General features: G+C 63.8%; 39 protein-coding genes and 1 tRNA gene (2 of these 40 cut by a window edge). 20 read left to right on the forward strand and 20 right to left on the reverse strand.

Translation table 11 applies throughout. The annotated features are described in order from the left end of the window. The 4 genes from LAN61_10770 to LAN61_10785 all read right to left on the reverse strand — a co-directional run. Positions 1-832, reverse strand: partial view of an efflux RND transporter permease subunit gene (locus LAN61_10770; GenBank protein ID MBZ5540987.1) — the 5' portion only. 2,261 nt of this gene lie to the left of the window's left edge; only the first 832 of its 3,093 coding nucleotides appear in the window; its start codon is at positions 830-832; its stop codon lies beyond the left edge, outside the window. A 9-nt stretch (positions 833-841) separates the two neighbouring features. Next, complete coding sequence (locus LAN61_10775; protein MBZ5540988.1) at positions 842-1,897, reverse strand: hypothetical protein; 1,056 nt, start codon at positions 1,895-1,897, stop codon at positions 842-844. Continuing rightward, on the reverse strand, positions 1,894-3,309 hold the full coding sequence (locus tag LAN61_10780) for a TolC family protein (GenBank protein MBZ5540989.1): 1,416 nt from the start codon (positions 3,307-3,309) through the stop codon (positions 1,894-1,896). Before LAN61_10780 ends, LAN61_10775 begins: the two co-directional genes overlap by 4 nt. Positions 3,310-3,959: 650 nt before the next feature. Then, positions 3,960-4,036, reverse strand: a tRNA-Pro gene (locus tag LAN61_10785). Positions 4,037-4,162: 126 nt separating this feature from the next. Between LAN61_10785 and LAN61_10790 the strand changes: the two genes are divergently transcribed. Beyond that, positions 4,163-5,635, forward strand: a complete 1,473-nt coding sequence (locus tag LAN61_10790; GenBank protein ID MBZ5540990.1) for an RtcB family protein — start codon at positions 4,163-4,165, stop codon at positions 5,633-5,635. 153 nt (positions 5,636-5,788) lie between these two features. Here LAN61_10790 and LAN61_10795 read toward each other — a convergent pair whose 3' ends face one another. Both LAN61_10795 and serA read right to left on the reverse strand, forming a co-directional pair. Then, positions 5,789-9,928, reverse strand: a complete 4,140-nt coding sequence (locus LAN61_10795) for a carboxypeptidase-like regulatory domain-containing protein (GenBank protein MBZ5540991.1) — start codon at positions 9,926-9,928, stop codon at positions 5,789-5,791. A gap of 581 nt (positions 9,929-10,509) precedes the next feature. Beyond that, the gene (serA, locus tag LAN61_10800; GenBank protein ID MBZ5540992.1) at positions 10,510-12,108 is read right to left on the reverse strand and encodes a phosphoglycerate dehydrogenase; all 1,599 of its coding nucleotides are present in this window, start codon (positions 12,106-12,108) and stop codon (positions 10,510-10,512) included. Positions 12,109-12,350: 242 nt separating this feature from the next. Here serA and LAN61_10805 point away from each other — a divergent pair, with 242 nt between their 5' ends. After that, positions 12,351-12,812, forward strand: coding sequence for a GatB/YqeY domain-containing protein (locus LAN61_10805; GenBank protein ID MBZ5540993.1), 462 nt, complete (start codon positions 12,351-12,353; stop codon positions 12,810-12,812). Positions 12,813-12,942: 130 nt separating this feature from the next. Beyond that, on the forward strand, positions 12,943-13,566 hold the full coding sequence (locus LAN61_10810) for a hypothetical protein (GenBank protein MBZ5540994.1): 624 nt from the start codon (positions 12,943-12,945) through the stop codon (positions 13,564-13,566). Positions 13,567-13,576: 10 nt separating this feature from the next. Here the strand turns inward: LAN61_10810 and LAN61_10815 are convergent, their stop codons facing one another. Next, positions 13,577-15,469, reverse strand: a complete 1,893-nt coding sequence (locus LAN61_10815; protein MBZ5540995.1) for a DUF3857 and transglutaminase domain-containing protein — start codon at positions 15,467-15,469, stop codon at positions 13,577-13,579. A 115-nt stretch (positions 15,470-15,584) separates the two neighbouring features. After that, on the reverse strand, positions 15,585-17,528 hold the full coding sequence (locus LAN61_10820) for a DUF3857 domain-containing protein (GenBank protein ID MBZ5540996.1): 1,944 nt from the start codon (positions 17,526-17,528) through the stop codon (positions 15,585-15,587). 193 nt (positions 17,529-17,721) lie between these two features. On the opposite strand from LAN61_10820, the gene LAN61_10825 reads away from it, so the two are divergent. From LAN61_10825 to LAN61_10835, 3 genes are all read left to right on the forward strand, one after another. After that, entirely contained in the window at positions 17,722-20,055 is a 2,334-nt protein-coding gene (locus LAN61_10825; GenBank protein ID MBZ5540997.1) for an oligopeptide transporter, OPT family, read from the forward strand. Positions 20,056-20,192: 137 nt separating this feature from the next. Beyond that, entirely contained in the window at positions 20,193-20,978 is a 786-nt protein-coding gene (locus LAN61_10830) for a rhomboid family intramembrane serine protease (GenBank protein MBZ5540998.1), read from the forward strand. Between the two features lie 190 nt (positions 20,979-21,168). Then, positions 21,169-23,271, forward strand: coding sequence for an SIR2 family protein (locus LAN61_10835; protein ID MBZ5540999.1), 2,103 nt, complete (start codon positions 21,169-21,171; stop codon positions 23,269-23,271). Between the two features lie 540 nt (positions 23,272-23,811). Here LAN61_10835 and pyk read toward each other — a convergent pair. Further along, entirely contained in the window at positions 23,812-25,236 is a 1,425-nt protein-coding gene (gene pyk, locus LAN61_10840; GenBank protein ID MBZ5541000.1) for a pyruvate kinase, read from the reverse strand. Between the two features lie 51 nt (positions 25,237-25,287). Continuing rightward, the gene (locus LAN61_10845; protein ID MBZ5541001.1) at positions 25,288-26,760 is read right to left on the reverse strand and encodes a M20/M25/M40 family metallo-hydrolase; all 1,473 of its coding nucleotides are present in this window, start codon (positions 26,758-26,760) and stop codon (positions 25,288-25,290) included. A gap of 195 nt (positions 26,761-26,955) precedes the next feature. On the opposite strand from LAN61_10845, the gene LAN61_10850 reads away from it, so the two are divergent. Continuing rightward, the gene (locus tag LAN61_10850; protein MBZ5541002.1) at positions 26,956-28,017 is read left to right on the forward strand and encodes a VWA domain-containing protein; all 1,062 of its coding nucleotides are present in this window, start codon (positions 26,956-26,958) and stop codon (positions 28,015-28,017) included. Between the two features lie 33 nt (positions 28,018-28,050). On the opposite strand, the gene LAN61_10855 is transcribed toward LAN61_10850, so the two are convergent. The 3 genes from LAN61_10855 to LAN61_10865 form a co-directional block, all read right to left on the reverse strand. Then, on the reverse strand, positions 28,051-29,058 hold the full coding sequence (locus LAN61_10855; protein ID MBZ5541003.1) for a D-2-hydroxyacid dehydrogenase: 1,008 nt from the start codon (positions 29,056-29,058) through the stop codon (positions 28,051-28,053). A gap of 43 nt (positions 29,059-29,101) precedes the next feature. Next, complete coding sequence (gene gpmI / locus LAN61_10860; protein MBZ5541004.1) at positions 29,102-30,670, reverse strand: 2,3-bisphosphoglycerate-independent phosphoglycerate mutase; 1,569 nt, start codon at positions 30,668-30,670, stop codon at positions 29,102-29,104. 112 nt (positions 30,671-30,782) lie between these two features. Then, positions 30,783-32,069, reverse strand: a complete 1,287-nt coding sequence (locus LAN61_10865; protein ID MBZ5541005.1) for a cysteine desulfurase-like protein — start codon at positions 32,067-32,069, stop codon at positions 30,783-30,785. Between the two features lie 89 nt (positions 32,070-32,158). Between LAN61_10865 and LAN61_10870 the strand changes: the two genes are divergently transcribed. Continuing rightward, positions 32,159-32,896 (forward strand): pyridoxamine 5'-phosphate oxidase family protein, encoded by a 738-nt coding sequence (locus LAN61_10870; GenBank protein MBZ5541006.1) that lies wholly within the window; start codon positions 32,159-32,161, stop codon positions 32,894-32,896. Positions 32,897-32,915: 19 nt separating this feature from the next. On the opposite strand, the gene LAN61_10875 is transcribed toward LAN61_10870, so the two are convergent. Both LAN61_10875 and LAN61_10880 read right to left on the reverse strand, forming a co-directional pair. After that, positions 32,916-33,887 (reverse strand): homoserine dehydrogenase, encoded by a 972-nt coding sequence (locus LAN61_10875; GenBank protein MBZ5541007.1) that lies wholly within the window; start codon positions 33,885-33,887, stop codon positions 32,916-32,918. A 165-nt stretch (positions 33,888-34,052) separates the two neighbouring features. Next, the gene (locus LAN61_10880; GenBank protein MBZ5541008.1) at positions 34,053-36,359 is read right to left on the reverse strand and encodes a M28 family metallopeptidase; all 2,307 of its coding nucleotides are present in this window, start codon (positions 36,357-36,359) and stop codon (positions 34,053-34,055) included. 219 nt (positions 36,360-36,578) lie between these two features. On the opposite strand from LAN61_10880, the gene LAN61_10885 reads away from it, so the two are divergent. Next, on the forward strand, positions 36,579-36,998 hold the full coding sequence (locus tag LAN61_10885) for an EamA family transporter (protein ID MBZ5541009.1): 420 nt from the start codon (positions 36,579-36,581) through the stop codon (positions 36,996-36,998). A gap of 49 nt (positions 36,999-37,047) precedes the next feature. Here the strand turns inward: LAN61_10885 and LAN61_10890 are convergent, their stop codons facing one another. From LAN61_10890 to glgC, 4 genes are all read right to left on the reverse strand, one after another. Next, complete coding sequence (locus tag LAN61_10890) at positions 37,048-37,833, reverse strand: methyltransferase domain-containing protein (protein ID MBZ5541010.1); 786 nt, start codon at positions 37,831-37,833, stop codon at positions 37,048-37,050. Positions 37,834-37,948: 115 nt separating this feature from the next. After that, entirely contained in the window at positions 37,949-38,641 is a 693-nt protein-coding gene (locus LAN61_10895) for a lysoplasmalogenase (protein ID MBZ5541011.1), read from the reverse strand. A gap of 107 nt (positions 38,642-38,748) precedes the next feature. Then, positions 38,749-40,065 (reverse strand): phosphopyruvate hydratase, encoded by a 1,317-nt coding sequence (gene eno, locus LAN61_10900; protein MBZ5541012.1) that lies wholly within the window; start codon positions 40,063-40,065, stop codon positions 38,749-38,751. Positions 40,066-40,207: 142 nt separating this feature from the next. After that, positions 40,208-41,437: a glucose-1-phosphate adenylyltransferase gene (gene glgC, locus LAN61_10905; GenBank protein MBZ5541013.1), complete on the reverse strand. Its 1,230-nt coding sequence runs from the start codon at positions 41,435-41,437 to the stop codon at positions 40,208-40,210. Positions 41,438-41,837: 400 nt separating this feature from the next. On the opposite strand from glgC, the gene rpsU reads away from it, so the two are divergent. The 3 genes from rpsU (at position 41,838) to LAN61_10920 (ending at position 43,822) form a co-directional block, all read left to right on the forward strand. Beyond that, positions 41,838-42,035 carry a 30S ribosomal protein S21 gene (gene rpsU / locus LAN61_10910; GenBank protein ID MBZ5541014.1) on the forward strand — a complete coding sequence of 66 codons (198 nt, stop codon included), beginning with the start codon at positions 41,838-41,840 and terminating at the stop codon, positions 42,033-42,035. A 207-nt stretch (positions 42,036-42,242) separates the two neighbouring features. Further along, entirely contained in the window at positions 42,243-42,545 is a 303-nt protein-coding gene (locus LAN61_10915; protein ID MBZ5541015.1) for a zinc-ribbon domain containing protein, read from the forward strand. A gap of 152 nt (positions 42,546-42,697) precedes the next feature. Continuing rightward, complete coding sequence (locus LAN61_10920) at positions 42,698-43,822, forward strand: methyltransferase domain-containing protein (GenBank protein ID MBZ5541016.1); 1,125 nt, start codon at positions 42,698-42,700, stop codon at positions 43,820-43,822. A 54-nt stretch (positions 43,823-43,876) separates the two neighbouring features. Here LAN61_10920 and LAN61_10925 read toward each other — a convergent pair whose 3' ends face one another. Further along, positions 43,877-44,344, reverse strand: coding sequence for a nucleoside deaminase (locus LAN61_10925; protein MBZ5541017.1), 468 nt, complete (start codon positions 44,342-44,344; stop codon positions 43,877-43,879). 439 nt (positions 44,345-44,783) lie between these two features. On the opposite strand from LAN61_10925, the gene groL reads away from it, so the two are divergent. The 8 genes from groL to LAN61_10965 all read left to right on the forward strand — a co-directional run. Next, the gene (gene groL / locus LAN61_10930) at positions 44,784-46,409 is read left to right on the forward strand and encodes a chaperonin GroEL (GenBank protein MBZ5541018.1); all 1,626 of its coding nucleotides are present in this window, start codon (positions 44,784-44,786) and stop codon (positions 46,407-46,409) included. Between the two features lie 114 nt (positions 46,410-46,523). Next, positions 46,524-50,132 (forward strand): pyruvate:ferredoxin (flavodoxin) oxidoreductase, encoded by a 3,609-nt coding sequence (gene nifJ, locus LAN61_10935; GenBank protein ID MBZ5541019.1) that lies wholly within the window; start codon positions 46,524-46,526, stop codon positions 50,130-50,132. Then, positions 50,132-51,136, forward strand: a complete 1,005-nt coding sequence (locus LAN61_10940; GenBank protein MBZ5541020.1) for a dihydroorotate dehydrogenase-like protein — start codon at positions 50,132-50,134, stop codon at positions 51,134-51,136. Before nifJ ends, LAN61_10940 begins: the two co-directional genes overlap by 1 nt. A 3-nt stretch (positions 51,137-51,139) precedes the next feature. Then, positions 51,140-52,021: a sigma-70 family RNA polymerase sigma factor gene (locus LAN61_10945; protein MBZ5541021.1), complete on the forward strand. Its 882-nt coding sequence runs from the start codon at positions 51,140-51,142 to the stop codon at positions 52,019-52,021. 253 nt (positions 52,022-52,274) lie between these two features. Continuing rightward, positions 52,275-52,745, forward strand: coding sequence for an OsmC family protein (locus tag LAN61_10950; GenBank protein MBZ5541022.1), 471 nt, complete (start codon positions 52,275-52,277; stop codon positions 52,743-52,745). 94 nt (positions 52,746-52,839) lie between these two features. Further along, positions 52,840-54,246: a TolC family protein gene (locus tag LAN61_10955; GenBank protein MBZ5541023.1), complete on the forward strand. Its 1,407-nt coding sequence runs from the start codon at positions 52,840-52,842 to the stop codon at positions 54,244-54,246. Further along, positions 54,243-55,364, forward strand: a complete 1,122-nt coding sequence (locus tag LAN61_10960) for an efflux RND transporter periplasmic adaptor subunit (protein ID MBZ5541024.1) — start codon at positions 54,243-54,245, stop codon at positions 55,362-55,364. Before LAN61_10955 ends, LAN61_10960 begins: the two co-directional genes overlap by 4 nt. Then, positions 55,361-57,671, forward strand: partial view of an efflux RND transporter permease subunit gene (locus tag LAN61_10965; protein ID MBZ5541025.1) — the 5' portion only. Its footprint extends 908 nt past the window's final position; the window shows 2,311 of its 3,219 coding nt (coding positions 1-2,311); it begins with the start codon at positions 55,361-55,363; its stop codon lies beyond the right edge, outside the window. The genes LAN61_10960 and LAN61_10965 overlap by 4 nt, the downstream gene beginning before the upstream one ends.

Below are 57,671 nucleotides of genomic sequence, written 5' to 3' on the forward strand. Positions count from 1 at the left end.
CTCGGATCGAGGCTGCGCCAATAGGCGGCGCAGGAGCGTCAACCACGTGACAGACATCCCCCAAGGTGACGTTCGCTCCGTTGCGGTGGAGAAGAACGACGCGGGAGATTTGCTCCGCTGTGCTCGACTGACCCTCGGTCTGTAGCACAATCCGCTGATTGGGCGTGTCTACGAAACCGGACCCGCGAATGCCGGTTGCCTGACGCGCGGCAGCGATGACGTCATCGACCGTCAATCCGTACCGAATAAGCTGCTGGGGGATAAATTGAAGTTGGATTTGGCGGGCCTCTTCTCCGAAGATCGCGATTTTGGCCACTCCCGGCACGGCCAAGAGCCGTTGCTTGAGTGTCCAGTCTGCAACCGTAGTCAGGTCCATCAGGGGATGGTTAGGCCACGTGAGTCCCACGGCCATCACAATACTCGTCGAAGAAGTGAGCGGGGTCATCACTGGCGGACTGACTCCAGTTGGTAGCCGCCCGGTGAGCGTGGACAGTCGTTCGCCAACGACCTGTCGGTCAAGGTAAATGCTGCTGCTCGGACGAAAGACCACAGTGATCAAGGAGAGTCCCTGGACGGAGCCGGATCGGAGGGAATCGATTCCCGAAACCCCGATGACCGCGTTTTCAATCGGCTGCGTGACCAGGACTTCGACCTGTTCAGGAGCCAGTCCCGGCGCCTCGGTCTGAATTACGACCTGCGGCGGTGCGAACTCCGGGAAGACGTCGTACCGCGCCTGCGTCAGCGAGTAAACACCATAGCCGAACAGCGCACAGGCGAGCGCGATAACAATGCCGCGAAAGCGAAGCGAGAACCGAACGATGGATGAGAGCATGGGGGGCAGTTAGTCCTCCGCTTGGATTTGCGAACGGAACTCCGCGGACAGGAGCGCCTGCGCTCCCCGGACGACGATCTCGTCTCCGGGTGAAAAGCCCCTTGCAACGAAGAGTCCGTTCGCGAGCGGCGTCTCAGCGGGAACCAGGCGACGGACAAAGCGACCGGGTGCGTTCTGCTGATACACCCAGGCGCTCCCCCGCCACCATACGATCGCCGATTGTGGAATCAGCACTCCGCGCATCGGCCGGCCGACCGTCAAGCGAGCGATTAGGTTTAGCCCCGGCGCGAGACCAGGATGATCACGAGTAATACAAAGGAGGCTGAGGCCCTGAATTCGCGGATCGACTCTGGGAAAAGGTGAAATCAGCTTCGCCTCGATTTGGGTCGATTCCGCGATTTCGAGTGAGATCGTTCTGGGAGCCGTCCAGCCTACGCCTGTAGGCAACGTCACCTGCACCAGAAACGCATGTTGGGCGAGAATGCCACCCAGCGCAGGCGCGTCGTCGACGACCCACTTTGCGACCACGTCGCCCCAACTCTGGCGCACCGCTGCCGCTTGCAACGACAAATCCTGCATAGCAGCCTCAGCGTCCGCTTGGTCCGAGCGCAAGACGCCCTGCACAGCCTGTAAATCCTTCTGTGAGGCGTTCTGCTGGTCTTGGTACAAAGTCTTCAGGCGGTCATACTCCAGTTGTGTCACCTCCATGTTCGCCCGCACCTTCTCTAGATTGGCTGTAGCGGCCACGTATTTAGCGCGTGCAGTGACCAGTTCCTGGCCTGATAAGACGATTGCGGGGGCAGTCACCTGCTCGCGTGAAGTGAGCGCTTGGAGAGGAGTCACGGTGATTCCCGTTTGGGATTGCGTATCGGCATCGAGGGTGAGGATCGTTTGTCCGTTCTGGATGGAAATCTTTGACGGCGTCTTGTTCGCCTCTTCTGTGTCGCCTTCATCCCCTTGATCGGCTGCCACTTTCCGGCCCGGAACGAGAGTGAGAGTCAAAATGAGCGCCAGAATCAGCGCAAGGCCTGCTCCGAATAGCCACTTCCCGTTTGTCTTCATCACTTTTTCTCCTTCGCGTGATTCTTCACAACAGGGGATTGTGGGCCGAGTGGCGGAATGTCGCCGGGTTCCAGTGGACGCTGGATAGCGTCCTCCAGGCTTCCCAGAGCAATTTGGGTGCGATAGAGTGCAGCCACTTCCGCACCCGCCGCTAGAGCGCCCTGGAGAAGCTCGCCGCTGAGCGGAAGCGGCCCTGACTCACCAGCCTTAAACGCCTTCTCCGTTAACTGAATTCGCGCCCTATGAAGCTTCTGCAATGCTTTCGTTTCCGCAAGCTCTTTCCACGCTCCGCTGTAACTTGCCGCTGCCGCTTCGGTCTCCGCTATCACACGGGCTTGCGTCGCGAGGAAATTGGCTGCGGCTCCTCTGCGCCGAGCCTCCGCCTCGGCAATCGGTCCCGCGTTGCGGTTGAAGATCGGAAGGGTGACCGAGAGTCCGACCGTGAAGAAGTTGTGGCTTTCTTCATAATGGTAGCCCGGCCCGATTTGAACATCGGGATATTGCCGGGCGATTTCGAGTTGAAGGCTGGCTTCCGCAGCGCCATATTGAGCAAGAGCCTGTCGAACGTCCAAGCGGTTTAGCACTGCTTCCCGCGGGATTCCCCCGGAAGCGAGAGAGTCGAGGCTGGGCGGGTTCTCAAAGGTTGGCCACGTAAACTCCAGACCATTCAGAGCCGCAACGGGGATGCCAATCGCAGCGGCTAGCGCCGCCCGAGTCTGCGTTATTTGGCTTTCGGCGCGAAGAACCGCCAAATGTGTGTTTGCTAGATCGATCCGCGCCAAATCCACTCCTGGACGAGAGATTTCGCCAACAGCAAGCCTTTTTTCCAACAGTTGCACGCGGTCAGACAGAATGCTCTCTTGCGAACGCAACTGGTCCGCACTTCGAACAGCGACAAGGTAATTAAGCAGGGCCGTGCGAACTTTGCTTCGAACCGTCCACGCAGTATTGGCCAGCTTAAACCGGGCCGCTTCACTCCAGTTTTTCGCTTGAAGTATTTGATAGCCGCGCTTCCCTGCTGTTTGGATCGGGATCGCGAAATCTAGTCCGAACAAATACGGACTAGGCACTCCAGGAGTTACACTCAAGGTGGGATTGGGACGCGCTCCTGCTGTGATAACAGCGGCCGCCGCCACGTTGGTTTGCGCCCGAGCCATTTCCATTTCGGGGCTGAAATAGAAGGCCGCAAACGTCAGCGAACCGAGGTCCCAGCTCTTCGGTGGCCACGAGCTTAGCTGATGGCCAAGATTCCTTTCCAAAAACTCCCGCAGACCGGCATCCTGAAGGTTTCTGGATTCCAGACTTGCGGCGCTTTCAGCGGGCGATATGGGTGCTTTGCGATACTTCTGCATCGCACACCCCGCCATCAAGAGAGAGACGACCAGCGACAAACTCAATGCTCTGACAGAATTCATAAGGACTCCCGCGCAACAGTAATGGGGAACGACTGCTCAGGCCATCGGGGACAGCCAGTACAGCCAGCGCGAGGATTGTTCTAGATGCGGAGAGGGGGCGGAGATAACCCAAGGAACGGACGTGAGCAGGCTGAATATGAAAATTCTTCCAACAAGGGAGCAGGCGGCAGAGCGGATTCTTTGCGTGGCCTGCGAATTATGCCGCGCAGAAGATGCGACAGCGCGGCCACAGCACCGAGAGAGACGGCAACAACAACTAAGTTGAGGACGATATCCTTTCCACTCTGGGGAAAATGATCCCAGTGGTCTACCCTCTCGAACGCAGGGCCACACAAATACGTGACCAGCAGAAGCACGACCGCGACTTGGCAAAGCCTTTTCTGCATCCTTTAGTCAGTATAGGCACTTCCAGCATCACGTTGCAACAATGACCGGGTAGGTTGGTCCCTTTCGTTGCAAAACACGAATCCTGCTCCCAAAACCTTGACAAAAAACTCGCGGCCAAGCTGAATTGGGAGAGTACGGCCCTGATTTTATGGGACAATTGGGAGGCGAATCGGACCGATACCAATCAATGAGTGCCTTGTAGGGAAAAAGACTTGCGTGCACGCAAAATTTGCGCGGTAACACAATGATTTGATAGAAGGGAATGGTCGGGGCGAAAGGATTCGAACCTTCGGCCTCCTGGTCCCGAACCAGGCGCGCTACCAGGCTGCGCTACGCCCCGACAGTCCTGCCCAGACCCTTTCCACTGGCCTGTGCAGATATTAAAGACTAACATAGCTGGAGGGCGGCGGCTAGACGCGCCCGGCAATATCCCGCGAGGCGCCCTGCGCCCGTTCCCCGCACGGCCATGCCCATTCCACGCAGCGCGCTGCAGAAGCTCGACGACTTGCGCTGGCTCGTTCCACGCAACACCCGCGAAGGCATGCGCACCGACGCGCTCATCTACGCCGACGAAAAGCTCCTCGCGCAGATCCTCGGCGATCTCTCCATCGACCAGGCCATCAACGTCGCTTTTCTCCCCGGCATCGTCGGCCGCTCCCTGGCCATGCCCGATATGCACCAAGGCTACGGCTTCCCCATCGGCGGGGTGGCCGCCACGCGCCTCAGCGATGGCGTGGTCTCCCCCGGCGGCGTGGGCTTCGACATCAACTGCGGCGTGCGCCTGCTCGCCAGCAATCTCGAGCGTGACGCCCTCCTGGCCCGCGACGACTACGAAAAGAACGTCCCCAAACTGCGCACCCTCGTCAATCAACTCTTCCGCGACATCCCCTCCGGCACCGGCGCCGAGGGCCCCATCCCCGTCACTTTCCCCGAACTCGACGACGTCCTCGCGCGCGGCGCCGCCTGGGCTGTCGACCACGGCTACGGCGAAGAATCTGACACCGAATACTGCGAGGAGCACGGCGCCCTGTCCAGCGCCGACCCCTCCATGGTCTCCCACCTCGCCAAGAAGCGCGGCCGCACCCAACTCGGCACACTCGGCAGCGGCAACCATTTCCTCGAAGTGCAGTACGTCGAAAAAATCTACGAACCGGCCACCGCCGATGTCTTCGGCCTGCACGAAGGCCAGGTCGTCGTGCTCATCCACTGCGGTTCGCGCGGCCTCGGCCACCAGGTCTGCACCGACTTCCTCAAAACCATGAACGAGGCCATGCGCAAGTACAACATCACCCTGCCCGACCGCCAGCTCGCCTGCGTCCCCTCGCAATCCCCCGAGGGGCAGGCCTACCTCGGCGCCATGGCCGCCGCCGCAAATTTCGCCTGGGCCAACCGCCAGGTCATCACCCACTTCACCCGCCGCGCCTTCCAGCGCATCCTCGGCGACGCCGTGCGCCTGCGCCTCGTCTACGACGTGGCCCACAACATGGCCAAGACCGAACACCACCGCTTCGACCACAGCGAGGCCGACATCTTAGTGCACCGCAAAGGTGCCACCCGCTGTTTCCCCCCCGGCTCACTATTCATCCCCGCCGCGTACCGCAGCGTGGGCCAGCCCGTGATCATTCCCGGCTCGATGGGCACCGCCAGCTACGTCCTCGTCGGTACCCAGCGCGCCATGGATGAAACCTTCGGCACCGTCTGCCACGGCGCCGGCCGCGCCATGTCCCGCACCGCCGCCAAGCGCGGCCGCAACGTCCGCGACGAAACCCAGAAACTCGAAGCCCAGGGCGTCCTCCTGCGCTCGGAAACCCGCGACGGCGTCCTCGAAGAAGTCCCCGAAGCTTACAAGGACATTGACGCCGTCATCGACGTCGTCCACCGCGCCGGCCTCGCGCGCCGCGTCGCCCGCCTCAAGCCCATGGGCGTCATCAAGGGTTAGCCTGCAAGTCTCTCGCCTCTGTAGCTGCGGGCTTGCCTTGGCCCGGACAGCAGTCGCGGTGCGCCCACTGCTGTGTCGGCAATCATTCGAGAAAAACAAAACCGCCGGGAAGCTTGCGCTTCCCGGCGGGCTGAATTCGCTCCGATGTCCGGCTTAGAAGATCAGCCGCAGCGTGGCCTGCATCTGGCGCGAGGAACCAAGCGTGCTGTGATAGTCGCCAAACGTTGCCGAGTCTTCGATGCTGGAGCTCACCGGATTGTTTCCGCCCGTATCGAAGTACGCCGAGTTGGTCAGGTTGAAGATCTCCCACCGGAAGTTCAGGCTCATGCCCTCGCGGGGCAGCTTGAACTTCTTGCTGATGCCCATGTCCGTGCTGAAATACTTGTCCCCCCGGATAACGTTGCGCTGGCCGCGGAAGCCCGGTGCTGTGAAGCGGAACATGGCCAGTGCCGCACTCGGATTGGCGAACATGTTCGGCTTCGGTCCATGCACGTTTTGTGTCGCCGGGCACGGGCCGGTGGCCAGCCCGAAGGGATATGCCCCGGCGGGCGCGCAGGTGGCGTTCCCTTGGAGATCCCAGTTCGTGGGCCACGTCCGCCCGTTGACGATATTCGCCGGTAGTCCGCTGTTGGCGTGCACGATCCCGGAGATCTGCCAGTCGCCGATGATCTGGTTCAGCCAGCCCGCAGCCGACCCGCCCAGCCTCTTCCCGCTGCCGAACGGCAGATCAACGATGTAGTACCCGTTCAACTGGTGCCGCGAATCGAAGTCCGAGTAGGAATACTCCTGCGCGATATCCCAGGCATTAATGGTGGTTCCCGTGTACCCGCCCGTCCAGGCCCCGCCAATAATGTCCTGGCGCTCCGGAGTCGAGGATGTATCCAGCGACTTCGAGAACGTGTAGTTCAGGACGAAGGAAATGCCGTGGGTGGTCTGCTTGCGCAGGTTCAGCTGCAAGGCATGATATTCCGACCATCCGATGGTCGTCCACGTGTGCAGGTTTACGTATTGGGCTGGGAAATAGCTGTTGGGGCAGTCCTTGAATCCGTCGCCATTCAGATCTGTCCCGGAGGCGCAGGTCGGATAAGCTGGCATTCCCGAATTTGCTATATAAAGCCCGCCGTAGTCCACATCCTGCCAGAACGTGCTGGCGCCGAAACCCGACCCGCCTGCGGCCGTTCCGTGATAGCCGATCATGTAGTCATAAGCCACCTGCGTTGCCGAGTAGCCGCAGGGCAGCCCCCCCGACCCGACGGGAGAACTGTCCGCATTGGTCGTGAGGCCGAAGACATTAAATTGCAGACAGCCCCCATTGATCCCAGTGGGGCCAAAGGCCGGGAAGATATCCTGCCAATAGGGAATAGAGCCGATGGTCAGCAGCCCCTGGTACGGATCGTTGGCGTGCTGTTCGGCATAGCCAACCAAACCGCGGGCAGCTTGCAAGGCACTGACACCCGTGGCGGGATCCTTCATATCCGCGGGCATGCCGTAATCGCGAATCATGCTCAACTTGCGTCCGCGGCGGCCCACATAGGCTGCTTCGAGCGTCATGTTCCAGGGCATCTGCCGCGCAATCGAAAAATCAAACGTGTGCGCGTACGGCGTGCGAATCTTGTCATCCAGACCCGCGGTCACGGTCAGCAATCCCGAGGGCGGGGTGGTGGGGAATCCTCCGCCGGGAGAGGGCTGCAGACTTTGCGCCTTGGCCGCGGCTGTGTCAAAAGGACCGCTGTAGCGGGCACAGGCAACTCCCCCGGTCGAGGAAGAGTCCGTGGCACTAAAACCGCATCCGCCCAGCTGACTGTCGATGTTGGTCGAAAGCCCGAACGATCCGGTCTGGTCGAAAGAAGTCGCAAGGCCGTTTCCGATGCGGTCGTATACCAGTCCATAGCCGCCCCGGATGGACATCTTGCCATCCGCGAAGATTTTGCCCAGCAACCCGTCCTTGAACCTGGGCGTCCAGGCAAAGGCGGCCCGCGGCGAGAAATTATTTTTGTCCCAGCTGTAATATCCGGGCTTGCCGTTGGCGGGTCCCCCCAGATCAAGGGAGATAAGCCCGCACGAAGAGGTCGGCAGGCCCTTGTTCATGGCCTGTTCGCGGCAGGTCATCCATGTGTTCAGGCTGGGTGTGGGAACAACCTGATTGCCATTAGTCTCCCACGGCGGCGAAGGGAGGTAGTAGCGCAGCCCAAACGTCAGGGTCAGGTCAGATCGCATACGCCAGCGGTCCTGCGCATAGAGTTCGTATTCGTTTACCGCAAACCTTCTCTCTACCGGTTGTCCCTCCGGCAGCGTGGCTCCCGTCTTGTCGAAATTGTAGGAGGCGGTGATCTCCGTAATGGGCCCGAGCAACTGAGTCAGGGCGTCGCGGAACGAACGGCCACTTGCGTTGGCGGGAACCGCGAAGCATCCGGCCCGGTCGCAGTTCCCATTCCCCGGTTCGATGGCCCGCGCCCCGTCCGCCATCCAGGATGGGTTGATCAGGAACTGGTGGTAGGAATTCGAGTTGTTGAACGTAGCGTTGCGCGTGAAGCGCATCTCCCCGCCGAAGCTGAATTCGTGCACTCCCCTTGTCCAGCTCACGTCGTCGCGGAAATGGTGCTGCGGCAGGATGCGCCCGTTGGTCTTATTATAGACTTCACCCGTCTCATATCCCTGGAGGTCGTCTATGAACCGAAAGTTTACAAACTCTTGATTTCGGATGCCGCTGGACTTGTCGCTGATGCGCGTGAGTCCGTAGCGGAAGTTGTTCACGATCCGCGGCGTTAGGATCGCCGTATATCCGATCGCGTATCCTTTGTTGTTGTTCAGCAGCGTCTGCCTCGATGACTCCCCTGGAAATTGCGGATCCGTGCTCACCGTGTCATGCATCAGAGACCCGCGCCAGAACAGCGTATGCTTGTCCGCCCGGTCCAGATGCACGTCCACGCGCACGAAGGCGGTGTTGAAGCGGTTTTCCACGGGGGCCCCAAAGCGGTAGCCGAGAATGTTCAACGCGTCAAAGCTCCCGCTCGAATTGGGATCGGGAAACAGGGCATCCTGCTGGAGGACGGCTGGGTTGACTCCAATTCCCGCCGGGTCAATGGCCTGGATCTCCGCCGGGCTCAGCGCGTAATACCCCGCCGGAATGGCCCCGCAACCCGCCGCGGCGGAGCGGCAGGGCTGCAAGTTTGCGTCCATTCCATAGGAAGCACCGCTGACGCCCTGTACAAACCCGCCGGCAGGCGGCACGCAAGGGGCATTGCCGGGCACGTCGGTACACTGATAAAAGAAGACTCCATCGCGAAAGGCCACGGAGGGAACACTGCGTTCGGCGGAGGTAAACAGCGATTCCTTCAACCGCTCGTAATTGCCGAAGATGAACACCCGGTCCTTGATCACCGGTCCACCCGCGGACCCGCCGAAGAGGTGGTGGCGGAATTTCGGCTCCTTGATACCGGCCTGGTTGAGGAAAAAGTCGTTGGCGTTAAACGCTTCGTTGCGGTGAGCGTAGTAGGCCGTACCGTGGATATTGTTCGTGCCGCTCTTGGTCACCAGTTGCACCTGCGCCGCCGAGGAGCGTCCTCCGGAGTCCGCGTCATAACTCGTGGTGGTGGTCCGGAATTCCGCCAGCGAGTCTTGCGGTACGCGCAGCACGGTCGTGAACGCATAGCCCTTCTGCGGGTCGTTCGCGTCCACTCCGTCCAGCGTCACGTTGGTCTGGTCGCTGCGCGCCCCGTTCACCGACCCGCTGCGCCCGTCCTGGTCGTTCGTCCCTCCGTAACCGCCCGGCAAGTCCGATTTCGTAGGGATGAAGGCCACACCGGTCTGCAAGCTGAGCAGCCCCGCCGGATTCATGTCCAGTTGCGGCAGCGAGGACACTTCCTTTCCGGAAATAGGTGTTCCGATGCTGGCGTCCGTCGTGTTCAGCGCCGCCACCATCTCCGTCACCACCATCGTTTCGGTGACCGCACCGACCGCAAGGTGGATATCGAGCGTACTGGTGATGCCGACGAGAACCTCGACATGTTCGCGAGCCGCGGTCTTGAATCCCTGCGCCTTCACTTCGATCTTGTATTTTCCCGGAGGCAATTGCGCGAACACGTATCTTCCATCCGCCTCTGTTGCCGTCGTGCGCGTCAGCCCCGTGCCTTCCTGCGCGATCGTCACTTGGGCGCCCGCAACGCTGGCGTTCGCCGGGTCCAGCACCGTGCCCGACAGAGAAGCCGTCTGTGACCACACCGGGCTGGCACTGAACAACACCCCCAGCGCCAGAACACACGCCCACCCTGCTCCTTTAAAAGTTTTCGTCATAAGCCTCCCCCTAAACACTTGAGCGGCAATATAAAGCCACGAGTCCCCAAAAACCCATGCTTTCCCGGTGCACGAAGAAAGATCAGTCTGTTCCGGAACCCGGCTGGCTAACTGCTGAGCCTTCTAACTCATGCTGCGGGAGATTGTCAAGAACAAGTAAAAGCAAGCGTAAGCCTGAGTCATTCCTCGCCAAACATGCGACTCAGCCGTTGGTAAGATGGATGAGTTTCGCCGCCGTCACAGCGGCGAGTTTGCGGATCGGCTCCACGCAGTTTCCCGCACGTCGCCGTCCAGCCGCACCAGCGACACCGCTTCCGCTCCGCGCGTCGCGTCCCGCCCACTGCTGTGTCGGCAATCATTCGAGAAAAACAAAACCGCCGGGAAGCTTGCGCTTCCCAGCGGCTCTGCAAAGAGTGGAACTCCGTTAGAACTCGTAGCGCAGCGCGAACTGCATCACCCGCGGGTTGGTGAGCATCCCGGTGTAGTTGCCGAACGAGCCGCCCACGTCCAAACTATCGGACACGCCTTGCACATCGAACCGTGAGAAGTTGATGGAAGGTTACAAGGCGCCGCCGCCCGCCTCAGCTCTTGCCCAGGTGCACCAGCTTCGCTTCGGTCACCGCGGGCAGCTTGCGGATCGGCTCCACGGCGGATTCCGGCACGTCGCCGTCCAGCCGCACCAGCGACACCGCTTCCGCTCCGCGCGTCGCATCCCGCCGCCCCAGCGCGAACGTGGCGATATTCACTCCCTGCTGCCCCAGCAGCGTGCCCACCTGCCCGATGACGCCGGGCTGGTCGTGGTTGCGCAGGTAGAGAATCGTCCCCGCCAGCTGCGATTCCAGCGGAATTCCGTCAATCGCCAGCACCCGCGGCGAAGCGTCGTGCAACACCGTGCCCTCCACGCTCAACCCCGGCTGCTTGCTCCCCGGCTCCGGCAGCGACGCCACTTCCAGCGTGTTCGGAAAGCCGTGCTCGCGCCGCCGCGTCTCTTCCTCGACGGTCAGCCCGCGCGCCGCGGCCACCGCCGCCGCGTTCACCAGGTTCACTTTCTCGTCCAGCACCGCGTTCAGAATCCCCGTCAGCACCGCGCTCTTCAGCAGGTGCGTCCCCGCCTCCGCCAGCTCCCCGGAGTAGCGGATGCGGATGCGCGCCGGACGCACCGCGGCCGCCTGCGACACCAGCGAACCCAGCCGCTCCGCCAGCTCCAGATACGGCAGCACACGCCGGTACTGTTCCGCCGAGAGCGCCGGCAGATTCACCGCATTGCGGATGATCCCGTCGGCCAGGTAGTCGCGCACCTGCTGCGCGATCTGCGTGCCCACCTCCTCCTGCGCTTCCGTCGTCGATCCCGCCACGTGCGGCGTGGCGATCACATTCGGCAGCGCGATCAGCGGCGAATTCTTCGGCGGCTCTTCCACGAAGACGTCCAGCGCCGCCCCCGCCAGCCGCCCGCTCTTCAGCGCCTCGGCCAGCGCGCCTTCGTCCACCAGCTCGCCGCGCGCCGCGTTCACCAGCCGCGCGCCCTTCTTCATCTGCGCGATGCTCTGCGCGTTGATCAGGTTCTGCGTCGCCGGACTCAGCGCCGTGTGCAGCGACACGAAGTCGCTCTCCGCCAGCAGCTTCTCCAGCGGCACCAGCTCCACCTGCGCCTCGCGCGCCGCCGCTTCGCTGATGTACGGGTCATACGCCAGCACGCGCATCTCGAACGCCCGCGCCCGCCGCGCCACTTCCCCGCCGATGCGCCCCAGCCCGATCAGCCCCAGCGTCTTGCCGCGCACCTCGGTGCCCGCCGCCGAAGACTTCTCCCAGCGCCCCGCGTGGATGGCCGCATCGTGCCGCGGCACCTGCCGCGCCAGCGCCAGCAGCAACGCAAAGGTGTGCTCCGCCACGCTGATGGCGTTGCCTCCCGGCGTGCTCATCACCAGCACGCCGCGGCGCGTCGCCGCTTCCAGGTCGATGTTGTCCACGCCCACCCCGGCGCGCCCCACCACGCGCAGCCGCGGCGCCTTTTCCAGCAATTCCGCCGTCACCTTGGTCGCGCTGCGCACCACCAGCGCGTCGGCGTCCGCGATCTCCGCGTGCAGCGTCTCCTTCGTGGTCAGGACAATCTTCCATCCCGCCTGCGCCCGCAGCAGCTCCACGCCGCGCTCGCTGATCTTGTCCGCTACGATGACTTTCACGGTGTCCTCATTCTCCCGGCGGATTTCCGCCCCTGGTTCTGAACTTACCAAAGTATCGGTCACCGCGCGGCATGTCAAATCCAAGAATCCTCTGTCTTCCATTAGCAAAAACTATAGTCTGCGGGAACTTGTTCCGAGCCTAGGGAGTCTGTATGCCGGCCATGCGCCGCCCGGTAGCACCGGCTAAAGCCGGTGCTACCGGGCGTGCTGCTCTGCTATAGTCGGGGCTTGAGGAGCCCGCGATGAGTCTTGCCGAAAAACTCCAGAAGGACCTGGTCGACGCCATGCGCGCCAAGGATGAACTGCGTCTCAGCGTCCTGCGCATGATCAAGTCCGCCCTGAAATACAAGGAGACCGAGAAGATCCGCCCGCTCGAGGAAGCGGAAATCCTGCAGGTGCTGCAGACCCTCGTCAAGCAGCGCAAAGAGTCCATCGAGCAGTTCACCAAGGGCGGCCGCCAGGACCTGGCGGACAAGGAAATCAAAGAGCTGGCCATTGTCGAATGCTATCTGCCCGCCGGCGCCACGGCCGCTGAAATGGACGCCGCCGTCGCCAAAGCCATCGCCGAAACCGGAGCCAGCTCCATCAAGCAGATGGGTGCGGTGGTCAAGGCCGCCAGGGCGCACCTCGAAGGCAGGACCGTGGACGGCAAGGCCCTCAGCGACCTCGTCCGTGAACGGCTATCCAAGCTGACGACCCCATGAAGGGTCGTCATCCTGAGGAGCGCAGCGACGGTTGACCGCTTCGCGGTCACACATATCAGGGATCTCTCTTGGCTACTTGAAAGACTGTGCAGCGGTAACTTACTGCGAACACTGATCGAGAGCTTCTGCAATGTCTCTTCCCGAAACTATTCCCGTTCGCTTCACCGAAGAAGAGGCCGGCTACCTCAGTGTGCGCCCCGTCGTCCGCCAGACCTTTCGTCTCGCCGAACTTGCCGACATGGTCGTCTCCGTAACCGGTAAGGACGCCGCGCGCGTCGCGCAGATCTTCCGCGCCGGCGCGGTCCTTTACAACAGTTACCGCTACTGGTGGGATGGTTTCTCCGCCGCGCCCGGCGAAGTGGCCGCGCTCCTCGCGCCCTTTCCCGACGCCGATCCTTCTCGCCCCTTCCGCTGGGAAGAAGCGGCGGAGGTCCTCCTGGAAAGCGGCGGCGGCCCGGCGCGCACCGCCAGCGAGGTCACCCGCGCGGAAGCCTCCCGCCGCCGCCTTTTTCAACACCGCAGCGCCTGGGATTGCCTGCGCGAAGCCCTGCGTGATTCCCCGCCCGTCTACGAAGAATACTCCTACGCTCGCCGCGCCGACCTCTACCGCAAGTCGCTGGCCCACGACGCTGCGCGCCGCCTGCGCGCCGAGCTTCTCGCCGCCGCGCCGCGCGCCCTCCGCGCCCGCCTCGCGGCCGCCGCCGTTCCTTCTGCTCTGGTGTTCGCTTGTCCCCGCACTGCGGCCCGGCCGTAACGCCGTTTCACTACTTCGCCACCGCCGGCTTCAACACCGCCGTATTGCGCTCGTCGCCGGCGATGAGCCGATACAATTGCTTCAGCTCTCCGACCTTCTCCAGCGGCACGCTGAGCTGCTTCACTTCAAACACCCGCGTGTAGCGCACCACGTTCCCGCTCGCTTCCGTCTTGCTGTGGTAGCTGGCGAAGCTGTACTCCGCGTTCACCGGTGGCGGCAGGTCGTCCACCTCGTACCCCGGCGGCAGCGTAATCTCAAACGTATCCGTGTCCCGCTCCGGCCCCTCGAATTCCACCGGATACTTGCGCGGTTCCTTGGTTTCCAGGAAGGAGAGCGATTTGCTGCCTAAAACGCGCGGCCGCACCAGCAGCAGGTTCCCCGCCGCTTTGCCGTAGTTTTCCGCCACCAGGGAATAGTCGTAAAGGAAAGGCCGGTCGGTCTGCTCCACATTGCTCACCGCCGCTTTCAGGATATGGAACCTCGCCAGGGACTGGGCCAGCAGCGTCTCGATGGGCTTGATTTTATCGGCATCCCGGGTTGCCGTTTTCAAAGCTCCCCGCTGCCACCGCGCCTGGTCGCCCACGCGCACTTCGCGCACGTCGCCCTGCAACGTCCCCGATCCGTCCAGCGTCAGCTTTCCCGTCCGCTGAATCCCGTTCATCGTTGGAGACTGCTTCGGCAGCTCGATCAGTTCCCCGCCGTCCGGCGTCACCAGCAGTCCGTAATTCCCCTGCAACTCTCCGCTGAGCTGCCCCAGGGGCGTCAATTCGTTGGTGGGATCAAAGAACAGGATCCGCCCCAGCTTCGGGTGCTGCAGCACTGCGCCCAGCGAGCCATCCGCGACTCCCTCGGGCAGCTTGATCGCCAGAATCGCGTGATTGAAGCCCCCCACATGCGCCGGCATCTCCGCAGTCACCGCGCCGCGTTCCGTGTAGATGGGCACATAATACGATTCGATTCCTATCTCCTGCAGCATCGCCCCCATCAGCGTGACCTTGTCTTTGCAATCCCCGTAGCGGTTTGTCAGCACTCCGCCCGCCGGATGCGGCTGCCACCCCCCTATTCCCAATTCGATGGCCACATAGCGGATCTCCCGCTGCACGAAATTCGCCAGCGCCCGCATCTTCTCCAGCGGCGCGGGAGCGGTGGACGTCAGCGACGCCACTTTCTGCCGGATTTCCGGGGTCGCATCGCGCCGCCCGTTCGTCAGCTCCCGATACCAGTTGCCCATTTCCCGCCAGTTTTCGAATCCTTTGTTTCCGCGCGTCCCCGCCGGCGGCAGAAAGGAGATCACCATCTGCCCCTCGATGCCGCGCATCGGTGGCATGGCCTCTTCCTGCTTGATCGCCTTCACGTCGTTCACCGTCCATTGCCACTGCCCGCTCCCTGCCGCTACCGCCTTTACTTCCGCATTGTTCAGCCACGACGCCTTGTATTCCCACCCCGCGGGGAGCTGCAGCGAATATTTGGCTTCGCGCACCGGGCTCGTTCCCTGGAAATACCAGATATCCTGGAGAACGTAGGGGCGATCCTGCTGCTCGTATTCATATCCCACGATGTTCCCCGGCTCGGAAGCTGGAATGCGCAGCACCTTCACCCGTACGTCGGTGATCAATTCGCTGCCCGGCACCGCCGGCAGCGACACCTCCGCTCCGTCCTTCTCCTTCACTTCGTAGTCTTTGCCCTGCGCCGGAATGCACCAGGCGTGCAGGCTGGTGATTTTCGTCTCCGCGCTGAAGGGGATGACCACCGTGCCGAGTTCCCGCCCCCCGGGGCGGAGAATCTTGTAGGCCGCGCGCGTCAGTGTCTTGATCTTCTCCGCCGACTGCACCGTCACGATCTCCTCGGAATAGAGCAGAACCGCGTCCGTCTTCTCGTCGTGCACCGGCAGAGGTGTATTCACCAGGGCGTGCATCCACCCGGGGGCATCGCCAGCCGCAGCCTGCGGCGCTGCCGCCCAGCACACCGCAAGCAGCGCAAACCAGCGGAGCGTTCTTCGCCGCTCCTGGCGCCCCAGTCTACGTCCCCGGTTGCAAGACAATCTGCTGTTCATCGCCTGTCCTCATCACCCGGAAAAAATTCTGCAGGGCCCCGTAGAATTTGGTGTCCAGCATCAACAGATCCACCTTCACCTTCCGCGTCAGATGCAGCGTGCCGTTGTTGTATTCCTCCTTCAGGGTGTAGACCACCGCCTTGCCATCCTGATTCTGGGGCGCCGGAAGACTGCTCACCTGCCACCCCAGCGGCAGCTCAATCGTCACGTCGTCCGCCTTCTCGAATGGAAAGTCAAAATAGATGGGGTGTTCGCGGTTGGCGTGCTCGAACACGTGCTTTTCCGTCCCGCTGAAAAGTCCCGCCGGCATCAGCGCCCGGCGGCCCGCTCCGGAAACCCACCCCGGAACTTTCAACTCGTATTCCGCTACCAGCGTTTGCGCGGAGCTCGCCCAATCCGGCTTGTTCTTCAATTCCACCTCGATCCCCGCGGGCACATACTCCTTCACTTGCTCTTCCAGAAATTTCTTGCGCGCGGCCTCGTCTTCGTTGTGCTCCTCGATCCGCCGCCACAGCGCTTCCAGCCCCGTGAAGGTGATCGTGAGCTTTCCCGCGAGATCCCCTGTGTCCGTCAGCCGCAACTCCGCTTTCCTCTCGATCCGCGACGCGGAGCTTTCCGGCAGCATGGTCTTGACCCAACTGCCCCCGTCTTTGTCCAGACGCAGGCCCACCACCCCCGTTTCCGGCCACGGCAGCAGCCCAAACGGCGTGAACATTGTTCCCGGATCGCAGTAAATCTCCTTCCCGTTCAGCTTCACCAGCACCACGTTGTCATTTAACTCGAAACTGTTCATCAGGTGGGGATCGAAAAAATATTGGCTCCGCCGCGAAACCAGCACCGGGTACGCCTCGAACCCCGCCGCGCGCACCAGCGCCAGATAGAGCCAGGTGATCTCCCGCCCGTACGCATAGCCCCGCTTCCACACGTCCTCGACATTATTCGTTTCCTTGAGCTTCTCCCGCTTCTGTTCCTGCTCCGTCTTCCCCTCTTCAAAGCCGAGGTTACGCACCTGCTGGACCCGGGCGTAGATCTTTTGCAGCTTCACCTCCGGCGCATCGTTGGGCGACACGATTTGCGCCACCGCCTGCTCCATCGCTTTGCGCTTCCCGGTGAAGTTTTCCACCCCTTCGTGTAGTCTCTTCCCCTCGCTCTTCCAGAACTTGTCCGCATTCGCTTCGCTGTTCTGCGTGTAGACGAAATCGACGCGCGCCTTCAGCGTATTTTCTGGCGGCATATAATCCTCGGTCTGAAAGGCCGGAATGTTCTGCACGTCGAGCCGCACCGTTCCCGATTCCTCTTTCGGCGCAGTCGTTCCCGGCGGCAGATTGAACCAGCTCCACCGCGCCGGAAAATACGTGCTGACCTTCAGGCTGAACTTGGCGTGCTTGGTGAACAGTTCTTCGCTCAGGATCCAGTGCGAGTCGTAGATCAGGTTCTGCTCCCAGTCATACATGTAGTGATATTCGATGATGCTGCCGGTCTGCACCTCGGGCAACGTGAAGGTCTTCGCCAGATATTTCAGGCCCTTCGCTTTCACCACCGTCTTGTCATAGACCTGCCCGGCGAAGTTGCTGATGCTTCCATCCGGCCGGATGGTCCGGGCCTTGATGCCGTGAATGCTGCCCACCCCCTTGACGTAAGGAAGCTCGATGTCCGCATACTTGCGTCCTTCCTCCGTCAGGATCTTGATCCGCGCATACGTGTATTCGTGGCCATTCGCGTCGTCGCGGTCCACCTGCCGGTAGAGATAGATCGCCGGCGCACCCGGCGCCTGCGGCTCGCTGGTCATCTTCAGTTCTGCCGGATTGATCGGCTGCCATTCGTCTCCCGCGCGTGCCGGGCGAAACCCTATCGCCACGCCCAGAACCAAAAGCAGCGCAAACGCCGGTATTCGCCGCAGTGCTGACAAGACACACCTCCCCCGCCCGCCCGCAGGCGGAGACACTAATATGGATGGGATAGGCTGAGAAGCGAGCCCGGAACCACGACGTGTGGAGTTGACCGCTTCGCGGTCACGCATACAAAGGACTCGACTCATAAATGGCGTTGCTAGAACGTATAACGTATATGACGTGTGCAGCGCGACACTACGCCTGCCCATCATGCCTGTCAAGAAAAAGCCCGCGGCGCTCCCCGCTCCGCAGGATTCGCTTCCCCGGGCCCCGCGTCTGCGGCATAATCCCCGGCGTGCCCGCAGACGCGGGCCCCTATCGCGCGCAGTCGGGAGGCTTACGGTGAGCAAACGTCCCTGGAGTTCCACGGCCCCGCCGCAAGAATTTCACACGTACGTGCCGGCGGACGAGAGCCCCGCGGAGTTTACCCTCCGCGCCGTGCTCCTCGGCGCGCTCTTCGGCCTGCTTTTCGGCGCCGTCACCGTTTACGTCGGCCTGCGCGCCGGCCTCACCGTCTCCGCCTCGATCCCCATTGCCGTGCTCTCCATCAGCATCCTGCGCGCCTTCGGCCGCTCCACCATTCTCGAAAACAACATCGTGCAGACCACCGGCTCGGCCGGCGAATCTGTTGCCGCCGGCGTCATCTTCACCCTCCCCGCGCTCATCTTCCTGGGCTTCGGCTCGGAGTTCACCTACTGGCGCATCTTCCCCCTCGCTCTCCTCGGCGGCTGGCTCGGCGTGCTCTTCATGATCCCGCTGCGCCGCCAGCTCATCGTCAAGGAGCACGGCAACCTCACCTATCCCGAGGGCACCGCCTGCGCCGACGTCCTCGTCGCGGGCGAGCGCGGCGGCTCCTTCGCCGGGCGCGTCTTCTGGGGCCTGGGCCTCGGCGGCGTTTACACCCTGCTGATGAACACCGCGCAGGCCTGGACCGGCCAGCCGGAATACCGCCCCAGTTGGCTCCCCGGCGCGTCCTTCCGCGCCGCCATCACCTCCGAGTATCTCGGCGTAGGCTACATCGTCGGCCCGCGCGTGGCCGGCACGCTCTTTGCCGGCGGCGTCTTTTCCTGGCTGCTGCTCATGCCCGCCATCAAGTTTTTTGGCCAGCTCGCGCCCGGCGTGGCCCTCTACCCCAGCACCGTGCCCATCCCGCAGATGACCCCCGACCAGCTCTGGTCCAGCTATGTCCGGCCCATGGGCGCGGGCGCCGTGGCCGCCGCCGGCCTCTTCACCCTCCTGCGCACAATGCCCACCATCCTCTCCGCCCTGCGCTCCGGCCTGAAGGATGTCCGCGCCGAAAACGCCGGCGCCTCCGCCGCGGCCAACCGCATTGACCGCGACATGCCCATGCGCACGGTGATCCTCGGCTCGGCCGTGATCGTCGCCATGATGTGGCTGCTGCTGACCTTCCGGCCCATTCCCGGCGCGCAGACCACCCTCGTCTCCAACCTCTTTGCCGCCGTCTTCGTGGTCGTCTTCGGCTTTCTCTTCGTGACCGTCGCCTCGCGCATCAGCGGCTTGCTCGGCAATTCCTCCAATCCCATCAGCGGCATGACCATCGCCACGCTCATGGCCACCTGCGCCGTCTTCCTCGTTTCCGGCTGGACCGCGCCGAACTACGCCGTCCTGGCCCTGACCATCGGCGGCGTCGTGTGCATCGCCTCCGCCATTGCCGGCGCCACCTCGCAGGACCTCAAGACCGGCTACCTCGTCGGCGCCACCCCCGTGTGGCAGCAGTGGGGCCTGCTCGTCGGCGTCACCGTCTCGACCATCGCCGTCGGCGGCACCCTCGCGCTCATGAACAAGGGCCTCGAAAAATACGTTCCCAACCAGATTCCCCTGAACGTGCAGGCGCTGCCCTCCGGCGTCAAAGTCGAAAAGCCCAGCTACGCCTACAAGGGCAAGACCTATACGCTCATCAATGCGCTCGGCTCCCGCGAAGTTCCCGACGGCGAATACCTCTACGATGCGAACACTCAGAAGATCGAAATCCAGTGGGTGCAGGGCATCGGCAGCGACCAGGCCGCGGCGCCGCAAGCCCGCCTCATGGCCACGGTCATCAGCGGCATCCTCAACCAGCGCCTGCCCTGGCACCTCGTCCTCATGGGCGTCGCCCTGGTCGTCGCCGTCGAGCTCCTCGGCGTCCGCTCGCTCGCCTTTGCCGTGGGCTCCTATCTCTCCATCGCCACCACCATGGCCATCTTTGCCGGCGGTGTCGTCCGCTGGCTCGTCGAGCGCGGCTCGAAGAAGGGCGAAAGCGAAAGCGAAGCCAGCCCCGGCGCGCTTTACTCCAGCGGCCTCATCGCCGCCGGCGGCATTTTTGGACTCCTGGCCATCGTCCTCAACATCCTCCAGGACCCGCAGATCGCCGCTGGTCTGCCGGGCTGGCTGACGGGCTTGCTGCACCTGCCGCTGCGGCCCGATCTCTTCAACTTCGGCCCGAAACTTCTGGGCTCCCTGGCGCGCGGCAACCTCCTCGGCGTGGTCATGTTCGCCTTGCTGGCGGCCTCGCTCTACCATTTCGCGCGCAAAAAACTGAGCTGAGAGGAAGAGTCAAAGAATCCAGAAACCGCTGAGTAGAAAAGTTCGCGGAAACGTGCCCGCGATGCAAAAAAAAATGGCCTGGCGTGCTCCGCACACGCTTTGACGCGCGCCCCCCGCCGCCTTACACTGGAGTGCTTATGGGCCCGCGCTCCAGCATCCGCAACTACCGCGTCAGCTTTAATTTCTACATGACACCCGGCGTGCAGCTCCTGCTCATCGCCAACTTCGCCGTCTTTTTCTTTCAAGTCTTGCTGAATCACTTCTGGGGACCCTTCGCCCACCAGCGCCTGCTCACCTGGTTCGGCCTCGTCCCCGCCGCCGTCGTTCCCGGCCTGCGCATCTGGCAGCCGTTCACCTATCTCTTTCTCCATGACCCGGACACCATCTGGCACATCGGCATGAACATGTTCCTGCTCTGGATGTTCGGCCGCGAGCTCGAACTGGTCTGGGGCCAGAAGCGTTTCCTGCAGTATTACTTCCTCACCGGCGTCGGCGCGGGCCTCATCAACGTCCTGGTCAAGACCGCTCCCGTCCTCTGGGGCCGGGGCTTCTCCTACGTCCCCACCATCGGCGCTTCCGGAGCCATCTTCGGAATTCTGATGGCCATGGCCATTCTCTTCCCCGATCGCCAGGTCGTTTTTTTCCCCCTGCCCATCAGCATCCGCATGCGCACGGCCATGATCGTCCTGGCCGCCTTCACCTTTCTCGGCACCTTCGGTTTCGGCGCCGACAAGGTCAGCCACATCTGCCACCTCGGCGGCATGCTCGTCGGCTGGATCTACCTGCGCCGTGGCTCCTTCCTCTACCGCGTGCGCAACGGCTTCGCCGACTGGAAGGTCCAGCGCAACCGCAAAAAATTCGAAGTCTACATGGGCGCCAAAAAGAACGAGCCGCCCTCGCGCCCCGACCGCTGGGTCAATTAGCCCGCCTGCCGAAAAACTCTTTTCTCTCCCGATTTTGTAGATGCCGGGCGGAATCTATCCTGACCCTGTCGGGAGCCTGGCATCATGTTTTCAAGGATTTGCCTGCCTGCCGGCGGCCGCTACGCCTGTTCTTTGCTCTTTTTCCGCAGCCTGTTAAAGGTATTATCCTGCAAGAGAGGTTATACGGAAAATGTTAGATGGGAACGAGAAGCAGAATTTTTATTCCCTGATGCGATTGCGCGACGTTGTTGTCGAGGGGTCTAAACCTATCGTGTTGTGGGTGGGAGCGGGTACCAGTAGGTGGTGTGGTTATCCCTCATGGGATGAGCTAGCTGGTCAGTTACATTCAATATTTTCCCGTAGCGAAGCCAATTACGAGAAATCTATCGGCGCAGAATTGGTCGCCAAGGGCGACTTGCCTGCAGTTCTTAGCAATTGCCGAAAGGCGAACGCGGCGCTTTATCACCAATTATTGGTTTCTGCCTTATCCCCTCGGCCAACCACGCCGGTCTACGACCATTTTTTGCACATCCTCTCATCCTTCAAACCCCTGTACGTCGTCACAACAAATGTGGACGAAGTGTTGGAACAGCATGTTCCCTCGGCCGCAATCGTGCAGAGGTCAGATTTCGAGAGATGCGCCTCTCTGATTCAACAAAAGCAATCTTTTGTCTGCAAGTTGCACGGCTCGATAAGCTCAGTCGAGCAAGCGGTGTTCACAACTGAAGACTATTTGAAGTTAGAAAAAGACCCCGCTTACTTGTCGCTGGTGAAGCATATTTTCGCAGACGCGACAGTTATATTCATTGCTTATGGACTCAAGGACGAATACGTTTTGAATGCTCTGACCGCGCTCGAACCGCAGTCAAGAATCTTCGGCAACGGGCCACATTTCCTCGTAACACCGTTAGCCCCGCCCGTTTTGCCATCGAGCATAATCCCCATAAAATACTTTGTTGGCATGCAGCAAGACCACCGTTCTGCGAGCATGGCCTTGGACATCATCCGGGCGGCGCAAGAAGGGAAACTGTCACGTCTTCCGACAACCGATGTGACTAGTAGCGCCACTGAACTCACGAGTGGATATTACATCTCGGATTTTACTCCCGCTGGGACATGGACCAGTTCACAAACTCTGCAGCTCGGAAGGCCCGATGGCACGTCTTTCTTCGTCATTGTGGGGCATGGCTTCATCGATTCCGAATTACCTAATTTTCATTCTCATTCACCGAGGGATTTCGTCGTTGGCCTCTTATGTTTCGAAAAGGTGTATTTGCCACTCTCATCGCTTGCGGCCTTGCATGATTATGTGGGAGGGGAATACTTCTGGGAGTTGGTCAAAGAAGATGTGCTTCGATTCGTTCATGTGAATGCCCAGCCTGGATACATTTATGACAGCAGTGAGTCCCTAACAAGTGTGGACGTCGGCCTTATAGGCTTGAGCGGTAGGGACGGCGTTCTTGCCACGGCTCAGGAGCACATTCGCCGTCAAATAAAAGCTGCTCCGGGAATGGAAGCCGCAGCCGAAGTTTTGCTCACGCAATTGGAAAGCAAGGTTCATGTATTTGATAGTGAAAGCTGGGAAGTAGCCAGGCTTGTCCGAGGAGCCCTTCTGCATCCGAGATTGCGACGCCTTCTAGGCATGAGCGATGGAATTTTTCCAATGGCAATTCCTCGATGGCTCGTCTTCCCAGCTTTGAGAGTCGCTCATACTGTAAACACAGCTGTCGTGTGCCAGCAGTTTAATCTTGCAGCCGCGAACATCTGGTTTGGCGGTGAAATAATCGTCGGAGCCACATTCGGACTTGCAGCCACGCGAGATTGGGCGCATGAAGCCGCAAGTTATGTCATGACAAGTCAGGCCGACATAGACTTAGGGGCGACGATGGATGTAACGGTTCTCAGGACCATTTTGAAGTTCCGGAATACGAGCGAAGGCGTCGCACTTAGGCAAGAAGTGCTGGAACAGCTAAAAGTAAATGCGGGTTCCGAGTTTATTTCTTCGGTCAATGCCGCACTGAAGAGGAACATTCCATTCACATCTTTGGATAAACCGCGAAGAGTATTCGCAGCATTGCTAGCGGCGGAGTCCAGCGTTCCTCGACTTACGCGAGCCATTTCACACAATCAGTTCTATTCAGATGCGGCTATCTCTTTCTGGCGCAAACGTAGTCTTCAAGAACTTAACGCGGTATGTGAAGCGCGAAAAATAGGTCCATACGACCCATGCCCGTGCGGCTCAGGCGAGAAGTTGAAGTTCTGTTGCTTAGAAGCATTGAGATCGGCTGGGTGAACTGGGGCGTGAAAGACAGGCGGGTGGCGCATCCGAACCCAGGCGGTGGCGCAAACTTAGTGTCTCGGCATGGTCGGGGTAGTCTCATTCCCGAGCCCGCTTTGCCGCACCATTCAAAATACCACTAATTCATATAGACCGTAAGTACATTCTCCGTTATAATTGTTTCGTTTTTCGGCGCGGAGGAGATGGAGATGCTGCCCCTTGTCCTCGCTACCGCGCTGCCCCCAATACCCCTTCCCCGGTAACCACCTTGCAAACACCGGAGCGCCAAAGCCTCTCCCACAACCCCTGCAGAATCATCACTTACACACTCTTTTGTATCAACGGAAATCTACAGGACTTAAAATCCTTTCCTTTGATACTCTTGCGCACTCTTCAACCAAGAGCGGCGCACTAACTCCTTCAGATTCATATACAACCGCACTCTTTGCGAAAAACAACGGGGGTGGGGGTAGGGGTGCAGCCGGAATTCTAAGCCAACACTTGAAGTTCACAGCCCTTCCGGCTCTGCGTGGCTCTGCGTCCCGTCGCGGCGGGCTACGCTCCGCCGCCGATAATGTGGAACTTCATGAAGTTTGTCGTGCCGCGGACGCCCATGGGCATGCCCGCCACGATGCCCACCACGTCGCCCTTGCGCGCCAGGCGCTCTTCCAGCAGCCGTTTGTCCGTCAGCGCCGCCAGCCCGTCGATCTTGCGCGGGTCCGCAATGTTCCGCGGCAGCACCCCCCAGATCAGCGCCAGCCGCCTCCGCGTCTCGCGCTCCGGCGAAAACGCGATGATCGGCGTCTGCGGCCGGTACCGCGACACCAGCCGCGCCGTGAACCCGCTGTGCGTGAACACCGCGATCACCTTCATGTGCAGCTCGCGCGACGCATGGCACACCAGTTCCGCCACCGTTTCCGCCACCTTCAGCTTCTCGGTCGGCTCCGGCCGCGGAAACTCATGCACGCTGGCCTCCGCCTCCTCGATGATCCGCGCCATCATGGCCACGGACTCCACCGGGTACTTCCCCGAAGCCGTTTCCGCGGACAGCATCACCGCGTCCGACCCGTCGAAAATCGCGTTGGCCACGTCCGAGGCTTCCGCGCGCGTCGGCCGCGGGTTCTGCGTCATGGACTCCAGCATCTGCGTCGCCGTGATCACCGGCCGCCGGAACACCCGCGCCCGCGCAATGATCTCCTTCTGCACCACCGGCACGCGCTCCGGGCTCATTTCCACGCCCAGGTCCCCGCGCGCCACCATCACCCCGTCGGCCACGCGCAGGATTGCGTCCAGATTCGCGATGGCTTCCGGCTTTTCCAGCTTGGCGATCACCGGCGTGTCCTTGCCGGCCCGGCGTATCAGCGCCTTGGCCTGCAGCACGTCCTCGGGCCGCCGCACGAAACTCACCGCCACGTAATTCACCCCGTGCGCCAGCGCAAACGCCAGGTCTTCGCGGTCTTTCGCCGTCACCGCCGGCACGCGCAGCTGCACCCCCGGCAGGTTGATCCCCTTGTTCTGTCCCAGCTCTCCGCCGTTCACCACTTCGCAGATCACTTCCCGGCCGCGCACCTGCCGCACGCGCAGCTCGATCAACCCGTCCGCCAGCAGGATGCGGTCGCCCTTATGCACTTCCCGCGGCAGCGCCGTGAACGTCGTGCTCACCCGCGTCGAATCCCCCAGCACCCGCGCCGCGGTAATCGTAAAGCGCTGCCCCGTGCGCAGCAGCACCGGCGCGCCCCCCGCCAGCGGCCCCGTGCGGATCTTCGGTCCCTGCAGATCGGCGATCACCGCGATCGGCTTCTGCAGCTTTCGGGAGGTCTCCCGCAGCAGCGCAATGCTGCGCGCGTGTTCGGCGTGCGTGCCATGCGAAAAATTGAGCCGCGCCACGTCCATGCCCGCGCGCATCAGCTTCTCGATGAGGCGCGGCGAGCGGCTGGCCGGTCCGATGGTGCAGACGATTTTCGTGCGTCGAAAGACCATATTCTCCTGTGCTTTGGCGGGACCGGCGTTCCGCGCCCGTCCCCAATCCGGTTACTTCGCCGCCGCGAATCCCGCGACGATCCGGTACAGAAACTGCACACCCTGCGCGAACGACGCCAGCGGCATCCGCTCGTCCTCGCTGTGCATCCGCTTCAGGTCCTCCTCCGTCAGCGGAAACGGCACCAGCCCGTAGGCCTGCACGTTGTGCAGCCGCAACTGCGAGGAATCCGTCGCCCACGTGGACAGGCACGGCACAACTGGAACCCCCGGAAACTGGTCCACGGCCGCCTTCTCGATCGCCTGGTACAGCTCGCTCTCCAGCGACGACGGCGGCGCGGCATACCCGGCATCCGGCTGCACCTCGAATTTCACCTGCGGGTCGCTCACCAGCTTCTCCAGCTCCCCCACCAGCACGTCCACCGTGTCCCCCGGCAGCAGCCGGATGTTCAGCATGGCCCGCGCCTCCGCCGGAATCACGTTGACGCGCACGCCCGCCGAAAGCATCGTCGGCGAAATCGAATCCCGCAGCATCGAATTCCACACCGGGTTGGCCTCGGAAACCACCCGCTGCGCATGCTCCGCGCGATCCGGCGTGTCCAGCGCGCGCATCCACTTGGCCAGCTCCGGATCTTCGATCCGCGCCAGCTCCTCGAAGTACCGCCGCACGATGACCGTCGGCCGCGCCGGCGCCGAATACGCCCCGATCTTGGCGATGGCCGTGGCCAGATGCACCACCGCGTTGTCCTTCGTCGGTATCGAGGCGTGCCCCGAGGCCCCGCGCGCCACCACCGCCACGTTTACCGCCACTTTCTCGCTCGCCTGCACCGCCACGTACTGCACCTGGCCGTTCTTCACGATGACGTTTCCGCCCTCGTTCAGCGCGAACCCCGCCGCGAACTTGTCCCAATACTTCGCGATCAGCGTCTTGATGCTGGCATCCCCGCCCTGTTCTTCGTCGCAGGTCGCCAGGAAGATCACGTCGCGGTTCAGCCGCGCGTTGCTTCGCTTCAGCGCAATAAATGCCGCCAGGTTCGCCGCCAGCATCCCCTTGTCGTCCACCGCGCCGCGCCCGTAGAGGTAACCGTCCTTCACCACGGCCCCGAAGGGGTCCACCGTCCACTTGGCGCGGTCCACGCCCACCACGTCCAGGTGCGCCACCAGCAGCAGCGCCCGTGTCGGATCGGCTACCGCCGCGCTCCGCAACCGCGCCACCACCGCCGTTCGCCCCGGTCCCGCTTCCAGCAGCTCCGGCGTGATGCCCTCTTTCTCCAGAATTCCGGCGATGTACTTCGCCGCCGCCTGTTCATTTCCCGGCGGGTTCGTCGTGTTCATGCGGATCAGATCCGCCAGCCACTTGGCCGCCTCGTTCGCCAGCGCGGAGCTTTCCGCCGCCGCCGCGGCTCCCGCCGGTACCGGAGTCTGCGGAAGCTTGGCCACCGCCTGTGCGCTGGCCCGCGGCGCCGCCGCGCCCGCGGCCAGAAACCCGGCCAACAACGCCACACCGATTCGCCTGCGCTTGTGCATGCCGACTGCTCCTTCGAAGGAGATAAACACCCGGAAAACTTTATTCCATGAAAACGCTTCATATTACCATGCGCGCGCGGCCCGCCGCCGGACCGCATAGCGGGCGCGTAGCGTATATTCCACGGTGCAGAGCGCGCTGCGGTTGTCACCAGCGGGCGCCTGTGTCAGCATGAACCGCAGAAAAGAGGGCCGATAATGAAGCCGACCGCTTGGGGATTCCTGCTTGTGCTGCTTACCGCCGCCCTGGTGCTGCCGCTCGGCCAGATGCAGCTCCTGGCCCGCCCGCAGCAGGGTCCCGCGAACCCCCCCGCGCAGCAGCCTCCGCAGGGCCAGGTCTCCATCTCCGTCGAGGTCCCCGTCGTTGACGTCGATGTCATCGCCGCCACCCAGCACGGCGACATCATCACCGGCCTGAAGAAGGAAAACTTCCGCATCTACGAAGACGGCGTCGCCCAGACCATCACCAACTTCGCCCCCACCGACGCCCCCATCACCATCGTCATGCTTCTGGAATTCAGCAAGCTCGGCTATCAATACTATTTCGGCGAGCTGGGAAAAGTCGGCGCCTACGATTTCGTGAACCATTTGAACGAGAAGGACTGGGTCGCCCTGGTTACTTTTGACATGAAATCGCGCGTCGAGGTGGACTTCACCCAGAATAAGGAAGAGATCAAGGACGCCATCAGGCACCTGTATTTCCCGGGTTTCTCGGAATCGAATGTGTTTGATGCGCTCCTCGACACCGTGGATCGCCTGAAAGAGGTCAAGGGGAAAAAAGCCATTCTTTTGTACGCTACCGGCAGGGATACTTTCAGCAAGCACACGCTCGACCAGACTTTGAAAGCCTTGCGCCAGACCGACGTAACCATTTTCTGTGTCGGCGTGGCCAAGGACCAGGTCGAATACATGGATTCGCACGGATATCTTGGCAATATCGGCAGGCTCGACTTCTACCAGGCCGATAATCAGCTTCGGGCTTTTGCCGAGATAACCGGCGGCCGTGCCTGGCTACCGCAATTTCTTGGGGAGATGCCGGGCATTGCGCAGGACGTCGTCGCCAGCCTCCGCAACCAGTACAGCTTGGCCTACAGCCCCACCAACCGCGTCCTCGACGGCAAGTTCCGCAAGATCAAAGTCGAACTCGTCGCACCCGACGGCGGCCCGCTCACCGTCCTCGACCAGAAAAAGAAGAAACAGAAGATCGTCCTCTACCACCGCCAGGGCTACATCGCCCCCAAGGAGAGCGGCGCCAACTGAGCCGTTTCCGCGGAGCAACCCGGCGGCCGAAATCTAATACCCGCGCGCCAGGTCCACGCGGTTCACCATCTCCCGCCCCGCAAACCAGCGTTCCAGCAAATCCATCAACAACGCCGTCTCCCGCTCCCACAACCGGTCGCTCACCGCGCTGGTGTGCGGCGTAAGCAGCAGGTTCCGCGCCCTCCATAACGGCGACTCCGCCGGCAGCGGCTCCTCCACCGCCACATCCAGCGCCGCCCCCGCCAGATCTCCCGCTTCCAGCGCCCGCACCAACGCCGCTTCGTCCAGCAGCGAGCCGCGCGCCACGTTCACCAGCCGCGCGGTGCGCTTCATCCGCGCCAGTTGCGCCGCCCCGATCAGATGCCGCGTCTCCGCCGTCTCCGGCGCGGCAATCACCACATAATCCGCCGCCGGCAACACCGCATCGAGCTGCGTCGCCGCCACGATCCGCTCCGCCAGCGCCGTATCTCCTTCACCCGACCGCGTCACGCCCCACACGCGCATCTCCAGCGCCTGCGCGCGCCGCGCCAGTTCCCGCCCGATCGAACCCATCCCCACGATCAGCAGCAGTTGCCCGTTCAGTTCCGTGAGATGCTGCGGCTTGTCCCACAACTCCTGCTGCGCCCACTGCCTGCGGTCCTGGCAGCGCACCGAATCCGGAAAATTCCGCGCCAGCGCCAGCAGCAGCCCCAGCGTGTGCTCGGCCATGGGCACCGAAAAAATCCCGCTCGGATTCGTCACCAGAATTCCCGAATCCCGCAATTCCGGGTACATCAGCTGCGCCACCCCCGCCGCCGTCGAATGAATCCACTTCAGCTTCTTCGCTTCCTGCAACTGCTGCGGCCGCAGCGAATAGCCCACGAAAATATCTGTGTCCGGCAACTCTTCCGGCAGCCGGTCATACTTCGGCAGGTGCACCACGCGCAGTTCCGGCCAGCGCCGCCGGATTGTCTCCGCCAGCAGCGCCTTCGGCCGCCACTCCGTGAACGGATGCCACACGCAAATCGTCAGCTTGGTCTCGCCCGGCTTTGTCCGCGTCATACCCCGCCGCCAGTTTCCAGACTCAATTCGGTCCACGCGCGCGCTACGCCTTCTGCCGCAAATCCTTCCCCGTCATCTCCACCGGCGAGCGCTCCCCCAGCACTCCCAGCATCGTCGGCGCGATGTCCCGCAGCGCCCCGCCGCCGCGCAGCCGCACGTTCTCGTCCTCGCTCACGAGAATGAACGGCACGGGATTCGTCGTGTGGTAGGTGTGCGGCCCGCCGGTCAGCGGATCGATCATGGTCTCCGCGTTCCCGTGATCCGCGGTGATGATCCACGCGCCCCCGCGCGGCTTCAGCGCCTGGTAGATGCGCGCCAGCCCCGCGTCCACCGCTTCAACCGCCTGGATCGCCGCCTCCAGCTTCCCCGAATGCCCCACCATGTCCGCGTTGGCGTAATTCATGATGATGGCGTCGAATTCGCCTTTCTCGATCGCTTTCACCACCGCGTCCGTGATCCCCGCCGCGGACATCTCCGGCATCAGGTCGTACGTGGCCACTTTCGGCGACGGCACCAGAATGCGCTCCTCGCCGCGGTACGGCTTTTCCACGCCGCCGTTGAAAAAATAGGTCACGTGCGCGTACTTCTCCGTCTCCGCGCAGCGCAAATTCTTGAACTGCAGCTCAGTAAACACTTCCGCGAGGATGTGCTCCAGTTTTTCCGAACCGATCACGTAGCGCAGCCACGGCCAGGTCTTCTCATACTGGGTCATGGCCACGAAAAAAAGATTCTTCGGCCGCCGGGCGTCCGCAAATCCGTCAAAAGCCGGATCCGCCAGCGCCCGGGTCATCTGCCGCGCGCGGTCCGCCCGGAAATTGTAGAAAATCACCGCGTCCTCTTCGCGGATCAGCCCCACCGGCGCCGCCTCCGCGGAGGCTGGCCCGCTGCCCCGCGTGATCACCACCGGCTTCACGAATTCGTCGGTCACTCCCTGCTCGTAGCTGCGCTCCACCGCCGCAACCGGATCCGCGGCGCGGGTATCCGCCTCCCCGTGCACCATCGCGCGGCAGGACTTCTCGATGCGCTCCCAGCGCTTGTCGCGGTCCATCGCGTAGTAGCGCCCGCTGAGCGAGGCGATCTCCCCGCAGCTCAGCTCGCGCATCTTCCGCTGCAGTTGCCGCAGGTAGTCCCGCCCGCTGTTCGGCGGCGTGTCCCGCCCGTCCAGGAAGCAATGCACGAAGACGCGCTCCACCTTGTTGCGCTTGGCCATCTCCAGCAGCGCGAACAGGTGATTCAACTGCGAGTGCACGCCGCCGTCGCTCAACAGGCCGAGCAGATGCAGCTGCCGCGTTTTCCCGCGCTCCATGGCCTGCAGAATCAGCTTGTTCTTGTAAATTTCGCCCGTGGAAATCAGCGTGTCGATCCGCGTGATGTCCATGTGCACGATGCGCCCCGCGCCCATGTTCATGTGCCCCACTTCGCTGTTGCCCATCTGCCCTTCCGGCAGCCCCACGTACGGCCCCGAGGTGTGGATCAGCGTATTCGGAAATTTCCTCAGCAGCACGTCGTAGGTGGGTTTCCGCGCCAGGGCCACCGCATTGCCGCGCGTCTCCGCGCGGTACCCCCAGCCATCCAGCACCGTTAAAACAATGGGTTTTCGTGGTTTGCTCATAGCGGCTCAGGATACACGGATTTTTAGAGCGGTTGTAGCGGCTGCCGCAACTTATCCCGGGGACATCGGGAGGCGGGCAGCTTGCTGCGGTAGCGCCGGCGTCCCGCCGGAGCTACCGCCCGGCGAATTCGCGCAGCGCAGCCAGCAGACGGTCCACTTCCGCGGCCGTGTTGTAGTGCACCAGGCCGATGCGCAGCATCCCCCCGCTGGCTTCCACGCCCAGGCGTTCCGTCAGGTTCAGCGCGTAGTAGTTGCCGTCCCAGGTGAAGATGCCGCGTTCGCCCAGAAACTTGGCCGCTTCCGTCGGCGTGTGCCCTGCGATGCGCACCGCCACGGTGCCCACGCGCTCCGCGGCACGCGCCGGGTCGCTAATGCCGTAAAAGCGCAGCTTCGGGATTCCCAGCAGACCCGCGATAAGCCGCGCCGCCAGCGCCCGTTCATGCTGCTGGATCGCCGCATAGGCCGCGAGCAGCGCCGCGCGGCGGTTCGCCGCCTTTGGCTCACACCGCCGGCCGAGTTCCGCGAGATAGTTCACCGCGGCGAGTATTCCCGCGAGGCATTCCTGCACCTGGGTCCCGGTCTCCCAGCGGTCGGGAATCTGGTCCGAGGCCGGCCGCACCTTGTAGGGCTTCAGCCGCGTCATGTGCTCTTTCTTCCCGTACAGCACGCCCGCATGCGGCCCGAAGAACTTGTACGGCGAGCAGGCCATAAAATCGCAGTCCAGCGCGCGCACGTCGATCGCGCCGTGCGGCGCATAGTGCACCGCGTCAATAAACGCCAGCGCCCCGGCGGCGTGCGCCAGCCTCACGATCTCCGCCACCGGATTGATTGTGCCCACGGCGTTCGAGGCGTAACCCACGGCGACCAGCCTAGTCTTCGCGGTAAGTTTGCGCTGCAGGTCATCGAGGTCCAGCGTGCAATCGGCTTCGCGGATGTCCACCTGGCGAAGCACCGCGCCGCGCTCCTCGAGCGCGCGCCACGGCGCGACGTTGGCATCGTGGTCCAGCGTGGTCACCACGATCTCGTCGCCCGGCCGCAGCTCCCGGCCCAGCGCCCGCGCAAACGCAAACGTGATGGTGGTCATGCTCGGCCCGAAGCTGATCTCCTCGGCGTGGCCATGAAGAAGATCGGCCATGGCCTCGCGCGCCGCGGCAATCATCTCGTCGTTGCGCCGGCTGGTGAGAAATGCGCCGCCGCTGTTGGCGTTAGCCTGCAGAAAATAGTTCTGGAACGCGTCCATCACCTGCTGGGGCACCTGCGTCCCCGCCGGACCGTCGAGGAATGCCGCGGTGTGGCCGTTCACGGCAAGCTGCAGGGATGGGAATTGCGCGCGAACCCAGGCGGAATCCAGCGGCGCGCCCGCCGCACTTCCTGATTCATGAATGACCGGTGTGCTCATTGCGGTAGTTTCTCACAACCGCGAAGGCCTTTGCGAGAGCCCGCGCCGCACCGCGCGTGATACCATTTCCCGGTTCGTTCTCACCACTTATGCCGCAGTGGCGCCGGCTAGCAACACTACGGGGGACCGCAAAGCGCTGGACTCCGCGCCACGTTTCGCCAAGGAGGTGCAGCGTGCCCGAGAACTTCACTCCCAGCGACAAAACCCGCGTGGTGCGCGAGCCGCAGCGCGGCGTCTATGACCGCGCAGCCATCTACAAAATTCTCGACGAGGGCTTCGTCTGCCATGCCGGCTTCGCCATCGCGGGCCAGCCCTACGTGATCCCCACGATGTACGCGCGCATCGGCGACGCGCTCTACTTTCACGGCTCGGCAGCCAGCCGGATGCTGCGCAATCTGAGCGAAGGCGCCCCGGTGTGCATCACCGTGAGCCTGATCGACGGTTTGGTGCTGGCGCGCTCGGTATTCAACCACTCCATGAACTACCGCTCGGTGGTGGCGCTGGGCACGGCCACGCTGGTGGACGACCCGGCGGAGAAGCTCGAAGCGCTGCGCGCCTTCACCGAAAAGATCCTGCCGGGCCGCTGGAACGAGGCGCGCGGCCCCAATGAAAAAGAGATGAAAGCCACGAGCATCCTGCGCCTCCCGCTGACCGAGGTTTCCGCGAAGGTCCGCTCGGGCGGCGTGGAGGATGACGCCGAGGACTACGCGCTAAAAATATGGGCCGGCGTCATTCCTCTGCATCTCGCCGCCGGCGCCCCGGTGCGCGATGAACGGTGCGATCCGGCGATTCCCCTGCCGGACTACCTCGCGAAGTACCAGCGCTGAATCGCGGCTGGGGCCGTCCTCACCCCGCCGGATCTTCCGCCTGGACGGCGCGCAGAAAGTCGGCGAGGAGGCCGTAAGCGGTGGCTTCGATCCCGGGATTGTGCTCGACCAGGGAGAGGCTGAAGACGTCGAGATCGAAGCGGATGGCGGAGCTGGTGCCTTCGAGATTCGCGAGCGGGTCGGAAAGCGGGAGCAGCTCCGGCTGCACGATCGCTTGCACGGGGATCTCCGCGCCACTGTGGCGCTCGGCGCGGCAGACCAGCTTGTAGCGCATCCCGGCGGCGCGCGCCGCGCGGATTTTCTCCACGCTGAGCTCGCGAATGCCCGTGCGGCGAATCTGCTCGAGCCGCAGAGGCACGCCCATCAGCACGATCACCAGCGCGGCGAGTTTCACCGCCGCGTCCCATCCATCCAGATCGGCGGTCGGATCCGTTTCGGCCACGCCCAGGGCCTGCGCGTGCTTCACCCCTTCATCCAGCGTGCGGCCCTTCTCGATTTCCGTGAGCACCACGTTGGTGGTGGAATTGAGGACGCCGGAAATCCCGCGCAGGCCGGCGGCGGGCAGCCCCGCGCGAAACAGGGAGAAGACGGGCACGCCATCCATGACCGTGGATTCAAAGAGAAAGCGCTTGCCCTTGGCGCGGGCCAGGGCGCTCAGTTCGCCGTAGGCGTGGACGAGGGGGCCTTTGTTGGCGCTGATGGCGTGCGCGCCGTGCTCCAGCGCGGCACGCAGATGCTCGATGGCCGGCTGGCCGTTCTGGGCGTTCAGCGAGGTGGCCTCGAAGAGCACATCGGCGCGGGCGCGCCCCAGCCACTCGCGGACGTTGCGCGGAGCATCGGCTTGCGGCGCCGGCCAGTGGCCGTTGAGCAGCGCGAGAGGATGGAGGCCGTTGGGATCGGCGAGCCATCCGGCACGGCGGGTGGCCACGCCGGTGAGGCGCCAGTGCACACCATAGCGTTCGCGCAGTTCGGACTCCTTGGCCACCAGCATGCGCAGGAAGGCGCGCCCGACATTGCCGAAGCCGATGATGGCGAGGTCATAGGAAGGAATAGGCGTGGCCTCCGAAGGAGCCGCCACCCCGAAGCCCCGCTAAGAAACAGCCGGGCCTCAGGAGGGCCGTTGCGTTGCGGGCGTGAGCGGGTATGGACATGGCGCTCAGGGTGTGGTGGCCACGGCGAGTTTGGCGGCAGCGGTGGAGATGAGGGCGGCCTCGTCTTCGAGGACGCGGGCGACGACGCCGATGGACTGGTCGGCCTGCTTCCACTGTTTCAGCTCGATGGCCTCGCGAACCGCGGGCATGGTTTTGACGCCATAGCCGGTGTAGAAACCGGGGGCGTAGATCTGGTGCTTGAACCAGGAGCGATTGGGCAGGCCCTCGGGGATGGTGAGCCGGCGCTCGCTTTCGATGAGCAGGCGGTTCACATCGGCGAGCGAGGCGGAGGCCAGAGCGGCGCCGCCGTTTTCATTGGCGTGCGCATAGGCTTTGCGATAGTCCGCGGCGCTGCGGCTGAGCGCTTCGGCGGCGTTATCGAGCGGCGCGAAGTTGAGATGCGGCGGAACGCTTTCGGCGGCCGGCGGCACGGTGGGATGCCGGGGATCGGAGGTGGCGGAGAAGACGCCCTCTTCGAGTTGCAGGTCGCGCTCGCGGATGTCGTCGCGCATGCGCTGCGCGAGCTGCTTCAGCTCTTTGATGTAGGTCTGCATGGTGTCGGCGAAATCGCCGAACTCGAAGGGGAGCAGCTCCGCGTCGGCGAGACGCAGGACGGCGCTGCCGCCGGCCTGCGCCAGCGCGCGGCCATAGACGAAGCCGGTATCGCTGAAATGCGTGTACCAGTAAAAATCGTCGTAGATGGAGTGGTAGATTCCGCCCTCATCCTCGCCGTCGAAACCGATATCGAGCGAGGCGATGCCGAGGTGCTGGAGAAACGTCGTGTAGTCGGAGCCGGAGCCGAGCGCCGCGATGCGCAGATCGGCGCGCTCGCGGATTTCCTGCTTCTTTTCGGCGGAGGACGCAGTGGCGATGTCGTGGAGCTGATGCCGCTTCCACACGGAGAGCTTGGTCTCCGGGTCCTGGACGTCGCGCGCAATGCCGTTGAGGAATTGCTCGAGGGTGTGCGAGCCGAGCATATCGAAATAGCCGCGGCCGTTGGAATCGGAATTGATATACGCGACGGCATGCTGGCGCAGCTCTTCGGCGTGCTCCTCGGCCCACTCGGTCGAGCCGAGCAGGCCCGGCTCCTCGCCGTCCCACGCGCAATAGATGATGGTGCGCCGGGGCTTCCAGCCGGATTTCACCAGCTCGCCGATGGCGCGAGCTTCTTCGAGTTCGGCGGAGAGGCCCGAGACGGGGTCTTCGGCGCCGTTCACCCAGGCGTCGTGGTGATTGCCGCGGATGACCCATTCCTCAGGGTTCACGGCGCCGGGGATCTTCGCGATGACGTCGTAGAGCGGCTTGAGGTCCCAGTTGGACTTCACCTTCAGGTGCACTTTGCCCGCGCCGGGGCCCACGCGATAAGTGATGGGCAGCGCGCCGCGCCAGGATTCGGGAACGACGGGGCCGGTGAGCGAAGCGAGCAGCGGCTGCGCGTCGGCGTAGGAGATGGGCAGGACGGGAATTTTCGTGAGCGTCGGCGCATCCTTCAGCTCGAGGCGCTTGGCGTTTTTCGTGGCGCCGACGCCGGGCGTGAGCGGATCGCCCGGGTAGAGGGGCATATCCTCGACGCTGCCGCGCTGCACGCCGTCCTTCGGGCGCATGGGGCCGGCGGGAAACACGTCGCCATCGACATAGCCGTCCTCGTGCGGATCGGAAAAGATGAGGCAGCCGATGGCGCCGTGCTCGGCGGCGACCTTGGGCTTGATGCCGCGCCAGGAGTGATAGTAGCGGGCGATGACGATAGCGCCCTTCACGGAAATGCCCATGCGCGCGAGCTGCTCGTAGTCCTCGGGGATGCCGTAGTTCACATAGACGAGCGGCGCGGTCACGTCACCGTCAATCGAGTAGGCGTTGTAGGTGGGAAGCTGCTCGGCCTGCTGGCTGGAGGTGGGATCCACCGCCAGCGCGGGCTCCTGCAGCTTGGCGATAAAGCTGGGGCCGGTGCCCTTGGCGTTGCGCGGCTCCACCAGCTCGACGGCGCGTTCCTTAGGCGTGGGAAAGAGCACGTCGAACTGCTCGATGTGCGCGTCCCAGCCGAATTCCTTGAATTTCGCGGCGAGCCATTCGGCGTTGTCCTTGTCATAAGGCGAGCCGAGGTGGTGCGGCCGCGCGGAGAGGCGCTGCATGTAAGCGCGGAGATTGTCCGGGCTGGGAATGGCGCGGAGTTTCTCTTCCCACTGGCGCTCGGCGCGGGAGGATGCGGCGGAGTAGCCGGCGAGCGGCGTTTCATCCGCGGCGCTGGGTGCGAAAAGGGGCGTAAGGGACAGGCTCATACTAAGTACGGCGACGAGCAGGGCAAGGCGCTTCATGAAGCCTCCGGGAGTTGCGCCCGTATTCTGCCTGAAGCCGGCGGAATTGGGAATGGCATGAATGGGGGCGCCAGGCGAGTTCTTTCCTGGAGTAGAGCAGCTATCTGGATTTTGCAATGCCGGACAAAAGTGCCGCTGAACTAGCGCAGCGATAGTCAGAGGAGGGGGGTTGGGTTACTCTCTTGGCGTTGCAAAGTGGGGCGCGACAAAGGGGGCTGCATGTACCGGCTGGCAATGGCCATGAGCATCACGGGAACGCTGCTGTACCACCTCTCGCAGAAGATGACTTCGCGGACGGTGAATCCGTTTCTGTCGCTGGCGGTGACGTATCTGGTGGCGCTGGCGGCAACGCTGGCGATGCTGGCCTTCTCCGGGCGCGAGGCGCTGAGCCGGGCGGGGCTGCGCGAACTGAACTGGGCCTGCGTGGGCTGCGGCGCGGCCATTTTCCTAGTGGAGATCGGGGTGTTGCTGGCCTACCGCGCGGGCGGGAACCTGAAAACGCTGGCGCTGGCATTGAATACGGCGGTGGTGCTGGCGCTGGTGCCGATCGGACTGTGGTTCTTCAAAGAAAAACTGGATGCGGGGCAGACGATAGGGATGGCGCTGTCCCTGGGAGGGCTTTTCCTGCTGCTGCGGTAATCATGCTTCTCCCGCGTTGCCGAGAGCAAAGAGCGGGGCGGCTGGGCGGTCAGGGTTTTTCGGCCAGGAAGAGGTAGCGGTTCAAACTGAAGAAGTAGGCGCCGGCGTCGCTGAGGGCTGGGAATTCGGCGGCCCAGGCCGCGACTTCCTCTTTGGTGATGTCCTGGCGGCCGGGGACGAACGAGCAGATAAATTTGGCCAGGCCGTAGCTGTAGAAATTGGAGTGGTACTGCGTATTGAGATAGGGAATGACGCTCTGCCGGCGAACGACAAAACCGGCCTGGCGAAGTTGCACGGCGAGCGTGCGGGGAAGCACGGGATTTACGAGGTGGGCGTCCCAGGCCTGGAGAATGCGCTGCATGCGCGCCGGGTCGGAGGAATGCCAGACGAGCGTGCGCCAATCGGTGTCGACAACGACGGCGCGCCCGCGGGGCCGCAAGACCCGAAAGAGCTCGGAGAGGGCTGCTGCGAGATCGGCGACATACTCATAGACCTGCGTTACCACGACGGCCTCGAAGGAAGAATCCGGAAAAGGCAGGCGAGTGGCTGCGGCAGAGCGAAACTCCACGCCGGCAAGGCCGGCACAGCGCCGGCGGGCCAGTGCGAGCGCGCTCTCGCTGCGGTCGACGCCCGTCACGCGCCCGGCAGGAGTCACGGCTGAAGCCAGGTCGGCAACCAGGTAGCCTGGGCCACAGCCGATATCCAGAACAGCCTCACCCGCGCGTAATTGCAGGGCTTGAATAACGCTGCGGCGCTGGGCCACAACCTCCGGCGCAGCGTAAGCGATCTCCAGAGTTCGCGAGGTCTCTTCGTCGAATTGCAGGACGTCGGTCATGCGGCAGAATGCATTCTAGCCGAATGCGGAGCGGCGCAAGGCCGGAAATATTGACCAGGAGTGCGGCGGCCCTGCGAAGAACGGAGCAGGAAAGACGCTGGGTTGAAATTAGCTCCTACTGGAGGGCGGCTTGGCCGGGGAAGCGGGCGGTGGAGTCGATTTTGATCTGGCCGGCGACGATGAGCCACTGTCCCAGGTAATAGGTGCCGAGAATGAAGAGCGGGGAGAAGGCCAGGGGCGCGTAAAAGCGGTCGAAAGAAAGAAGCGCATCCGAGAGCAGGAAAAGAAAAGCACCGAGGGCGGCGAGACGCGCCGCAGGCGTGCGCAGGACGAGAAAACGTCCCATGGCCTGTGCGGCCATGGTGGCCACAAAAAGCGCATAGATGGCGACGGGAAAGCGAAGCGGAGCCGCCAGCCGGGGCCAGAGGATGGCGCACAAACCGGCGCCCGCCGCGAGATAGAGAAGCCACACAAGCGCATGGGCAGGAAATTTTGCGTCGCGGGTCAGGGCCAGCAGATAAGCAATGTGCGTGAAGAGAAAAGCCGCCAAGCCAGGAAGAAAGTAGCGCTCGGGCCACAGCAAGAGCACATCGCCCAGGAGGGAAAAGAGCATCCCGATGGTCAGCCAAAACGCGTAACGCTCACGGCGCGCGAGCCAGTTTGCAAGAGCAAGGCCCGTCAGAAAAATCGTTGCCAGAGGTTTAAAGATGAAAACCAGCCACGGAACTCCCGCAAGCTGTCCGGCGATGGCGGCAATCACCGCGCCCGCAAAGAGGATTCCAGCAACTTTCCAGTAGGCACCGGTCATGAAGACTCCTCGAGCAGCCGGGTCACCCGCGCAGAACTATACACCCGCCAAAAACAAGAAGGCCGTTCTCTTCTGGTATGGAGAACGGCCCGGTCCTTCCCGAACTGCTAAGCGGCGAAGATCGCCCGGCCGGGGAAGCGCGCCGCGGAACCCAGTTCCTCTTCGATCCGCAGGAGCTGGTTGTATTTGGCGATGCGGTCGGTGCGCGAGGCGGAGCCGGTCTTGATCTGGCCGGCGGCGGTGGCCACGGCGAGATCGGCGATGAAGGTGTCTTCGGTTTCGCCGGAGCGATGGGAAATGATGGAGCGGTAGCCGGCCTTGCGGGCCATTTCGATGGCCTCGATGGTTTCGGTGACGGTGCCGATCTGGTTGAGCTTGATGAGGATGGCGTTGGCGATGCCTTCCTGAATGCCGCGCGCGAGGCGCGTGGTGTTGGTGACAAAGATGTCATCGCCGACGAGCTGGATGTTCTTCTTGGAGGTCTTGCTGCCGATGCTCTGCGTCAGCGTCTTCCAACCGGGCCAGTCGTCTTCGGCCATGCCGTCTTCGATGGAGACGATGGGATATTTTTCCATCCAAGTGGTCCAGTAGGAGGCCAGGGCGTCGGAGGAGTGCATGGACTTGTCCGATTTCTTGAAGACGTATTTGCCGTTGCTGTTGTCGTAGAACTCGCTGGCGGCGGGGTCCAGGGCGATGGCGACCTGCGCGCCGGGGGCGTAGCCGGCGGCGGCGATGGCTTCCAGCACGATCTGGATCGCTTCCTCGTTGGATTTGCAGTTGGGGGCGAAGCCGCCTTCGTCGCCGACGGCGGTGGAGTAGCCGCGCTTCTTCAGCGCGGCCTTCAGGGCATGGAAGACCTCGACGCCCCAGCGCAGGGCTTCGGAAAAACTGGGCGCGCCGATGGGCATGACCATGAACTCCTGGAAGTCCACGGAATTATCGGCGTGCGCGCCGCCATTGAGGATGTTCATCATGGGCACGGGGAGGAGATTGGCGGAGGTGTCGGTGGAGTAGCGGGAAAGATATTTGTAAAGCGGCTGGCGGAGCGCGGCAGCGGCGGCCCGCGCGGCGGCCATGGAGACGGCGAGGACGGCGTTGGCGCCGAGGCGGCTTTTGGCGGGGGTGCCGTCGAGGGCGATCATTTTTTGATCGAGGGCGCGCTGCTCGGCGGCGTCCAGGCCGGCGACGGCGCGGGCGATCTCGGAGTTGGCGTGGTAGACGGCCTTGAGGACGCCCTTGCCGAGGTAGCGGGATTTGTCAGCGTCGCGCAACTCGAGGGCTTCGTGTTCACCGGTGGAGGCGCCGGAGGGCACGGCAGCGCGGCCCAACGCTCCGCCGCTGAGGGTGACTTCGGCCTCGACGGTGGGATTGCCGCGGGAGTCGAGGATCTGGCGGGCGTGGACGCGAGCGATCTTGGTGGACATGGGCGTGGGCTCCTGGGTAGTGGCGAAGCAAGGATTTTAGCAGAAGTTGAAAAGTTGAAAGTTGAAAGTTGAAAGCAGAAAAAGCTGCGGGCTCCTTACTGCGCGGGGATCAATTCCGCCCGCCGCTACATGCCCCTGGAGACTAGGCGGATTCGGGCTCTTCGATGAGCGATTCCTGGCGGACAACGACGACGATGCCGGAGTCGGTGACGTGGAAGCGGCGCCGGTCGGCTTCGAGGTCAAAGCCGATTTCGGTGTTCTCGGGGAGGGTCACGTGGCGGTCGATGATGGCATTGCGCACGTGGGAATGGCGGCCGATGGAGACATGGTTATAGATGATGGAACGCGAGATCTCGGAGTAGCTGTTGATGCGCACGTCGTAGCCGAGGACGCATTGCACGACCCGGCCGCCGGAGATGACCGAACCCCCGGCGACGATGGAATCGAGGGCGGCGCCCATGCGGTCGGGATCGGCAAAGACAAATTTCGCGGGCGGATACTGCTGCTGCCAGGTGCGCAGGGGCCACTCTTTGTCGTAGAGATTGAAAACCGGGGAAACGGAGACGAGGTCCAGGTTGGCTTCGAAATAGGCGTCGATGGTGCCGACATCGCGCCAGTATTGCGAGATCTGGCGGTTCTCGTCCTCGAAATTGTAGGCGAAGACGCGGTGCTTGTTGATGATGCGCGGGAGAATGTCCTTGCCGAAATCGTGGCTGGAGCGGGGATCCTCGGCATCGGCGAGGAGGATGGGGATGAGCAGCTGGGTATTGAAGATGTACACGCCCATCGAGCCGTTGCACTTTTCGGGATTGTGGCGCGAGGGCTTGGGCAGCGCGGGCTTCTCCTGGAAGCCGGTGATGCGCCAGTTTTCGTCGGTCTCGATGACGCCGAAACGCCCGGCGGCCTCCTCGGGGGCGATCTCGAGGGTGGCCACGGTGACGTCGGCGCCGGAATCGACGTGCTGCTCGAGCATCTTGCGGTAGTTCATCTTGTAGATGTGGTCGCCGGAGAGGATGAAGACGAACCTAGAGCGCTCGCTGCCGATGGAATAGATGTTCTGGTAGACGGCGTCGGCGGTGCCCTGATACCAGTGCTGGGAGACACGCATCTGCGGGGGAAGAACTTCGAAATAATCGCCCAGGCCGGCCAGGGAAGACCAGCCACGGCGCACGTGGCGGTTGAGGCTGAGGGCCTTGTACTGGGTGAGGACGAAGACGCGGCGGAGATCGCTGTTGAGGCAGTTGGAGAGGGTGATGTCGATGATGCGGTAGACCCCGCCGAAGGGCACGGCGGGCTTGGCGCGGTCGCGCGTCAGCGGCCAAAGCCGCTCGCCCTGTCCTCCAGCGAGGAGCACGCCAATCGCATCGCGCATATCGGTCATGGGAGGCCCCTGTGGTGCGCGGTTCCTGAAGCAAGGCAATTCTACCAGCATGCACAAGAGGCGCACACCGGGTTTTAGGCGGGGCAAAGGGAACACGGCCGGGCGGTGGCGGCGCGCCGGGGCCAGGCCGGACACCTGCCTGATCCGTCACTATCATTTGGGGAGTACTTGCGGAGGTACCCCCCTCCCGCAAAGATTACTTGACTTCATATGCCCGGATTGATTAGAAGATGCCAGTCATCTGTAGGCGTGACCGCAAAGCGGTCAGCTGTATGGGTGACCGCGAAGCGGTCAACTCGTGCGATACTGTTGGGATGCGGTACGGCGTTGGAAGCCGGTATCCGCCAGTCCAAGAGAAACCAATCCGGAACGGATTGGGGGTGAATGTACAGTGGCCGAAGTAATCATCCAGGAAACAGAATCCCTGGAAAATGCCCTGCGCCGCTTCAAGCGCAAGGTGCAACAGGAAGACATCATCAAGGAAATCAAGAAGCACAGCTTCTACATGAAGCCCGGTGAAAAACGCCGGGCCAAGGAAGCGCTTTCGCGAAAGCGACTGCGCAAGAAGCAGCGGCGCGAGCAGGACTAACCTCCTGCTTGGCCCGCTGCTGAGCGCTGCGCCTTCGTGATGTAGGCCCTATCTGGGAGTGATCGCAGGGGATTTGCAGCAGGCTTCGCGCCCGCTGGCCCAGAGGGAGCCGCGACCGGCAGTGGCGGTCCGGCCCCCTCGTAGACGGGAAGCGCGCGTGAAGCCTGCCGGATCCCTGCCGGAACGGGGTCATGGGGGGCACAGCCAATGGAGTATCACGATAAGGTCCTGAAGTGTTCCGACTGCAGTTCGGAGTTCGTATTTACCGCCGGCGAACAGATGTTTTTCGCCGATAAGGGCTTCAAGAACGAACCCAAACGCTGCAAAACCTGCAAGGCAAAACGCACCGAGGGTTCCGGAAACTCCGGGACGTCCCGCGCCGAAACGAAAACCAACTGCTCGCAGTGCGGCAAGGAAACAACCGTGCCCTTCCGTCCCACGCAGGGGCGCCCGGTCTTCTGCCGGGAATGCTTCCAGCAGCGGCGCACCATGGGTGCTTCGCCGAACTGAAGCGAGCCTGTCGAAAAGCCATCTGACCGAACCTGGGCGGCGCGCGGCCCCGGAGGAGTTCTCTTCCCCGCCGGGCGCAGCCTATTTAGGCGTGACCGCCAAGCGGTCAACATATCCGCTCCTGAATTCCGTCTCCCGCGACGTGAAGCGCCATGACGCTGCGGGTGTGCCACCACCTGGCACCGCGTCCCACGTGGCGCTGCGCTAAGATAGAGAGGTTCATCCGCCTCGAAAAGGAGCTTTCTTCCGTGTCTCTCACTTCCCCGCCCCAGCGGCCTACTCCGGAACGCATTTTCAACATCCTGCACGCGTATCAGAACACCGCCGCGCTGAAAACGGCGATCGAGCTGGACGTGTTCACAACGATCGGCGAAGGCGCGGACCAGGCGGCCACGCTGGCGGCCAAGATCGGAGCGGCGGAGCGCGGAGCGCGCATCCTCTGCGACCATTTGACGATTTTGGGTTTTCTGACAAAGAGCGGAAAACGCTACGCGCTCACTCCGGAAAGCGCGCTGTTCCTGGACCGGCGCTCGCCGGCGAGCATGGCGCCGCTCATCGGATTCATGGGGCGCGAGGAGTTTACCCGCGCTTTCGGAAAGCTGACCGAAGCGGTGCGCAAGGGCGGCTCAGCCTTGCCGGATGGAGACAACACCAAGCCCCAGGCCGATTTCTGGGTGGCGTTCGCGCGCTCGATGAAGCCGATCACCAGGCTGAACGCGGCGTTCCTCGCGCAACTGCTGGGAGCGAAAGAGGGCAAGCCCTGGAAGGTGCTGGACATCGCCGCGGGACACGGGATGTACGGGATCACACTGGCGCAGCAGAATCCGCAGGCGCGGATTACAGCGGTGGACTGGGCTCCGGTGCTGGAAGTGGCGCAGGAATCTGCGCGCGCGGCGGGGGTGGCGAAACGCTACGAGGCGCGGCCGGGAAGCGCGTTCGAGACGGAACTGGGCGAAGGCTACGACATCGCACTACTGACGAATTTCCTGCACCACTTCGATCCCGCAACCTGCGAGAAAGTCCTGCGGCGGGTGCACGCGGCGCTGCGACCGGGCGGGCGCGCGGTGACCCTGGAATTCATTCCTAACGAAGACTGGGTGACGCCGGCGACGGCGGCGGCGTTCAGCCTGGTGATGCTGGCTTCGACGGATTCCGGGGACGCGTACACGGCGAGCGAGCTGGAACGGATGTTCCGCAACGCGGGATTCGGGCGTTCGGTGCTGCATGCCATTCCGGAGATGCCGCAAAGCGTGCTGGTGTCGGAGAAGGCGGAGTAGCGGAGGAGAAAAGACCGCCCTCGGAAGAGGGCGGCTACAGAGTGTCTTGAAGATTCAATAGGGTTTTTTGGAGGAGAGCTCGCGCCACGCGGAGAAGATGGCGAGGGCCTCGTCGCGGAGAAGCTGGGTCATGGGCAGGTGGCGCTGGGCGCGCGGGTGTCTGAGCTCGTCGTAGATGAAGGCGTCGTCGAAGCCGGCAGCGGCGGCGTCCTCCGCGGTGCCGGCGTAAAAGATGCGCGCGGGGCGGGCCCAGTAGATGGCACCGAGGCACATGGGACAGGGCTCGCAGGTGGTGTAGAGATCGCAGCCGGTGAGCTGGAAATCGCCGAGGGCGCGGCAGGCTGCGCGGATGGCCACGATTTCGGCGTGGGCCGTGGGGTCGTTGGTGGCGGTGACGCGGTTGGCGCCTTCGGCCAGGATGCGGCCCTCCTGGACGACCAGCGCGGCAAAGGGGCCGCCGCCGTGGACGCGGACGTTGTCGATGGCCAGAGCGATGGCGCGGCGCATGAATTCGGCAGACATTCGATTGAGCGACCGCAAAGCGGTAGACATCTTGCGCGACTGCAAAGTGGTCGACGATTTACCCTCCCCAGAGTGCCCTTTTTTCAGAGACCGCGCAATCGAGGCGTCCCGGCGAGTGCGCAGGGAGTGGCTACGGGGCGTGCGAGGATCCCGGGCGAGAAAGACAGGAAGGGCGTGGCGTGGGGAGGTCTGCGCGGGGTGAGTATTGGCGCAGGCGGATGGGGAAATTAGCGCAAAATGGAACGCGGCCAGCCCAGCTGCAGCCGTAAGTTCTCTGTCCTCAATAGATTACAGCCATCCCAATCGGCATAACCCGTGCTCAGATCTCCATAGGGGAGGATTCGCGGCGGTGTGTGCGCCGGGCCGCAGCACAAGCCCATACGCGCACGAAACAGCGCCCACCTGAGTCTTCTCAGCATGGTGCAAAAAGGGGTGAATCATGCCTCACAAACAACTGCTGTTCCGTTCCGAAGCACGGGAAAAGATTCTGCGCGGGGCCACGTCGCTCACCGACGCCATCCGTGTGACGCTCGGACCCAAATCGAAATGCGTGCTGATCGAAAAAAAATGGGGGCGGCCCCTGGTGTGCAATGACGGTGTGACCATCGCCAAGGAGATCGTTCTCGAAAATCCGGAAGAGAACATGGGAGCGCAGATGATCCGCGAAGCGGCGGAGCGGACGGGAGAGACCGTGGGTGACGGCACGAGCACGTCGGCGATCCTGGCGCACGCCATTTTCGCCGAGGGGCTGCACAACATCGCGGCGGGGGCCAGCGCGGTGGAACTGAAACGCGGACTCGAGCGCGGGCTGCGCGCGGGGATTCAGGCTTTAAAACAGCTCTCGCGGCCGCTCACGAGCCGCCGCGAGAAGGAGCAGGTGGCCACCATCTCGGCGCATAACGACGCCGCGATGGGCGCCATGGTAGCGGACGCCATCGAAAAGGTGGGGCCGGAAGGGGCCATCACCGTGGAAGAGGCCAAGACGACGGAAACCGTGGTCGAAGTGGTCGAGGGCATGCAGTTCGACCGCGGCTACCTCTCTCCGTATTTCATCACCGACGCGGAAAAGATGGAGGCGGTGCTCGAAGAGCCGCTGGTGCTGATCAGCGACCGGAAAATCAGCAGCCTCAAGGACCTGCTGCCGCTGCTGGAGCAGGTTTCCAAGGCGGGGCGGCAACTGCTGGTGATCGCGGAAGACGTGGAAGGCGAAGCGCTGGCCACGCTGGTGGTGAACAAGGTGCGCGGAGCGCTGGCGTCGGCGGCGGTCAAAGCCCCAGGATTCGGCGACCGGCGCAAGGAGATGCTGCAGGACATCGCGGTTCTGACGGCCGGCCAGGAATTCTCCGAAGAGCTGGGAATGCGCATGGAAGATGTCACCCTCGAGGGACTGGGCCGCGCGAAACGCGTGGTCGTGGACCGCGAGCGGACGACCATCGTGAGCGGCGCGGGCACGCGAGAGACCATCGAGGGACGCTGCCGGGAGATCCGCAAGCAGATCGAAGCCGCCACTTCCACCTACGACAAGGAAAAGCTCGAGGAACGCCTGGCGAAACTCGCCGGAGGCGTGGCCGTGATCCGCGTGGGCGCGGCCTCCGAAGCCGAGCTGAAGAGCCGGAAAGAGGCGTTCGAAGACGCCATCAACGCGACCAAAGCCGCAGTGGCTGAAGGCATCGTGCCCGGGGGAGGGCTGGCCCTGCTGCGGCTGATCGAGACCCTGGCGCAGGAGGAACAGGCTTGCACCGGCGACGAGCGCACGGGGATCGTGATCCTGAAACGCGCCCTGGAAGCGCCCACGCGCCAGATCGCGGAAAATTCTTCGGTGGACGGCGGGGTGGTGGTGGATCACATGCGCACGGGACAAGGCAATTACGGCTTCGATGCCGCCCGCGGCGTGTACACGGACCTGGTGGAAGCGGGAATCATCGACCCGACGAAAGTGCTGCGCGTGGCGCTGGAGAATGCGGTGTCCGTGGCCAGCGTTCTGCTGCTCACGGAAGCGACGCTCACGGAGGTCCCGGAAAAGGCGGCGGAGCGCGAAGGGGCGCGGGAATTGGCGGCAATGTAGTACTCTAGGGGCCCGGGAATTCCTTATGTTGCGGTCTCTCCCAATGGCACCCCTCGAACGCGCCGAAATTTGTTCTGCATTCGCATGCAAACCACTGCATCACTGGAGACAGGGATGGCAAAGCCGATGGTCATTCTGGATGGAAACGAGGCCGCTGCCTCGGTTGCATACCGCCTGAGCGAGGTGATCGCGATCTATCCGATCACGCCTTCGTCGCCGATGGGCGAGCTGGCGGACCAGTGGAAGGAAGAAGGCAAGGCCAACCTGTGGGGAGCGGTGCCGCAGGTGGTGGAGATGCAGAGCGAAGGCGGCGCGGCGGGCGCGCTGCATGGCGCGCTGCAGGCCGGGGCGCTGGGGACCACGTTCACCTCGTCGCAGGGCCTGCTGCTGATGATCCCCAACATGTACAAGATCGCCGGAGAGCTGACACCGGCGGTGATCCACGTGGCGGCGCGCGCCGTGGCCACGCACGCCCTGTCCATCTTCGGCGACCACAGCGACGTGATGGCGGTGCGGCAGACCGGCTTCGCGCTGCTGGCGTCGAATTCCGTGCAGGAGGCCACGGATTTAGCCCTGGTGGCGCACGCGGCCACGCTCGAGGCGCGCATTCCGTTCCTGCATTTCTTCGACGGCTTCCGCACCTCGCACGAACTGAACAAGATCCATCCGCTTTCCGACGCGGACCTCGGCGCGGTTCTCAGCGGGGAGCACGTGCGGCTGCACCGCGAGCGCGCCTTGAGCCCGGACCGCCCAGTGCTGCGCGGAACGGCGCAGAACCCCGACGTATTCTTCCAGGCGCGGGAGGCCGGGAACGCCTACTACCGGGCGTGCCCGGCGATCGTGCAGGACGTGATGGACCGCTTCGGGCGCCAGACGGGGCGGCACTATCACCTCTTCGACTATGTGGGCGCGGCGGACGCGGAGCGCGTGGTGGTGGTGATGGGCTCGGCAGCGGGCGCCGTGGAAGAGACGGTCGAGTGGCTGGCGGCCCGCGGGGAGAAGGTGGGCATGCTGAAGGTGCGCCTGTACCGGCCGTTCGACCTGCACGCATTTTCCGCGGCGCTGCCCAAGACGGTGCACAGCCTCGCCGTGCTGGACCGCACCAAAGAGCCCGGAAGCATCGGCGAGCCGCTCTATCTGGACATCGTGACGGGGCTGGTGGAGACCTGGCGAACGGCACGGGTGATCGGCGGGCGTTACGGGTTGTCGTCGAAGGAGTTCACACCGGCGATGGCCAAAGCCGTTTTCGACGAACTGAAGAAGGACGCTCCGCAGAACCATTTCACGGTGGGCATCCAGGACGACGTGACGCACACCAGCCTGGCCTACGACCCGGCGTTCGTGACCGAGGGGGCCAAGACGGTGCGCGCGCTGTTCTACGGACTAGGGTCGGACGGCACCGTGGGCGCGAACAAGAATTCCATCAAGATCATCGGCGAAGAGACGCCGAACCACGCGCAGGGCTACTTCGTCTACGATTCGAAGAAGGCGGGCTCGGTCACCGTCTCGCACCTGCGTTTCGGGCCCGACCCCATCCGCTCGGCGTACCTGATCGAGCGGGCCAGCTTCATCGGCTGCCACCAATTTCAGTTTCTCGAGCGCATGGACGTGCTTTCGCGCGCGGAGAACGGAGCGATTTTCCTGCTGAACGCGCCGTTCGGGGCGGAAGCGGTGTGGGACCAGCTTCCGCGCACGATGCAGGAGCAGATCCTGAAGAAAAAGCTGCGGCTGTTCGTGATCGACGCGTACAAAGTGGCGCGCGAAGCGGGCATGGGCCGGCGGATCAATATCATTATGCAGACCTGCTTCTTCGCCATCAGCGGGATTCTGCCCCGGGAAGAGGCCGTGAAGGCGATCAAGGGCGCGATCGAGCACACTTACGGAAAGCGCGGCGAGGCGGTGCTGCAGAAAAACTATGCGGCGGTGGACCGCACGCTGGCGCACCTGTTCGAAGTGAAAGTGCCGGACAAGATCACGGCGCACTTCGACGTGCTGCCGCCGGTGCCGGAGCGCGCGCCGGCGTTCGTGCGCGGCGTGCTGGGAGAGATCGTGGCGGGGCTGGGCGACGAACTGCCGGTGAGCGCGCTGCCGCCCGACGGCACGTTCCCGACGGGCACGGCGAAATGGGAGAAGCGCAACATTGCGCAAGAAATTCCCGTGTGGGACGAAGTACTGTGCATCCAGTGCGGCAAGTGCGTGCTGGTCTGCCCGCATGCGGTGATTCGCGCGAAGGTCTACGACAGCAGCCAGCTGGCGAACGCACCGGAGGGCTTCAAGACGGCCAAGCCGCGCTGGCGGGAATTCGAAACGCTGCGCTACACGCTGCAGGTGGCGCCGGAGGACTGCACGGGCTGCGCGCTGTGCGTGGAGGTGTGCCCGGCGAAGAGCAAGAGCATGGCGAAGTATAAGGCGATCAACATGGCGCCGCAGGCGCCGCTGCGCGAGCCGGAAAGCAAGAACTGGGAGTTTTTCCTGGCGCTGCCGGAGCTGTCGCGGGAACGGCTGTCCCTGGGGCAGGTGAAGGACGTGCAACTGCTCGAGCCGCTGTTCGAATTCTCCGGGGCCTGCGCGGGGTGCGGCGAGACGCCGTACATCAAGCTGATGACGCAGCTTTTCGGCGACCGGCTGCTCATCGCCAACGCCACGGGCTGCAGCTCCATCTACGGCGGGAACCTGCCGACCACGCCGTACACCACGAACCTGCAGGGGCGCGGGCCGGCGTGGTCCAATTCGCTGTTCGAGGACAACGCCGAATTCGGTCTGGGGATGCGCCTGGCGGTGGACCACCAGGCGGAATACGCCCGGCACCTGGTGAAAAAGCTGACCGGGGAGATCGGGGAGGATCTGGCGCGCCGGATTCTGAACGCGGACCAGAGCCGCGAGGAAGGCATCGCGGAACAGCGCGAGCGGGTGGCCGCCATGCGGCGGCGGCTGGCGGGCAAAGAGAACGCGGAGGTGCGCGACCTGCTGGCGGTGGCGGACACCCTGCTGCGCAAGAGCGTGTGGATCGTGGGCGGAGACGGCTGGGCCTACGACATCGGCGCCGGCGGTCTGGACCACGTGCTGGGCACGGGAATGAACGTGAACATGCTGGTGCTGGACACGGAAGTGTATTCGAACACCGGCGGGCAGATGTCCAAGGCCACGCCGCGCGGGGCGGTGGCGAAATTTGCCGCCGGCGGCAAGCAGACGGCCAAGAAAGACCTGGCTATGGAGGCCATCAGCTACGGCAACGTATACGTAGCGCGGGTGGCCATGGGCGGCGGGGACACGCACACGGTGAAGGCGTTCCTGGAGGCGGAGGCGCACCCCGGACCGTCGCTGATCATCGCCTACAGCCACTGCATCGCGCATGGCTACGACATGATGTTCGGAATCAACCAACAGAAGGCGGCGGTGCTCTCCGGCTACTGGCCACTGATCCGCTACAACCCGGGGCTGCGGGCGGAAGGCCGCAATCCGTTCCAGCTGGATTCCAAAGCGCCGAGCATCCCCCTGAAGCAGTATGCCTACCAGGAAGCGCGCTATACGATGCTGGCGCGAAGTAACCCGGAAGCCGCGGCGGAACTCCTGCAGATGGCCCAGGAGGACGTGGAACGCCGCTGGCGGGTGTATTCGAACCGCGCGGCGCTGCAGATGCCCCCCCGGCCGGGGGAAAAGAGCCCCGCAGCAGGGGAAGCCCAAACCACCGTGCCGGCCGGCGGTAAGGAAGGAGAAGAATAATGGTTGACCTCAGCGCACAGTACCTGGGCCTGCTGCTGAAGAACCCGCTGGTAGCTTCGTCTTCTCCACTGACCGAATCGGTGGACAACATCCGGCGGCTGGAGGACATGGGCATCGCGGCGGTGGTGCTGCCTTCGCTGTTTGAAGAGCAACTGACGCTGGAGAGCGCGGCGCTGGACGAGGATCTGTGGCGCGGCGCGGAAGAGTTCGCCGAGGCCACCACGTACCTGCCGGACCTCTCGACGTACAACACCGGGCCGGACGGTTACCTGGAGTTGATCCGGCGCGCCAAGCACAGCGTGGCCATCCCGGTGATAGCCAGCCTTAACGGAGTGACGCCGAGCGGCTGGGTGCGCTACGCCAAGCACATCGAGCAGGCGGGCGCGGACGCCCTGGAGCTGAACATTTACAACATCGCCACGGATCCGCTGCGCAGCGGCGCAGACGTCGAGGAAGACTGCTGCGAGCTGGTGCACCAGGTCAAAACCAGCGTGCGCATTCCGGTGGCGGTGAAGCTTTCACCGTACTTCAGCTCGATGACGCACATGGCGAAGCGGCTGGACCGCGCGGGCGCCGACGCGCTGGTGCTGTTCAACCGCTTCTACCAGCCGGATTTCGATATCGAGGGGCTGGAGGTGGTGCCGCGGCTGCATCTGAGTCATCCCGAGGAGCTGCTGCCGCGCCTGCACTGGGTGGCCATCATCTACGGGCACATCAAGGGGAATCTGGCGGTGACCGGAGGGGTGCACAGCGCGCTGGACGTGGTGAAGTGCGTGATGGCGGGAGCCAGCGTGGCCATGATGGCCTCGGCGCCCCTGGAAAACGGGGTGCGTTTCATCCACCGCGTGCGCCAGGACCTGGAACACTGGCTGGAAGAGCACGAATACGAATCGATGCGGCAGATGCTGGGGAGCATGAGCCACCGCGCGGTGCCGGATCCGGCGGCGTTTCAGCGCGGGAACTACATGAAAGTGCTGAGTTCTTACGCACTGCGGTTGCGCTAAACCGTGCGCGCCGAGGTGCTGAAGGCGGTCGAGCTGTTGAAAAAAGGAGACGCGGCGGCGACCAACGAGGCGCTGGCGCTACTGCGGGACACCGTGTATTCGTTCAGCATGCGCGTGTGCGGGCATCGCGAGGACGCCGAGGACACCTCGCAGGAAGTGCTGCTGAAGTCCATTCCCTACCTGCCGCGCTTCGCGAATCCCCAGGCGCTGGGCGTGTGGCTCTACAAGGTCGCGCGGAATCAGTGCCTGATGCGGCGGCGGAAGAGCAAGTTTGCTCCGGTGCGCGAACTGGCGCTGGACGCGCTGCTGCCGGAGCGCGCCGAATTGGAACGGCTGCTGCAGCACAAAGGAGCGACGCCGGAGGCGGCCACCCTGAACAGCGAGCGGGCGGAGCGGCTGCGCGCGGCGGTGCTGCGCATGCCTCCGGCCTACCGGCTGATCCTGGTGCTGCACGACATCGAAGAGCTCTCGAGCGCGGAGGTCGCGCAAGTGACCGGGCTGCGCGAAGGCACAGTGCGTGTGCGGCTGCACCGCGCGCGGCTCTTCCTGCGCAAGGAGCTGACGAAAGCCCCCGCGGCGCGGCGCAGCCGGCGGGAGGCGGCGCGGCGGCCGGCGCAGCCCGGCGGAGAGTTCCGGCCGTCGGAGCGCTGCCGGAGAATCTTTGCGCGGCTCAGCGACTATCTCGATGGCGAAATCGACCGCGGAACCTGCGAAGAACTCGAGAAGCATATGTCCGGCTGCGCCCCGTGCGAGGCTTTCCTCTCCAGCCTGCGCGCGACGGTGCAGCAGTGCCGGCAGGCCGGCGAACTCGACCTGCGCGGAGGAGCCACGCCGAAAACGCGGCCCACCCGCAAGCCAGAGGCGATGGCCTCGGAGGTTGGATAAGCGTGACCGCGAAGCGGTCGACGTGTAGAGAGGCGCGGAAGAAAGAGGAGATGGCCGTAGTTTAAAGTTGACCGGTCGTAATCGCAGTTTCCCTTCCTTATGCTAAGTGCTTTCCCTGTAATGGGTTACGGCCGGAGTGCTACTGTGGCGGCAGTTCCATGCGCTGCGTATCTCCAGGCCCCAAAGTTTCTGTAACAAATGCCCGCCAAGTGCATTTCTCTTGTAACGGGCAATCGTCCGACGAGGAGGACCCATGATCGAAGCCAAAGTAATACTGACCCAGCCGACGCACGGCGGACGGCAGTTCGTGGCCGGGACCGGCAGCGGGCATCATTTCATTCTGGATGACGCCCAGGGAGGAACGGGCGCAAAGCCCATCGAACTGCTGGCCGTGGCCCTGGCGGGGTGCACGGCGTTTGACGTCATCAACATCCTGCGCAAAAAGCGCCAGGACGTGACCGGCTACGAGGTGCGGGTGGAGGCGGACCAGGCGGATGCGCCGCCGCAGGTCTTCACGCGGGTGCGCATTCACCACGTGGTGAAGGGGCACGCGGTGGAAAAGCGCGCCGTGGAAGAAGCCATCCGGCTCTCCGAAGAGAAGTACTGTTCCGTAGGAGTGATGGTGCAGAAGACCGCCAAGTTCACGAGCGACTACGAGATCGTCGCCGAAGAGGCCGGGGTGCACGGGGCCACGGAAGCAGCCGCAGTGCCTGTGGGGCATTGAACCCAGCCGGGATATGCGGGACCGATTTGCGGCAGGAGAGCGCGCCTTTTGTACGCGTGACCGCAAAGCGGTCAACCTGCGTGGAGGGAGAAGAATGTCTGTGGTGATGGATCGCTTGCGCCAAGTAGCGGTTTTCCTGCTGGCGGCAGGGTTGGGCGGAGTTTTCCCGGGAGCCGGCAGGGTTTGCGCACAAACGGCCCCCCAAGCGGGCGCGCCGCTGGCGCTCGCGGATGCCGTACAGATCGCGCTGGAAAAAAATCCGGAGCACAAGGCGGCGCTGGCCGAAGAACGCGCGGCGGCGGCGGGAGTACGCGAAGCACGCTCCGGGCTTTTCCCCCAGGTGCACTTTTCCGAATCGGGCTTTCGCAGCAATGATCCGGTCTTCGTCTTCGGGACCAAGCTGCGCGAGCGGCGCTTCACCGCGGCGGATTTCAGTCTCGGACAGCTGAATACGCCAACGCCGGTGGGCCTCTTCACAACGCGGTTCGCCGGCGGCTGGAACCTCTTCGACTCCTTCCGCACGCAGCGCGAGATGCAGGGAGCCTCGCTGCACCGCGAGGCCGCGGCACAGCAGCTGCAGCGGACGGACCAGGAGCTGGTGCGCAGGGTGGTGGGCGCGTACTACGACGTGCTGCTGGCGCAGAAGCAGCGGGCCGTGGCGGAAAAAAGCGTGGCGGCGGCGCAGGCGATCTTCGAGCGCGCCCAGGCGCGGCGCGAGACCGGCCTGGCGGTGGATTCGGATGTGCTCAGCGCGGAGGTGCATCTCCGCGAGCGGCAGCAGGAGCTGATCCGGGCGCGCAACGACGTCGCGCTGCTGCTGGCGGCGCTGGCAACGAGCATGGGCGTGCCCGCGGATTCCGTCTCCCGGCTGAACGACGATGTGCTGGCCGAGCGTCCGCTTCCCCTGGATACCCTGCCGGAACTGGAACAGCGCGCGGTGGCCGGGCGGCCGGACCTGAAGCGCATCGGCAGCGAGAAAGCGGCACAGGAGAAGAGCGTCGCAGCGGCGAAATCGGCGTTCGGGCCGCGGCTCACGGCAATGGCCTCCTGGGAGCAGGACAACATCACCCTGGCGGGCCACGGCGGAAACAACTGGACCGCGGGCTTCGACCTGCATATGGACCTTTTCGACGGTGGAGCGAAGCGAGCGGAGCTGGCGCGGGAGCGCGCGGTGGCGGAACGGCTCGGGCAGCTCGAAGAAGCGGCGCGGAACGCGGTGCGCCTGGAGGTGCGCCGAGCGTACTACGGCGTGGAAACGGCGCGGCAGCAGTTGGAGGTAGCGCGCGCGAGCGTGGCGCAGGCGCAGGAAAGCCTGCGCATCCAGCAGAACCGCTATGAGGCCGGGCTGACCACGCTGCCGGATCTGCTGGCGGTGGAAGACGCGGCGCGGCACACGGAAACAAGCTACTGGCAGGTGGTCTACCAGTTGCGGACGAGTTACGCCGATCTGGAGCTGGCGACGGGACGGCTGAACACAAATTCTCCGGTGGTGAAACCATGACGGACGCAAAGAAGGTGTTGCTGCTCTCCCTGGCGGGGCCTTTCCTGTGGCTCGCGGGCTGCGGGCCGGCGGAAAAACCGCGGGCCGCCGCGCCGGAGACGCTGCGCGGTGTGGCCCTGATCGCGGTGCAGGCGGTCCCGGTCAGCGATGTGCTGGAGGCCGTGGGCACGGTGCAGGCGGCGCAGAGCAGCACGATTTCCAGCCAGATCAGCGGCACGATCACGCAGATTCGCGCGCAGGAAGGCACGCGCGTCAAGAAGGGGCAGGTCCTGGCGGTGCTGGACGACGCGCAGCCGCGCGCCAGTCTGGCCAGCGCGCAGGCCGCGCTGGCAGCCGCGGAACAGCAGGCCAAGCTGGCGGAGGTGGACGACCAGCTGGCCGCGGCGACGCTGCGGCGCTATCAGACGCTGTACGAAAAGAAATCGCTGAGCGCCCAGGAGTTCGACGAGTTCAAGGCGCGGCGCGAGGCGGCCGCGGCGCGGAGCGAACAGGCCCAGGCAGGCGCGGCACAGGCGCGGGCCATGCTGCGCGAGGCGCAGATCGCGCTGGAGCACTCCCTCCTGCGCGCGCCCTTCGACGGCGTGGTGACGGCGAAGCGTGCGGATGCCGGCACGCTGGCAGCGCCCGGCACACCGCTCTTCGTCCTGGAAGATACACGGGGCTTCCGGCTGGAGGCCACGGTCGGGGAGACCGAGATACAGCTGGTGCGCGCGGGGCAGAAAGTTCCGGTGGTGCTCGATGCGCTGGGGGCGGCGCCGCTCGCCGGCAGGGTGAGCGAGATCGTGCCCGCGGCGGACCCGCGGAGCCGCACGTTCACGGTGAAGGTAACGCTGCCGGCGGATGCGCGGCTGCACTCGGGACTTTTCGGGCGGGCCCTGATCGCGCGCGGGAAGCGCAGCGCGATCGTGCTGCCTGCCGCGGCCATCGTGGAGCGCGGCCAGTTGCAGGCCGTGTACGTGATCGGCGCGGATGGAATCGCCGCGCTGCGCTACGTGACCGCGGTAGCCGCCGGCGCGGAGCAGAAGGAAGTGCTCTCCGGGCTGGCGGAGGGCGAGCGCGTGGCCGCGCATCCGGGCCAGCAGGAGCTGGCGGGCAAGCGCATCGAGGTGGCGCGATGACGGATGCAGGCACGACCGGGCGGCATGGGCTGGGCCTGGCCGGGGGCATCGCCCGCGCCTTCCTGCAGTCCAAGCTGACGCCGCTCATCGTCATCGGAGCGCTGCTGGCGGGAGCGCTCGGGTTGCTGCTGACGCCGCGGGAAGAAGAGCCGCAGATCGTTGTGCCCATGCTGGACGTGTTCGTGCAGATGCCGGGAGCGTCCCCGGCGGAAGTGCAGGAACGCGCGAGCATTCCGATGGAAAAGCTGCTGCGCGATCTGCCGGGTGTCGAATACGTCTATTCGATCAGCCGGCCGGGGCAGAGCCTGGTGATCGTGCGTTTCTACGTCGGGGAAAAAGAAGAAGACGCGATTGTCCGGACATACAACAAGCTGTATGCGAATTTCGACCGCATCCCGCCGGGGGCTTCGCCGCCGCTGATCAAGGTGCGCTCGATCGACGACGTGCCGATACTCGCGCTGACGCTGTGGGGCGAGCACTACGACGGGTACCGTTTGCGGCAGGTGGCGGGCGAGCTGGAACATGCGCTCAAACAGATCGAGAACGTCTCGGAAACAAAGATCCTGGGCGGGCAGGCGCGGCAGGTGCGCGTGGTGCTGGATACGCAGCGCCTGGCGGCGCACGGGCTGACGCCGGAAACCGTCGTGAACCAGCTCGGGGCGGCCAACAGCCGGCAGCGCAGCGGAAGCTTCGCGCAGGGCAACCAGCAGATCGAAGTGGATGCGGGAAAGTTTCTCGCCACCGTGGAAGAGCTGAAGCAGGTGGTGGTGGGCGTGAGCGGCGGACGGCCCGTCTATCTGCGAGACGTGGCGGCGCGCATCGAGGACGGTCCTGCCGAAGCCACGCAGTACGCGCTCTACGGCAACGGAGCGGGGGCTGCGAAAAGCGCGGTGGCGGGCGAATTCCCCGCGGTAACCATCACCGTAGCCAAGCGCCGCGGCACGAACGCCACGGTCATCTCCGCCGAGGCCCTGGCCAAGGTGCAAGCGCTGCGCGGCACGCTGCTGCCGGCGGACCTGCAGGTCAGCGTGACGCGCAATTACGGCGAAACGGCCAAGGATAAATCGGACGAGTTGCTGAAGCACCTGTTCCTCGCGACCCTTTCGGTAACCCTGCTGATCGCGCTGGTGCTGGGGTTCCGCGAGTCCGGGGTAGTGCTGCTGGCGGTGCCGGTCACGCTGGCGCTGACCCTGGCGATTTTCTACTTCTTCGGCTACACCCTGAACCGCGTCACGCTCTTCGCGCTGATTTTTTCCATCGGCATCCTGGTGGACGACGCCATCGTGGTGGTGGAGAACATGGTGCGCCATTTCCGGCTGCCGGAGAACGCCGGACGGCCGCTCCCGGACGTAGCCGTGGAGGCGGTCAATGAGGTCGGCAACCCCACGATCCTGGCGACCTTCGCGGTGATCGCCGCGATTCTGCCCATGGCCTTTGTGCGCGGGCTGATGGGGCCGTACATGCGGCCGATTCCCGTGGGGGCTTCGGCGGCAATGCTGTTTTCGCTGCTGGTGGCGTTCGTGGTGTCGCCGTGGGCGGCGTTGCGGCTGCTGCGCCACTCCGGCGAGCCGGCGGAGGCGCAGCATGAGAAAGAGGGCTGGACGACGCGGCTTTACCGGCGGCTGATGAACCCGCTGATCGCGAATCCGCGGCGGCGCTGGGCGTTTCTCGGCGGCGTAGTGGTGCTGCTGCTGGCGGCGGTGGCCTTCTTCCCGCTGAAGTGGGTGCGCGTGAAGATGCTGCCCTTCGACAACAAGAACGAATTCCAGGTGATCGTGGACATGCCGGACGGCACAACGCTGGAGCAGACCACGCGTGTGGCGCAAGCGCTGGGAACGTCTCTCGCCAGAGAGCCCGAGGTGGTCAACTACCAGATCTACGCCGGCACTTCCGGGCCGTACAACTTCAACGGGCTGGTACGGCACTATTTTTTGCGCCAGGGAGCAAACCAGGCGGACCTGCAAGTGAACTTGCTGCCGCGGAGCGAACGCAGCGCGCAGAGCCACGAGATCGCGCGGCGCGTGCGGCCCAAGCTGGTGCAAATCGCGGCGCCGTTCGGGGCGCGCATCAAGGTGGCGGAGGTGCCGCCGGGCCCCCCGGTGCTTTCCACGCTGGTGGCGGAAGTGTACGGACCGGACCCGCAGCGGCGCTTGCAGCTCGCGGCGCAGATCAAGAAGATCTTCGAGCAATCGCCGGGCGTGGTGGACGTGGACTGGATGGTGGAGGACCCGCAGACGAAGTACGAGCTGGAGACAGACCTGGACAAGGCGGCGCTGCACGGCGTCTCTTCGGCGGTCGTGGCGCAAA

The organism is Terriglobia bacterium (assembly GCA_020072785.1).
GTDB lineage: Bacteria > Acidobacteriota > Terriglobia > Acidiferrales > UBA7541 > Acidiferrum.

Bases quoted from the DNA above. Each gene is read 5' to 3' on its own strand.
- LAN61_10780 (MBZ5540989.1), bottom strand. From the start codon at position 3,309: ATGAATTCTGTCAGAGCATTGAGTTTGTCGCTGGTCGTCTCTCTCTTG.
- LAN61_10790 (MBZ5540990.1), top strand. From the start codon at position 4,163: ATGCCCATTCCACGCAGCGCGCTGCAGAAGCTCGACGACTTGCGCTGG.
- LAN61_10795 (MBZ5540991.1), bottom strand. From the start codon at position 9,928: ATGACGAAAACTTTTAAAGGAGCAGGGTGGGCGTGTGTTCTGGCGCTG.
- LAN61_10805 (MBZ5540993.1), top strand. From the start codon at position 12,351: ATGAGTCTTGCCGAAAAACTCCAGAAGGACCTGGTCGACGCCATGCGC.
- LAN61_10810 (MBZ5540994.1), top strand. From the start codon at position 12,943: ATGTCTCTTCCCGAAACTATTCCCGTTCGCTTCACCGAAGAAGAGGCC.
- LAN61_10825 (MBZ5540997.1), top strand. From the start codon at position 17,722: ATGCCTGTCAAGAAAAAGCCCGCGGCGCTCCCCGCTCCGCAGGATTCG.
- LAN61_10830 (MBZ5540998.1), top strand. From the start codon at position 20,193: ATGGGCCCGCGCTCCAGCATCCGCAACTACCGCGTCAGCTTTAATTTC.
- LAN61_10835 (MBZ5540999.1), top strand. From the start codon at position 21,169: ATGTTAGATGGGAACGAGAAGCAGAATTTTTATTCCCTGATGCGATTG.
- pyk (MBZ5541000.1), bottom strand. From the start codon at position 25,236: ATGGTCTTTCGACGCACGAAAATCGTCTGCACCATCGGACCGGCCAGC.
- LAN61_10845 (MBZ5541001.1), bottom strand. From the start codon at position 26,760: ATGCACAAGCGCAGGCGAATCGGTGTGGCGTTGTTGGCCGGGTTTCTG.
- LAN61_10850 (MBZ5541002.1), top strand. From the start codon at position 26,956: ATGAAGCCGACCGCTTGGGGATTCCTGCTTGTGCTGCTTACCGCCGCC.
- LAN61_10855 (MBZ5541003.1), bottom strand. From the start codon at position 29,058: ATGACGCGGACAAAGCCGGGCGAGACCAAGCTGACGATTTGCGTGTGG.
- gpmI (MBZ5541004.1), bottom strand. From the start codon at position 30,670: ATGAGCAAACCACGAAAACCCATTGTTTTAACGGTGCTGGATGGCTGG.
- LAN61_10865 (MBZ5541005.1), bottom strand. From the start codon at position 32,069: ATGAGCACACCGGTCATTCATGAATCAGGAAGTGCGGCGGGCGCGCCG.
- LAN61_10870 (MBZ5541006.1), top strand. From the start codon at position 32,159: ATGCCGCAGTGGCGCCGGCTAGCAACACTACGGGGGACCGCAAAGCGC.
- LAN61_10875 (MBZ5541007.1), bottom strand. From the start codon at position 33,887: ATGCTGGTGGCCAAGGAGTCCGAACTGCGCGAACGCTATGGTGTGCAC.
- LAN61_10880 (MBZ5541008.1), bottom strand. From the start codon at position 36,359: ATGAAGCGCCTTGCCCTGCTCGTCGCCGTACTTAGTATGAGCCTGTCC.
- LAN61_10885 (MBZ5541009.1), top strand. From the start codon at position 36,579: ATGTACCGGCTGGCAATGGCCATGAGCATCACGGGAACGCTGCTGTAC.
- LAN61_10890 (MBZ5541010.1), bottom strand. From the start codon at position 37,833: ATGACCGACGTCCTGCAATTCGACGAAGAGACCTCGCGAACTCTGGAG.
- LAN61_10895 (MBZ5541011.1), bottom strand. From the start codon at position 38,641: ATGACCGGTGCCTACTGGAAAGTTGCTGGAATCCTCTTTGCGGGCGCG.
- eno (MBZ5541012.1), bottom strand. From the start codon at position 40,065: ATGTCCACCAAGATCGCTCGCGTCCACGCCCGCCAGATCCTCGACTCC.
- glgC (MBZ5541013.1), bottom strand. From the start codon at position 41,437: ATGCGCGATGCGATTGGCGTGCTCCTCGCTGGAGGACAGGGCGAGCGG.
- LAN61_10915 (MBZ5541015.1), top strand. From the start codon at position 42,243: ATGGAGTATCACGATAAGGTCCTGAAGTGTTCCGACTGCAGTTCGGAG.
- LAN61_10920 (MBZ5541016.1), top strand. From the start codon at position 42,698: ATGACGCTGCGGGTGTGCCACCACCTGGCACCGCGTCCCACGTGGCGC.
- LAN61_10925 (MBZ5541017.1), bottom strand. From the start codon at position 44,344: ATGTCTGCCGAATTCATGCGCCGCGCCATCGCTCTGGCCATCGACAAC.
- groL (MBZ5541018.1), top strand. From the start codon at position 44,784: ATGCCTCACAAACAACTGCTGTTCCGTTCCGAAGCACGGGAAAAGATT.
- nifJ (MBZ5541019.1), top strand. From the start codon at position 46,524: ATGGCAAAGCCGATGGTCATTCTGGATGGAAACGAGGCCGCTGCCTCG.
- LAN61_10940 (MBZ5541020.1), top strand. From the start codon at position 50,132: ATGGTTGACCTCAGCGCACAGTACCTGGGCCTGCTGCTGAAGAACCCG.
- LAN61_10950 (MBZ5541022.1), top strand. From the start codon at position 52,275: ATGATCGAAGCCAAAGTAATACTGACCCAGCCGACGCACGGCGGACGG.
- LAN61_10955 (MBZ5541023.1), top strand. From the start codon at position 52,840: ATGTCTGTGGTGATGGATCGCTTGCGCCAAGTAGCGGTTTTCCTGCTG.
- LAN61_10960 (MBZ5541024.1), top strand. From the start codon at position 54,243: ATGACGGACGCAAAGAAGGTGTTGCTGCTCTCCCTGGCGGGGCCTTTC.